The following is a 52,805-nucleotide window of genomic DNA, read 5'->3' on the forward strand; positions in this document are numbered from 1 at the left end:
GACGCCGGTGTCCTTGGTCAACCCACGGAGGTCGAGGATGCACTCGTGCGCGACCATGCCGTTCTCGCCGGTGTAGAGAACCGGGAAGTACTCGTCGAGTCGACGCGCGATGTAGTTGGCCGACGCGATGGCGGTCAGGCTGGCGCGGCGCAGGCCCGCAGCACCCATCATCCGGATGTAGGTCCAGGTGATGGGCAGAATGGACGCACTGCCGTACGGCGCTGCCGAGATCGTTCCTCCACCACCGAGTTCGGGGGCCATCGGGTGTCCGGGCAAAAACGGCGTCAAGTGTGAGCGCACACCGATCGGGCCGACGCCGGGTCCGCCGCCGCCGTGCGGGATGCAGAAGGTCTTGTGCAGATTCAGGTGGCTGACGTCGCCGCCGAATCGGCCCGGACGGGCAAGGCCGACAAGCGCATTGAGGTTGGCGCCGTCGACGTACACCTGGCCACCGGCGTCGTGTACCGCTGCGCAGATGTCGGCGATCTCGTGCTCGTAGACACCGTGCGTTGAAGGGTAGGTGATCATGATCGCGGCGAGACGCTCGGCGTGATCGGCGATCTTCGCGCGCAGATCGTCGACGTCGACGTCACCGTTGGGACGGCAGGCGACAACCTCGACGCGCATCCCGGCCATGACGGCAGAAGCCGCGTTGGTGCCGTGAGCACTCGACGGAATGAGGCAGGTGTCGCGGTGGTCGTCGCCCCGGCTGAGGTGGTAGTTGCGGATCGCGAGCAGGCCCGCGTATTCCCCCTGGCTGCCGGCGTTGGGTTGCAGGCTGACGTTGTCGTAGCCGGTGACCGCGACCAGCCAGTCTTCGAGATCCTTGATGATCTTCAGCAGACCGGGCGCATCCGATGTCGGCGCGAACGGATGGATCGCGTTGAACGCGGGCCAGGTGATGGATTCCATCTCGGCGGTCGCATTGAGCTTCATGGTGCACGAACCCAGCGGGATCATGCTGCGATCGAGGGCGATGTCCTTGTCGGACAGCGCGCGCAGGTAGCGAAGCATTGCCGTTTCCGTACGGTAACGGGTGAAGGCTTCGTGCTGCAGGTAGTCGGAGGTGCGCTCCTGAGCAGCCGGAACCGAATTGCCCTCGGCTTCGATGGCGACAACAGCATCCTCGATCCCGAACGCGTCGAGCACGGCAAGGACGTGGTCGGCGGTCGTGGCCTCGTCGCAGGAGATACCGACATGATCGGCATCGACCAGACGCAGGTTGATCCCGGATTCCTTGGCCGCAGCGACGACGTCGGCCGCCTTGCCCGGAACCTGAGCGAGCACGGTGTCGAAGAACGAATCGTGGACGACGGTCACGCCGCCTTCGCGCAGGCCGTTTGCCAACGCGTGTGCGCGGGCAGCGACTCGCAACGCAATCGCCTTGAGTCCCTCGGCGCCGTGGTAGCTCGCGTACATCGCAGCGAGGATGGCGAGGAGCACCTGAGCGGTACAGATGTTGGACGTCGCCTTCTCGCGGCGAATGTGCTGCTCACGTGTCTGCAGCGCCAGGCGGTACGCCTTGTCTCCGTCTGCGTCGATGGAGACGCCGACCAAGCGGCCGGGCAGCTGACGCGCATGCTTGGAGTGCACGGCCAGGTAACCGGCGTGCGGTCCGCCGTATCCCATGGGAACACCGAAACGCTGGGTGGTTCCGAAGCACGCATCCGCGCCGAGCTCACCGGGTGAGGTGATGAGCGTCATCGCGAGGAGGTCGGCGCCGACGGCAACCAGTGCGCCGCGCTCGTGAGCTTCCGCGATGATCGAGGTGTAATCGACGACTCGTCCCGAGGCACCTGGGATCTGGGCGATGACGCCGAAGAACTCACCTTCCGGAAGACCAGCGGTGAGGTCCGCGGAGACGATCTCGATCCCGAGCGGCTCGGCGCGAGTCTCGATGACGGCGAGGGTCTGCGGGTAGAGATCGGCGTCGACGACAAATCGTGGGGACTTGCTGCGGTTCGCGCGGCGCAGGAGCGTCATGGCTTCGGCAGCGGCGGTGGCCTCGTCGAGCATCGATGAGTTTGCCAGTTCCATGCCGGAGAGATCGGCGACCATGGTCTGGAAGTTGAGGAGGGCTTCGAGACGGCCCTGGCTGATCTCCGGCTGATACGGGGTGTACGCGGTGTACCAGGCCGGGTTCTCGATGATGTTGCGCAACAACACCGGCGGCGTCAACGTGTCGAAGTAGCCGAGACCGATCATCGACGTCGCGACGGTGTTCTGGGCTGCGAGTGCAGTCAGTTCGGCAAGTGCCTCGTGCTCTCCGACCGGAAGCGGCAGAGCGTCGAGTCCGGCAGCGATGCCGTTCGGGGCAGCGTCGAGGATGACGGAGGGAACGGCCTTGGTTGCCAGTTCGTCGAGTGAATCGACCCCGACGAGTTCGAGGATGCGCGCGAGTTCCGCGGCGTTCGGACCGACATGGCGGTCGGCAAATATACGGCTTGCAGCGTCGATCACGACAACTCCCAGACAGATCGGAGGATCAGGACACACACCGAACTGCGGTGTGTTCCTCCCCCTCTGTCGCATGCTCGATTCCCGAGCGCCTGAGAGATTCGGTAGTGATCCGCCGAAGGCGGAAGCCACAGCCTTTCCCCGTCGGCGGGTGGGTTGTCCCACCGCTTTCCAGAGGCGTCGGAGCCCGTACGGTCCTTGGTGCCTGAGAGATTGACGGGGAGGTATTGCTCCTTCGGCGCCCTGATCCCGCTCACGACTGACCTTTGAGACAAAGACTGAAACAAAGACAAGTTCGGTGAATCGGTATCCGAGGCTCTCCCGTACGCCGGCGACGCAGGCTCAGTCTAGTTGACCGAAACGCCTACCTGCACCGTGGCATCCTCCAAAGAGATGTGACGTACGTTATCCGGTTTTGCGGCTGGCGCGATTCTTGCGTCGCGAAGCCAACTCGTCTTCCGGGTTGGGATCACTTTCGCCGCCGTCGGCCCGCTCGGCGGGGAAGTCGGCGATCGTTCCGGTGAGTTCACGCATCGCGCCACTGACTGCGATGCCGAATACGCCCTGCCCACCCTGGAGGAGGTCGACGACCTCTTCGGGGGACGTGCATTCGTACACGGTGGTGCCGTCGGAGAACAGAGTGATGTTGGCAAGATCGCGGACGCCACGCTTACGGAGGTGATCGACGGCAACGCGGATGTTCTGCAGTGAGATGCCGGTATCGAGCAGACGCTTCACGATCTTCAGAACGAGAATGTCCTTGAAGGAGTACAGACGTTGGCTTCCGGATCCGGCAGCGCCACGGATCGACGGAACAACCAACGACGTCCGTGCCCAGTAGTCGAGTTGGCGGTACGTGATCCCGGCGATCTGGCACGCACTGGGTACTCGATATCCGACGAGGTCGTCGGGGATGGAATCGTCCGGGAACAAGCCCGGCTGCAGCTCTTCGGAAGACATTTCTGCAGTCGCGGCACTACCGGCTATGCCCGTCCCGCGCTCATTCGACTGTTCTTCCACTGCCGTCTCCCTCTCGCTTCGCCATCATGTAACCAACCTGTGCTATCAGCAGTCACGAGAATCCCGTGCCGACCGAACTTTCAGATGTGAATCCAAGGCAGGTAATTCCATGAGTGGACTTACCCAGAGTACGCCTCGATCGACAAGGCGAGAAGATCTCCACCGCACGCAACGGTAAGTCCAGGAGGGTGCATGGTCAACGCAACACGCCGACCGAGACTCAACCTCTACTTGAGAGTTGAAGACTAAAGTCCGCAACCAGTCAATTCAGGCTAACCATCAGTGGCTTTGAAATCGTCCGGAGAGATGGTGTCGAGGAATTCCTTGAACTTCTCGACCTCGTCTTCGCGCTCGTCGGGAATGACCAGACCGGCCTCGGCGAGAACAGCCTCCGACGCGAAGATCGGAACGCCGATGCGCAGGGCCAATGCAATCGAGTCCGACGGACGTGCCGAGACAGTGGTCTGCTCGTCGAAGACGAGATCCGCGTAGAAAGTGCCCTCTTGCAGGTCCACGATCCGAACTTCCTTGAGGCTCCGACCGAAAGATTCGATCAAGATCTTGATCAGGTCGTGAGTCAGCGGCCGCGCCGGCTCGACTCCCTGTTGTTCGAGAACAATCGCGGTAGCTTCGGTTTGCCCGATCCAGATCGGCAGGTACCGATCGCCGTCGGACTCTCGCAGCAACAGGACCGGCTGATTCTGAGGCTGCTCGACACGAACTCCGATCACACGCATTTCGCCCATCGAGCTTGCCTCCAACCTGACGTGATCCAGCCGACCGACTCCGATGCGGTCGTACTGAAATTCTATTCGAGTGTGCCCCGCTGATCGAGGAACTCAGCGATCGAGACTTCCCCGAACTGCCGATTTGACCAGACACGTGTGCAAAGTCAGTGACAGAGCGGCCAGCTCCCGCACCATTTCCTCGGCACGATCACGTGCTCCGGCATCACGACCCTTGGCAACCGGTCCGGCGATCTGAGTCACCAGCCCCGCTTCGCGATCAGCAGCCAACTTGAACGCGCGCAGATGGCGAACCTCCAAGCCGTACTCGGACATCGCCTTAGCGGTGCGCGCCAACGTCACGGCATCCTCGTCGAAGAAGCCCGCCGCGCCGGGAACGACCAAACCGGTGCGGATCAGATCGGTCAGAAACCGATCGTCGATGTCAGCGCGCGCGAGAAGATCCTGACGACCGACTCGAACTTCGCGATCGACCCGGAACGCCTCGGGTGAGACATCGCCCGTAGCGATCGACAGGACGCGAGCACGACGAGGCGCAGGAACTTCTGCACTCACCGTCGCTGCGCCACTGTCGATCGCTTCGAGTTGTTCTTTGATCACTTTGAGCGGCAGGTACTGATCGCGTTGAGCGGTCAGCACGAAGCGAAGACGCTCGCAGTCCTCGACAGAGAATCTGCGGTATCCCGACGGTGTCCGTTGCGGGCTGATCAAGCCCTCGGACTCGAGGAAACGGATCTTCGAAATCGTCACGTCGGGAAAATCTGGACGCAACCGATCCAGCACGGAACCAATCGACATTCCGGGCTGGCTCTGCTGCCGCACTGCCGTCATTAGCTACCCGCACCTGCTGACGACTCGCCGACCTGCGAACCGCCGGCACGAGGGCCGGTGAGGAACACCAGACGGAACTTGCCGATCTGAACCTCGTCACCATTCGCGAGAACTGCCGAATCGACAGGCTCACGGTTGACGTAGGTGCCGTTGAGGCTTCCGACGTCGACGACGTGGAAATCTGCATCTTCCTGACGGAACTCGGCGTGACGACGGCTGACGGTCACGTCGTCCAGGAAGATGTCGCTGTCCGGGTGCCGACCTGCCGACGTCGTCGGCTGATCGAGCAAGAAGCGGGATCCTGCATTCGGTCCCCGCTTGACCACCAGAAGTGCGGCTCCGGCGGGAAGGCCTTCCACGCCCGAAACCGGCTGCTCGGCGGCCGGTGCTGCAGAGGAGGTGTTGTCGAGCTCATTGAGGAAGTCCGCGCGGAAAACCGAAGTGGTCTCCGCCGGCGACTCCCCATAGCCCGCGTCGTTACCGTTCTCGCTCACTGTTTCTCCTCCTGGGTCAATCATCCAGATCATGAATCACTGGACTACGCAGTGCACTTTCTTCACGAGCATCTTTCACAGTCACGTTCGATACGGCCCTGCGCCCCGACTCGGCACATGCGTACCTAACGACCGTACCCTGCGCAGACCGCCGTGTGCAGCGAGACAGGCCGCGACACAACACGAGTTGGCCGGTCCACGCGCAGGTTTTCTACTCGGACGTGAGTCCCTTGTATGCCTCCGCGTCCAGAGTTGCCGCGAGTGCGGCGTCGAGTGTGGCCTCGTCGGCAACCTCGAGTTCGACCAACCAACCCGTGTCGTACGGGTCGGTGTTGACGAGGTCGGGCTGTCCGTCCAATTCACCGTTCGCTGCAAGAACTTTCGCAGTGAACGGAGCAAAGATGTCGGAGACGCTCTTGGTCGACTCGACCTCACCGAGCGATTCACCGGCGGTCACGTCTTCGTCGACAGCGGGAAGCTGGACGAACACGACGTCACCGAGCTGCGACTGAGCAAAGTCGGTGATACCGACTCGAACTGAGGTCGGGCCGGTTCGCTTCACCCACTCGTGCTCCGCGGTGTAGCGCAGATCGGTAGGTGTATCGAGCTCACTCACAGTGGCTTCCTTTCACAGGCCGTCCGAAAGTCGGACGCAAAAAGATCAATTTCCGGGTTGAGCGTATTGGCGCGGATTCAATTGTCGCAAGACGGAGATCGTGACCTGCTGCGATTGCTCGACGGACGACGTTCCGCCATTGCGTGCGACATTGTCGAAGACGCCTCCGGGAATGTTCAACGCTGCCGCCAATGTCGGCGGATCTCCGATCGCGGTCACAGTGTACGGCTGCTCGATCCGGGTTCCGTCCAATTCGATCTCGCCGCCGCGCCCACTCACCCACGAGTTCACGCCGATACGAATGGGTTCGCCGTTCGCACCTGCGATCGAGATGGCTTCGGCACCGGCAGCACGCAGTTCCTGGATGAGATCGAGAATCACTTCCGATCCGACGCCGCCCGCCGGATCTGTCAGGGTCATCGTCACACCCGGTCCAGTGGCCGGAGCGGTCCCCACTTGAATGGAGAGTGAGGTCAGCCGCGCCCGCGCCTCGTCCAGCGCTGCTCCCGTGTTGCCACCGGCTTCCAAAGTGGCAAGCGATTCCTGAAGATTCGCGACTTCCTGCCTCAGCGCGGCTTCGCGCCGATTCAAATTGTCGAGAACCACCAGGAGGTCGGCAGGGCGCGCGGCGTCGAGTGAATCTCCGGCCACTGTGCTGCGTACCTGTGTGGCAATCGCAACGCCGAGCACGCCCAACAGCACAGCAGCGAGGATTGCGAAGACGACGTTGGTGCGGTGTTTGGACGGTGAACGCAACTCGTGACGACCTTCACCCGCAGTGGTGACGGGAGGTTCTTCTTCCGGTTCGGTCGTGGAATGTTCCGCCATGACTCACGCTCCGAACAGTCGGCGTCGCAATGCCGCTGCGTTGCCGAAGATCCGGATACCCAACACGACGACGATCGCCGTCGAGAGTTGAGTACCGACACCCAACTGATCACCGAGCCAGACGATCAACGACGCGACGAGCACGTTGAAGACGAAGGAAACCACGAACACCTTCGCGTCGAAGATTTCGTCCAGATACGCGCGTAGTCCACCGAAGACGGCGTCGAGCGCCGCAACGACAGCGATCGGAAGATAGGGCTGGATCACGTCGGGCACCTGCGGGCTGAAAACTACGCCCAGGACGATGCCGACGACCAGTGCTGCGAGTCCGTACAGGGCGGAACCGGCCTTCATCGAACTCCTTCTGTCACTTGGGTTCTGTGGGTTCTGTTGCCACTCGGACGGCGCGAGGCGCCGCAGGCGGCAGAGTCAACGAATCGTCTTCGGCCACCACGAAACCGACTCCGTACAGTTGCGAGACGCTAGACATTCTCACGTAGGCGTCGCTGACGACGAATTTCCGCTGCAGTGCTCGCGTGTCTCCGATCGCCTCGACGAGGTACGGGGAGAAAACAGGTTGGTTGTCGACGAGCATCGCGCCGCCCGCCTGACGGATGGTCACCGTCGGCCCGATTCGCACGCCGCCGACGGCGATCGCCTCCGCTCCCCCAGCCCACAGGGCGTTTACGACGGTCTGCAGATCGCGATCGAGGACAACTGTCTTACCGCCGACACTCCGTTGCGACGCATCCGAGAGGTTCGGGCGTCCGGCCGGGTCCGTCAACGTCACCACCAGTCCCTCCCCGTGAACAGCTTCGGCTCCTGCGCCGGATTCGACCGCTCGCAGTTGGTCGAGGACGGCGCTGCCGCGTGCATCGCCTTCGAGCGCCACGCCGCGCGCGGCGTCGACGGCGCCGCCGAGTGAATCGCGGGACGCGGCCAGTGAATCGATTCGATCCTCCGCATCACGGACCTTCGCCACCAACTCGCTTCGAACCTCTTCGGTGCCGGTCACCTGCTTCGTCGCTTGAACCGCCGAGACCGTGACGATGAACCCGATCAACAGTGCGCCGAGGGCCAGCCACGGCCCCGTCTTCGAGGATCTGTTCTTGGTGTGCTCGTGCTGGCGTTCGAATGCAGTTGCCTCGTAGCCCGGGTCGAGATGTTCGGTCATGAGTGACCGAAGCAGCGACGGTACCGGGTTACGACGGACGTCCTCCCCGGTCGACTTCATCGGGGCACGACCTCGTGGGTTCGCGCAACGTCAACGGCCTTGAGCACGTAGATCGCGGCAGTCCACACGTACAGGACGGTTCCCCAGATCAGGAAAGCGAAACCGAAGGCATGGGTGAACGGTCCGATGGCCCAGTCTCCGTGCCCGGCAAGAATCAACGGCAGCGCGAACATCAGTAGGAAGGTCGCAGCCTTGCCGAGATAAACCACCTCGGGCGGTGGCAGGCCACGCCTGCGGTAGATCGGCAGCGTCAACGCAAGCAGAAGATCACGGCCGATGAGTATCGCTGCGACCCACCAGGGAATGAAATCGCGGGCGACGAAGGTGACCAGTGTCGTCACGACGTACAGACGATCGACCAGCGGGTCGAGAAGCGCTCCCAGACGCGAGGTCTGTCCGAGCACTCTGGCCAGCTTGCCGTCGAGCCAGTCGGTGAACCCGCTGAGCATCAGCAGCGCCAATGCCCAGCCGTCCGAGTGCGTGACGAGCAGCAGGTAGGCGAACAGTGGCAGAGCGAGTAGACGCACGATACTGAGCACGTTGGGAACAGTGAGAATCCGATCCGTGGGGATCGGTTCTTGTTCGCCAGAGTTCACTGCACACACCTCGCGTCGTTCGATTGCCGTGCGGCCAGCTTTCCACAGCACGACGGACTATTCGCCGAGGCGCCGTAGCCTGAACTGTCCCGAGCGTGTCGAGCTGCCCTTATCTCCAGGCGAACACCGGCTGCTCGAGCTTGTCGATGCGCGTGTGCCGTCCGTTCAGCACTTCGCGGAACTGATAGATGACGGCTCCGGTCGGCGCATGGATCAGGCTCGTTCGGAACGGCCATTGGATCACCGGGTTCGGTGACTCCGCGATGGTGACGAAGCGCGAGTCCACGTCGAGCTCCTCCGACGTGACGGCATACACCTGGGCCACCTCGTCGGGATTGGGTACCAGTCCCCCGATGTCCTCGCCCGACCACATGACGAACGGCCGGATCACGAATCCCGAACGAGTGACGTAGTCGTCGAGCCGGCCGATGATCTTCGACTCGGGAACGTCGACACCCAGCTCCTCGGAAAGTTCCCGAACCGCTGCCTGTTCGGACGACTCGCCCGGGTCGACGCTTCCGCCCGGCAACGCGAATTGACCGGGGTGGGCGCGCATCTTGCTCGGCCGCTTCGTCACCGGGAACACTGGTGTTCCGTCCGCTGTCCGCATGACGACGATGACCACCGACGCCGAGCGCCTTCCGTCCAATTCGACCGACCGAGGTTCGAAAGCGGCAAGTGAGGCGACCACGTGGTCCCGATTCAGTAAATCTCCGTTCACCATGGCTCGACAGTAGCGCCACGAGACTGAGACCCTCAGCCAGTCTGGTCCATTTTGGCCGCTTCGCCTGATTATCGGTCTGTATTCCTGTCATGCTGAACAGGCAGAATCCACCGTGCGGCATGGCGAGAAGAGAACCTCGATGGCTGAGCAGTCCCAGACCCCCACCCCGCAGACCGACCAGAGCGCGCCGGGCGCGTCGAATCGGGCCTCTCGCTTTGCTTCCGACACGCTGAGCGTCCTGCGGCGCGTGCCGTTCACTTCGATCGTCGTCCTCACCATCACCGTCGTCGGGATCGCGACCGGCGCCCTGTGGAATCACGTCCGTACCTACTCGTGGTTCAACGACATCGCCTACGGAGTTCCTGCCTTGCAGGAAGGCAAGTGGTGGACTCTCGTCACGGGGTGGTTCTTCGGATTGACGCCGGGTCAGTATGTTTCGATCATCGTCGTTTTTGCCTTCGCGGTCGGCTGGTGCGAATGGCGCCTGGGAACCAAGAACGCGGCCATCGTCACGATCAGCGGTCAGTTGGCGGGCGAACTCGGTGCATCGCTCCTCCTCTGGGCGGGCAGCCACACCGACTGGGATTGGGCTCGCAACCTCGCCACCCACCGCGACGTCGGCGTGACCACTGCAATCATCGCCGCACTCGCCGCGACCACAGCAACACTCCGCTCGCCCTGGCGAATGCGAGTCCGCGCCATTCTGTGTGCGTACATTGCGATCGCGTTCCTCTTCGAAGGCCGCCTCGCCGACGTGCAGCACCTCATCGCGGTCGCGATATTCCTGCCGGTGGGCGAGAAGTTCTTCGGCGACGGAGAGCGCGGGTTCATCCCCCGAACGCGACGCGAGATCCGCCTGCTCGGATTCATCGGCCTGCTCCTGATTGGCGTGGTCGAGATCGCCGTCTGGCTGTTCCCCGGAAGCGGACCGTTCGGGCCGACGGAAGCCGAAACCGGTTCGGGCTGGACGGCATTGATCGACGTGGTCATCGTTGCCCTCATCGCGGACCAGTTGCGACGAGGTCGCCGCTGGGCCTGGTGGGTTGCCGTGGTGTTCGGTTCACTGACGGTTTTGGCCACCGCCCTCGTCCTCGTCTCGGTCATCTTCTTCGACTACGAGAGCGCCGGCGCCGTCACGGTCGGTACCGCGCTGCTCTGGCTTCTCGAACTCATCTTGTTGATCAAGGGCCGCCACGCTTTTCATGTACCGATGCGGCGCAAGATTCGAGGCGGGCCGTTGTCCGGGAACGATCCGCGCGCCGCCGCTCGGGAACTGCTCAAACGACACGGCGGCGGAACCATGTCGTGGATGACGACGTGGGACGGCAACAGTTACTACTTCGGCGAGTCGGGTGAGAGCGTCGTTGCATTCCAACGGCATGTCGGTGTCGTCGTGGTCCTGGCGGATCCGATAGCGAGCCCCGACCGACTTGCCGCAGCGGTCGACGAATTCACGACGATGTCCGAAGCCAACGGCCTCACTCCCTGCTTGTTCTCCGTGGGGAAGGAGACAGCCGATGCCGCCGCCCGGCGTGGCTGGCGCACCGTTCAGGTCGCCGAAGACACGATCGTCGACCTACCAGAACTGCAGTTCACCGGTAAATCCTGGCAGGACATCCGCTCGGCGCTCAACAAGGCCAAGAAGGACGACATCACCTTCCGGATGACAACATTGGCCGACGAGCCGTTCTCCGTATTGGCTCAGGTGCGCGCCATCTCCGAGGAATGGGTGGGCGACAAGGGGCTACCCGAGATGGGGTTCACCCTCGGAAGCGTCGAGGAGGCGCTCGACCGCGACGTCCGGGTCGGCTTGGCCGTCGACCCGACCGGAAGCATTCACGGCGTCACCTCGTGGTTGCCGGTGTACGGCGAAGGCGGCGTGGTTCAGGGTTGGACACTCGACGTCATGCGTCGACGTCCCGACGGGTTCCGTCCGGTGGTCGAGTTCCTCATCGCATCGTCGGCCCTCGAGTTCAAAGAACAAGGTGCCCAATTCGTCTCACTGTCCGGAGCACCGCTCGCACGCAGCGACGACGGCGCCGACGCCGCATCGATGGACCGCCTGCTCGACATGCTCGGAGCCGCGATGGAACCGCTGTACGGCTTCCGGTCTCTTCACGCGTTCAAGAAGAAGTTCAAGCCGAGGTACGAACCCGTTTTCCTGTGTTTCCGCGACGAGGCCGACCTGCCTCGGATCGGAATCGCACTGACGCGTGCCTACCTGCCCGACGCGACGGCTCCTCAGCTGATCAAGCTCGCCACCAGCAAGAGTTGACGCCGTGCGGTCCTGGTTCGAGCACACGGTCGTCGACACCGGCAGGCTCCCGCTGTTCTTCCTCCTACTCGCCTTTGTCCTGACGTTCCTGTTCATCCGCTTCAGCGTCCGGATGATCCGGGCCGAGGTCTCGTGGTGGCCAGGCAATGTCACGCCCGGTGGAATGCACATCCACCACATGGTTTTCGGTTTGATGATGATGCTCGTGTCCGGCTTCGCCTTCATCGCTCTGGCCGACTATCACACCCCGATCGCCAATTGTGTTCTCGCGTCGGTGTTCGGCATCGGCAGCGCGTTGGTCCTCGACGAGTACGCGCTCGTGTTGCATCTGCGCGATGTCTACTGGGCCGAGGAAGGTCGCTCGTCCATCGACGCGGTGTTCGTTGCCATCGCGATCTCGTTCCTTTTCCTTCTCGGGGTCCACCCGATCGGGTTCGCGGGAGAGTTCGACCCGTACGAGCAGGACCGGAGCCTGGCGACGTTGATCGGCGTTGTCGTCGCGATCGTGATCCAACTCGGACTAGCCGTGATCACGTTGATGAAGGGCAAACTCTGGACCGGCTTGATCGGGCTGTTCTTCACCCCACTTCTGTTGATCGGAGCAATTCGGTTGAGTCGCCCGGGTGCGCCGTGGGCGCGCTCGCGTTACCGCGACAAGCCGGCGAAGATGAGCCGGGCAGTGGCCCGTGAACAGCGTTATCGCGAGCCGATGATCCACGCGAAGATCTACGTGCAGGAAACGGTGTCGGGAAGTTTCGGTTCCGCTCCCCCGCCCCCACCACCGCTCCCCGTCGTCGACACCACAACCCCCACGTCGAAGGTCGGATTGTCGCGGCGGCTCTCGGACAGAATTCGCTGGCGTCGAACTCGCCGACGACTACGAACAGTCCCCGTCTGGCGTCTCCCCGTGATCCTCGTCGTCCTGTCCGTCGTCACCGCGAACATCCTCGTCGGGATCGACGGAGATCTCGTCAGCGACGGCGACGTCGGTACCATTTCCGAGGGCGTGGACGCCGGGGCCACCGCGACGCTGCTCAGCGTCATCGCCGGCGGGATGATCACTCTCACCGGTCTGGTGTTCACCGCCATCACCCTCGCAATGCAGTTCGGCGCATCGCAGATTTCGGTGCGGGTGGTCCCGATGCTTGCGCAACAGCGGGTGATGCGGTGGTCGATCGGCATGTTTCTGGCCACGTTCGTCTTCTCCTTGATCATTGCGCTCGATCTGGCGCTCGATTCGGAGAATTCCTCACCGACCATCTCCACGGCGATCGCACTGCTTCTGGCATTGGCCAGTGCGATCCTGTTCATCGCGTTGGTGGCGAAGGTCGGGTCGATTCTCAATTCCAGTCGGTTGCTGCGTTGGATAGCGGCCCAGGGCCGGAGCGCGACGATTCGTGCCTATCCGCTGTACGAGGACCTGCCCTCTGGCGCACCGAAACCCAGTCAGCCGCTCCCCCTACCCCAACCGCGCGAGTCCGAGAACTCCGAGAGCGCCGACGCACTGGTGATTCGCCTGCGCCACCTCTCACCCGACGGCCGGATTCTGCTGGCGATCGATCTCGCACGACTGCAGCGGTTGGCCGGCCGCTGGGACGTCTCGGTCGAAGTCGTCCCCAGCATCGGCGAGTTCGTCGCCCAGAACGCGCCCCTCTTCGAGGTACGCGGACCCTCGCTGAAGGTACGCCCGGACACCTTGATGTCGTGCTTGATCTTCGGTGACACGCACAGCCCGGTCGTCAGCCCCGGTGCAGCGCTTCAGTCGATCGTGGACATCGCGCTCAAGGCACTGTCACCCGCCATCAACGACCCGGGCCGAGCCGTCCAGGCTCTCGACCACATCGAAGATCTTCTGGTACTTCTCGCCCCGCGGGTCCGATTCGACACATCAACCTCGGATCTCACGCTGATCCGAGGGCAGCAACGCACCTGGACCGATTACGTGTCCGTCGCCACCGACGAGATCCGGCACTTCAGTACCAATTCCGCGCAGGTCCAGCGCCGTCTACGCGCGGTATTCGCGACCTTGCTCGAAGCCTGCCCGCCGGACCAGCACCCTCCGCTACTCGAGCGCGTCGACGCACTCGATGCGCAATTGAACCGAGAATGGACCGGCGCACTCGACCTTCGGCTCGCGAGTGTGGCGGATCCGCAGGGATTGGGCTCCGAAGCCGGGGCGACCGGAAGAATTCACCCGCTGATCATCGGGTCTTCGGAACTTCCGGACGATCGTTCATCCGGGCAGGCCGAGTCGCGTTCCCAGCCAACCTAATTGACTCGCCAATCCAGCCGACCACACTTGGAAGCTGTGTCCTCCGTCGACCTCGGCGTATTGGACGTCCATCCCTGCGGCTTTTGCGGCTTCGTAGAGCGTTTGAAGACCTGGGCGGTAGTCGTTGTCCTGTTTGCCGACCACGAACACCCCGGCGCTGTCGGGGAACTTCTTCTCCCGGAGCAGATCCTGCGGATTCACTGCCACGAACGCGGCGTCATTGCCGCCGAACGCTGCATCGACCGTCTGCTTGCGATCGCCGAGTGTGGGTTCGATCTGACCGGACAGATCCAGGAACGTCGGATACACCGCGGGGAAGTTCGTTGCCATCTGGAACGCGCAGGTACCGCCGTAGGAAAGTCCCCCGATCGCCCACTTCCTCGGGTCGGGATCCACCTGGAGGTTCCCGCGCACCCAGTCGGGAACATCGCGCGAAAGGTACGTTGCGACGTTCCCGAGTTGAGAATCGACGCAGAGCGGATTCGCCAGTTCCGACCCGGTCCCGTCAGCAACGACGACAACGGGAGCCAAGCCCGAATGCGCAGCGGCGTAGGTGTCCATGGTCTGGACGAGACGTCCGCCCTGTAGCCAGTCCTCGGGCGCGCCTGGTTGGCCGGCAAGCAGGACCAACACGGGCAACTCCGGTCGCGGGTTGGTGAAATACGCGGGCGGTAGGTAGATCTCGGCGTCGCGGGCGCTGAATCCGGAGACCGTCCCCGCAATCGTGACCGTGCTGACCTTGCCCGCCGACGGCATGTCCGCGGGAGCCTTCCATTGCGAAACCGGTACCGCCCCGTCCTTGCCGTCGTCCAGGTCGGCGAGTGAAACCTTCTCCGCGTCCGAGAGTCCCAGCGCTGTTCCCAACGTCGGATACGACTGGAACTGCAGATTCACGTGAGCCGCGCTCGACACGACCACCAGGAGCACCGAGACCACGGTGAGCACGCGACCGTCGATCCGCGTCGCCGCAAATACCCGCGAGCCACCCAGCAGCACGCCGAGAATGCCCAACCCGATCCACACGTAGACCGGACGGGCAATCGGATCGGGGAACGGGTGCCACACCTTCTCGATCAGCCAGTACAGCACGAGAGTGATCGCGATTGCCGCGACGATGCAGACCGGAATCGAGATCAGCACGTGACGCCTCGATCTCGAGAAGATCAGCCAGAGAAGTGCCAGAATTCCGAGCACCGTCACCACGGGCGGAACCGGGCCCGTGACCAGCGACAGATCCGTGATCGTGTGCACGTCGTCTCCTGTCGCAGCCCTGTTTAGACAATATCCAAGAACAGGACATTTCGGAGCTGATGGCGTCAGATCACCGCGTTCGACGCCTGGGCACGTAGGTCTCGGGCCAGGTGATCCCGACGCTCGAGAACAAGCCTCCGCAGCGACGCGGGCGCCTCAGCATTGGCCTGGATCCAGGAATCGACAGCAGAGGTGTCTTCAGCTGCCGGGAAGAGTCCGTTCACCAACCGTCGGGCGATCTCGATGCTGCGTTCGGACCACCACTTCCCCAGGGACGAGAAGTACTCTGCCGCATATCCCTCGATCAACGACGGGTCCGTGCCCGAACGGAATCCGGCGATCGTCGCATCCAGGCGGTCGTTCGAGAGTGAGCCGTCAGTGGTCGCCGACGCCCAGGCAGCCGCCTTGGTCTCGGCATCGGGAATCGACGCCGCGGCGCGGACGTACGCCGTTCGACCCGCTGACGTGCTGTCCTTGCTCAGCTCACCGTCGAAGTCGCTCACACTCGCATGGCCGGTCGCCGACAGGGCGATCCACAATGCCCACCGCAGATCAGGATCGAGAGCCAGTCCGACCGGCCCCGGGCAGGTGCCGTCGAGTATCGACCGCACCTCGTCGGCGCGAGCATCGTTGACCGCTGCAGCGGCCGACAGAGCCCGTGCCCATGCCAGCTGTCTTCCGGACTCCGGTTCGGCTTCGAACACCGCCTTCCAGGTCGTTTCCAACCAGCCTGCACTTACATTGGGCCGCAAGCTTTTCGGAACGTAGTGAAGAACCGCGTATTGGGCATCGGTCAGGATCGAGCTGAGAATCGCAAGATCTGTCTCCGCGGGAGCGAATCGTTCCACCATGTCGAGGTACCGGAACACCGAGAGCTGCGCATCACGCACCGAGTTCCACAGCGACGACCAGATCACCCCGCGCGCAAGCGGATCGCTCACGCGGTCCAGGGATGCCTCGACAGTGGACAGAGATTCCGCGTCCAATCGCACCTTGGCGTAGGTGAGGTCTTCGTCGTTGAGCAGTGTGAGTGCTCCGGGCGGAAGGTCGACCGACGTGCGTGATTCGGTCATGTCGAGTTCGACGCGTTCGGTGCGAACAAGGTCTCCGGACTCGTTGTAGTCGTAGATTCCGACTGCGAGCCGATGCGGCCTCGGGTCCGTCTGGACCAGGTCTGTTCCGTCGAGCGACAGCGTGGACACTCCGGTGGTCTGCAACCAGATTCGGGCCCATTCGCGCACATCACGTCCGGAAGTCTCCGTGAGCACGTCGAGCAGATCAACCAGCGTGGTGTTCCCGAAGGCGTGGGCCTTGAAGTACCGTCGTGCCGCTTCGAAGAACGCGTCACGGCCGACGAACGCCACAAGTTGTTTGAGGACACTGGCGCCCTTGGCGTAGGTGATTCCGTCGAAGTTCAGCTTCGCAGCTTCGAGATCGACGATGTCGGCGACGATGGGATGAGTCGTCGGCAGCTGATCTTGGAGGTACGCCCACGCTTTTCGCTTGATGGCGAATGCCACCCAGGCATCGGTGAAGCGAGTGGCTTCGGCGCTGACCAGCGATCCCATGAAATCGGCAAAAGATTCCTTGAGCCACAGGTCGTCCCACCAGACCATGGTCACGAGATCGCCGAACCACATGTGCGCCATTTCGTGCAGGATCGTGTTGGCGCGGCGCTGATGCTGCTCGTCGGTTGCGGAGCCGCGGAACACGTATGCCTCGGTGAAGGTCACCAGTCCCGGGTTCTCCATGGCGCCGAGGTTGTACTCGGGGACAAAGATCTGGTCGTACTTGCCGAACGGATACGGATAGTCGAAGTACTCGGCGTAGAAGTCCAACCCCTGACGGGTGATGTCGAAAACGTTGTCTGCATCGAGGTGTGGAGCCAACGACGCCCGGCACAGCGCACCCAACTCGACAGTGAGTTCGCCGCGACTCCACGACGACGCCACGCGGTGATACGGCCCGGCCGCGATCGCGGTGATGTAGGTCGAGATCGGCAGCGACGGGGCGAAAGTGACGCGTTGTGCACCGTCCACGGAGAGAGTCTGGGTCGCGGGCTGATTCGACAGGACTTCCCAGCCGTCAGGTGCTGTCACCTCGAATGTGAAGGGCGCCTTGAGGTCCGGCTGCTCGAAGCAGGCGAAAACACGCCTGGCATCGGCGGGCTCGTATTGCGTGTACAGATACGTCTGATCGTCAGCGTCGTCGACAAATCGGTGCAGCCCTTCACCGGAACGGCTATAGTTGCCGTGAGCTGCCACCCGAACGACGTTCGATCCGCCGAGTCCGCGCAGCACGATCCGGGATCCGTCGTACTCCACCGGAATCGACGCACCGTCGACGTCCACGGAATCGACTGCAGCACCGATGAAATCGAGCCACGTGGACTCCACCGAGGACGTCAGATCAATTGTCGTGACCGTCGAAAAGGTCTTCACGGCGGAGTCGACCGCCGATCGCAGATCCAACTCCACCCGGTAACCGGCGACGGAGATGGCTCGAGATCGTTCGGCGACTTCGCTTCGATTCAGGTTCGCAGTACTCACGCACTCGATCCTGCCAGGCCGCGCGCGGCGATGTGAGCCGCCGTGCGCCTATCCCTTGAACGCGCCCTGCCAGACGGTGTCGAACGGCGTGTGCGCCGAGACGCGGCCTTCGATGCCCGCCGTGACGAACTTCTTTGCCAGAGCGACGGCTTCTCCCACGTCGGCGCCTTTTGCCAGCTCCGCGGTCACTGCGGCGGCCAGCGTGCAACCGGCACCCGAGACGCGCTCTTCGCCGACCTTGGGGGCGGAGAGAACAGTCACGTCGGTCCCGTCGAACAACACGTCGACGGCGTCGCCACCGGCGAGTTCGACACCGCCCTTTGCGAGCACGTACTTGGGTCCGAGATCATGGATACGACGTGCGGCCTCGATGAGGTCGTCGACGCTTTCGATGCTGTCCATTCCGGCGAGGGTGCGTGCCTCGAACAGGTTGGGTGTGACGACGGTGGCGAGCGGGAGGATCGAATCACGAAGTGCTGTATCAGTATCGAGAGCCGCGCCGGGCTCCTGGCCCTTGCAGATCAGGACCGGGTCGAGGACGACGTGGCGCCAGGACTGCCGACGCAGGCCCTCTGCCACAACCTCGATGGTGGCGGGCGTGCCCAACATGCCGATCTTGACGACGTCCAGATCGTGAGCCGCAGTGGCAGCCTCGATCTGATCAGCGATCACGTCAGGAGCGATCGGTACGAAGCGATGACCCCAGTTGTTCTTGGGATCGAACGAGACGATACATGTGGTGGTCGCTACGCCGTAGACGTCCAATGCCTGGAACGTCTTCAGGTCGACCTGCAGGCCGGCACCGCCAGTCGCTTCGGACCCAGCGATGACATAGGCGAGGTCAACCACAGCACAATCTCCTTCTTCGGACTTTCGAAACGTGCGTGGATGGCCACGAACGCGGGACCCAGTTTATCAACCGTTCCGACGTCTGGTTTTCGGCTATGCGGGCACCGGAGTTCCCCACGCGACGTCGTTGTCCTCGTATCCGAACGGCGGACCGACGAACTCGCCGCCGCAGGTGATCAGCGCGAGGGTTTCGGGTCCGTCGAGGCTGTTCAATCGCCCGACCGGCAGCTCGCCGTCCTTGCTGTAGTGATCGACCGCATCGATACGGTAGTTCCAGGTCTGTCCCCCGGCGCCCGCCACGGTCACGACCGAGCCGATTTCCAGTGTCGAGAACTTCTTTCCGAAACCGTCACCCTGATAGATGTCGTTGATGTGTCCGGTGATCACCACAGTGCCCGCGCCGGAGCCGGGAAATGCCGAATCTGCCCACCATCCGATCTCACTGACATCCTCGGGCGGAATGAGCGAGCCGTCCGTCGTCGTCTTGATCGGCAGGATGTCAGCGGTGCTGTTGCCTGTGCGCAGCGTGGTCGGGACATCCGGACCGTCGACCACCGCGCGAATCTCTGGCGGCAAATCTTGTTGGCCGGTCGCGAGGACGCGGGTCGGCGAGTCACCGTCGTCGGAACATCCGCCGATCAAGAGCATTGTCGCCACTACTGCAGCGGCCCACGTTCGGCTGGCCGTGGATCCAGGTGCCGCTGTCACGGACGAGAAGTCGGGCCGGACGGAATCTGGGCAATTGGTACTCGGTTTCCTACGTCACGACCGGGAAGTGCGTCACCGGAATCCCCACCGTTCCCACCGGAACCGTCACCACCGCTGCCGTTTCCGCCACCGCTTCCATTCCCCCCGCCCCCGCCGCCGGGGCCGGGGCCGGGGCACTCACCTCCCGGATCGGTGGTGTCGCCTGCCAAGACAATCTTGACTGCCGAGAGGTTGACCGTCTGGTTCTGCGCGACTTGTCCAGGAGTTGTGACGTCGAATGCGAGCTTGGCACGTACGGGGATGACCGAACCGTCGTCAGCGTCGGTGACCGTTGCCCCTGACCGGCCGAGATCTTGGGTCAACGTCATTCTGGAGATCAAATCCTGATCTCCGGTCAAGCCGGCGCCGTCGATCCGAAGGGTCCCTCGGACGGGACTTCCGTGGGCTCTGATCGTCACCGATGCGCGAAACTCGAGGATGTCTCCCGGCACTGTCCGCCACGCCTCGATCGAGTTGATTTTCGTTCCAGGCGATCCAGTCGAGATGTCGTACCAACCGTCGATCACGGCCGGATCGAGTGACATCGAATTTTCGTTGATTTCCGAGTTGCACGCGCGGGTGAGCGAAACGGGGGCAGCCGATCCCACTGCGGGGAGTGCTGTCGACACAACGGTCGCCAAGACGAAGGCCGTCGCGGTGATGCCCGCGGTACGCCTGCCGAAGATCGTCATTCTCTCGCTACCTTTTTCCGCGGACCGTAGCTTCCGGTCAATTCAGTCAAAATACCAGTACAGCTGGACAAATAGGTCGAATTCCGTGCCGAATTCCTCTTGTTTTCTGTGAACTTCGGTTACGAGCAATTTCTCCGCACACGCGTTCCGGCAAGGGGTACATCGGATCAACAGGGGTCAGAAGTTACATTTCGCCCGCACATCGGAGCAGATCGCACTGATTTCTCACCGCATTGGACAGGTATTTCCGTTTCATAGCGGTCAGCCGGTGGAACAACGATCACTACAACGAGCGTGCCGGGCACGTGTCCGGTCGCCCCCCCACCGAATCAAGGGAAACCGTCATGTCGGATACAACATCAGTCAAGCAGGGTTTCGCGGTAGGAACATCGATCGGGGCAGCCGTCATCTTGGTGACGGTCGGCATCGCGCAGTTCTTCCAAGGACTCGCTGCCGTCGCCGAAAACGAAGTGTTCGTAGTCGGGATCGACTACGTCTATCAGTTCGACCTGACGACGTGGGGTTGGATCCATCTCGTGCTGGGCGCGCTCGTCGCTCTCGTCGGGCTCGCACTGTTCACCGGAGCGGCCTGGGCGCGGGTGTCGGCAGTGGTGATCTGCGCGATCTCGATCATCGCGAACTTCTTGTGGCTGCCGTACTACCCCTGGTGGTCGACTCTCATCATCGCGCTGAACATCGTCGTGATCTGGGCTGTGTCGACATGGAAGCCCACCCAGACGACGCACGCCGCTGCGCATGCACCGTCAACGCCGACTCGATCTGCTTGAGTTGAAAGTATGTGTAGGTGGATGGCGTATTCCGGAGAGCCGATACTGGCCCATGACTTGCTGTTCAGGCCACAGCACTCGCTGATCGACCAGAGCCTGCATTCTCAACTCGGGGCCACGACGACAAATGGCGACGGCTTCGGAATCGGCTGGTACGGGGAAGGCCCCCAACCGGCAGTTTTCAAGAGCATCGAACCCGCGTGGAACGACTCGAACCTGCGCGAAGTCACCTCCCAATTGCGCACCCCTCTGCTGTTCGCTCACATCCGCGCCTCGACGGGAACTGCAGTGCAGCGCAGCAACTGTCACCCGTTCCGGCACCGGCAATGGTTGTGGATGCACAACGGTTCACTACACGGATTCCACGACATGAAACGGGAATTGGTGACTGCCATTGATCCGTCGCTCTTTCCGGATCTCGAAGGATCGACGGACTCGGAAACCTTGTTCTTCCTCGCGCTGACGTTCGGCCTGACCGACGATCCGTTCGAAGGTGTCGCGAGGGCCGTCGGATTCGTCGAGCACACGGCCCGCTCGCAGGGAATCGACAATCCGGTTCAGATGACCGTCGCCACGTCGGATGGCATCTCCACCTGGATCTTTCGCTATTCCAGCGAGCACCAGTCGAGGTCGTTGTTCTTCTCCACCGAGATTTCCATGTTGCGCAAGCTCCATCCTGAGGTGGATGCCCTGCACCATCTGAGTGAGGAGACCCGAATCGTCGTCTCCGAGCCTCTACGTGACCTTCCCGGCGCCTGGAACGAGGTTCCCGAATCCGCCGCAGGCGTCATCCGGCCCGGACGGGACGAGATGCGGAGCTTTGTGCCGATCCCACCAGCCTGATTGGGTCATACAACCAGTCATAGCTATGAAATAGCTTGCATTCGAAGCGCTTTCACGAAAACTGAGACAACGGAAACTCGGCACACTAGTCACGCGAGAGGATGAGCCGGAACGCCAAGCGAGCCTTCTCCGTATCCGGAGTGCCACCAGTGAGCAAATCGTTGTAGATGAACGACTCACCCACGCGAACCAGCAGATATGCCATGTCCTCGACGGGCAGGTCTGGCCGAATCTGCTCCGGTATTTCAGCTTCGATCAGCCTTCGCACGGATTCGACCATCGTGCCCTGAATCGGCCCCAGTCCAGTTGTGAGTATGCACAACGCCTTTTGCGGTTCCCGAGTCAAATACGTCCGGAAGAATTCGGTCTCGATTGTCGCCCGTGCATGGTAAGTGAGGACGTCGACAACCCTTGACGCTCCGCTTCCACCGCACTCCTCGAGGCCCATTCGCCACGTTCGGCGCGCCAGCGAATCGAGCACGTCACCGGTAATTGTGTCGCGATTCCCTGCACGCCGGAACAAGGTGGTCCGATCCACCCCCAACTCGGTGGCCAAAGCGTTCACATCGAGCGGTTTTCCGGCTGCGAACTGTCGTCGGGCGGCACTCAACGCTTCCGCGCGGATGTCACGTGTCTCGGCCATGGAGTGAATGTATCGCTGACGACGTGCTGGTCGGTAGCCGGAGGCGATCAGACGGCGCCATCGACGGCAATCGTTGCAACATTCATTGACTTTGTTGCAGGTGAGTGTTTATTGTTCCCCGGTACGTGATTCCAGTCACAACAATTCAGTTGTTTACGGAGGAATGCGATGAACGATCACACGTGGACGACCCGACGATGAGCCCACTTCTGCAAGTACGAGACCTCACGGTTGACATTGGGACAGAATCGATTTCGAACAGACTCCTCGACCGCGTGAGCTTCGAGTTGGGGTCGGGCGAAATCACCGGCCTCGTAGGAGAGAGCGGGAGCGGAAAGACACTGACCGGACTCGCTCTGCTCGGTCTCTTGCCCCGTACGGCAACAACCAGCGGAAGCATCCGTTTGGAAGGACAGGAACTTGTGGGTCTGCCCGCCGCCGAGTTGAGGAAAATACGCGGTCGCGACGTCAGTATGGTCTTCCAGGACCCGAGTTCGGCTCTCAACCCCTCCGTCAGCATCGGTCGCCAGATCGTCGATGTGTTGAAGGCCCACCGCGACATCACGAAAGTCGATGCGGAGGACGTGGCTACAGATCTTCTCCACCAGGTCGGTCTGGCCGACCCGAGCAGAACCTTGAAGTCGTTCGGGTACGAGCTTTCCGGCGGGATGTGTCAGCGGGTGATGATCGCGATGGCCCTGGCATGCGGTCCGAAGTTGCTGATCGCGGACGAACCGACAACAGCGCTCGACGTCACCATCCAAGCTCAGATTGTCGATCTCCTTCGAGAACTGGCCGAACAGCGCGATCTTGCCGTGTTGTTGATCAGTCACGACCTCGCGGTTGTCGCCGAGGTCGCGGATCGAGTCATCACCATGTTTCGCGGCGAGATCGTCGACGTCGCGCCACGAGACGTGCTGCTTCGGCGGCCCGCGCATCCCTACACGTTCAGCCTTCTCGAGGCGGCACGCTCGACATTCGAAGAAGTCTCCTCCCAATCGCCCAAGGCGCGAGGCGATTTCACCACCAAAGCCCCTGCTGACGGCGTGGGTTGCCGATACGTCGCCCGGTGCAACTACTCCGAGGAGCTCTGCATATCCGATCATCCACTTCTGATCGGATCACCGGAATCGGCAACAAGATGTCACCGCAGCGACGAACTCGAGTTGCTCGGACTGGTGAGCTGATGAGCAACACCGACGTCATCGTCGACGTTAGGAATCTGGCAGTCGAGTACGGACGCGGACGCAAAGCTCTTCGCGCGGTCGACGACGTCAGCTTCTCCGTACAGAGGGGCGAAACCCTTGCGATAATCGGTGAATCAGGATCGGGAAAATCCTCGACGGCTCACGCTCTCGCGGGTCTGGTGGCTACGGCCGCAGGCTCCATCACTATGAATCTCGACGACCCGGCGTTCGGCAAGGGTGGATCTTCCCATCTCATTTTTCAAAACCCTACGTCGGCCTTGAACAATCGGATGGCCTCATGGGCTTGCGTAGCCGAGCCGATGGCGCCAGGGCGTCTGCGCATCCCACAGTCCTTGCGGCCGAAAGCCGTCGAGCTGTTGCGTCGGGTCGGTCTCGGCGCTGAGCTTGCCGACCGCCTCCCGACCCAGCTCTCCGGTGGCCAACGCCAACGCGTGACCATCGCTCGTGCACTTGCCTCCAAGGCGCCACTGATTCTCTGCGACGAACCTGTTGCCTCCCTGGATGTTTCGCTTCAGGAAGAGGTGTTGCAACTTCTTGCCGATCTCCGAGAAGAACATGACCTCACGTACATCTTCATTTCGCACGATTTGGGTTCGGTGGCACGGATCGCCGATCGCGTCGCGGTGATGTACCTCGGCCGAATCGTCGAGATCGGACCGGTTGCCACGGTCCTGAGGACTCCATCGCACCCCTACACGCAGGCACTTCTCGCCGCGGCCCCGCACATCGAACTCGAGCGGCGCAGTCGTCGGAAAGCATTGGTGCGGGGCGAGTTACCCGACCCACGGAATCCACCCTCGGGCTGTCGATTCCGCACCCGCTGCCCGTTTGCGATGGATCGCTGTGCGTCGGAAGCGCCGTCACTTCGCGCGGCCTCGAATTCCGCACACAGCTCCGCCTGCCATCTATCGTCCCCGGCCACATCGATCGGAATCTCCAACCCGCCGCAGTAAATGCGTGCCGCGTCAGTCTCCCCCTTCCGAGAAGACCAAAGCGAAAGTCCACCATATGAATCCGCGTCTGTCTTTGCGATCCCGATATCCGATCACACGCTTCCAGAATCATGGGAAAAGTGGCCCACGTGTGCTGGTAGCTGCGTTTGCACTTTCTGCTCTCGTGCTCAGCGGCTGTTCGAGCAGCGCCACCGGTACCGCCGGCGATACCGGACCTGCCGATCCGAACGCCGAACTCAAGGTCGCGACATCGCACGTGCCCGCCTCGCTCGACCCGTGTGCGGGAAACATCGGATACGACATCGACTACTTACAGTTGATGTATGCACCACTGATCGATGCGGAACCTGCCACCCAGAAGTTGCGGCCCGGAATCGCCAGCGAGTGGGGCTTCTCCGGACCGGACAACCTGACGTTCGAGATGACGTTGCAGAACGGCTTGACCTTTCACGACGGTACAACTCTCGATGCAGCAGCAGTCAAGGCAAGCATGGAACACTGCTTGAGTCTCGGAATCGTTTCCGTCCCGACGATCAAGAGCATCGAAGCAACGTCCCCAGATCACATCACGATCTCGTTGAGTTCACCTACCTCCGGCTTACCAGGGTGGCTCAACGGCAGATTGGGAATGGTGGTCTCCCCCACTGCGCTGGCAGCAGCAGGGGCAGACTTCGCCAACAAGCCTGTAGGCGCAGGGCCGTACACATTCACCAGCGCAGTCCCGAACAGTTCATACACATTCAGTCGATTCGACGATTACAAACCGGCAGGTCCACCCAGCCCCCAGCTCGCCAAGATCCAGATCCAGGTGATCTCCAATCCCACAGCGCTGACAAATGCCCTGACATCGAACGCTGCGGATTTTGCATACGGGCTCACACCGTCGAGTGCTCCGATCCTCGAACGGAATCCCAACCTGAACGTCAGTCACGACCCGAGACTCGGAGTTGCGCTCGTCGTGATCAACAACAAGAACCCTGTGGTTAACGACGTCCGGGTTCGTCTGGCGATGCAGTATGCGCTCGACCGCAAGGCAATTGCGCGAGCCACGCTGGACAGCTCGGAAGGAACTGCGGCGTTCGGTCAATATCCTCCCGGTTCGCAGTTCTACGACGAGGAAACCGAAGATGCATGGCCGTACGACCCGGAGAAGGCCAAATCGCTGCTAGCGGAGGCGGGGTATCCGAATGGGGTCACCGTGCGCGGACTAGCAGGCAACCTACCGCCGTACTCGACCAACGCGGTCCTTGTCGGAGAACAATGGGAGAAAGTCGGCATCAAGGTCGACTTCGTCGAAATGAGTGGACCTCAGGCGATTACGGAGTTCGTCGCACACAACAGCGCGGACGTCTTCAGCGTGGGATGGCCCACGCGAGCATCCGCACCGCTCAATTTCGAAGCCTCTCTGGGTTCGCGATCGTACTTCCGGCAGAATTCCGTCCCCAACGAGGAGTTGGAGAAGTTGATCGCACTGTTGAACAACACGTATGACGAAACCGCTCAGCTCGACATCGTCAAACAGATCAATCAAGTCGTGATCAAGTCCGCTGAGTACGTACCGTTGTACTTCACTCCCGACGTGGTCGCCTACACGAAGAACGTCCACGGGGCCGTTCCTGCACTGAACGGCTCCCCCAATCTGACGTACCTCTCGAAGTCATGACGACGACCGTTGTATCGCAAGAGAATTCGTTGGCCCCCGAGCCTGAGAGCGTTCCGACCCGAAACCCTCACCGATCGCCGGTGAATCCTTACATACGGATGATCGGCGTCCGGTTCGCACAGATAATTCCTACCGCGATTATCGCTAGTTTCATAACCTTTGCCCTTATCCGGATAATCCCCGGTGGACCAGCCGAGGCACTTCTCGGTCCGAACGGCAGCGATGAAGCGATCGCGGCACTCAACGAGCGCCTCGGATTGAATCAACCTCTGCTGGTCCAGTACTGGAACTGGGTGGTGTCGGCTCTGCACGGAGATCTGGGAACGTCGCTACAGAACAGCGCCCCCGTCGGCCCACAGATCCTTGCGCGCCTGCCGGCGAGCGCCGAGCTCGTTGTACTCGCACTGTTACTGTCCGCCGTCGTCGCTATACCGCTCGGTGTGTGGACCGCGACGCGGCAGGGACGACGCAGCGATGGTCTGACCCGCACGGTTTCGGGGATCGGACTCGCGGTACCGGACTTCTTCCTCGCTATCGTGCTGGTCGATGTCTTCGCCCTCGGTTTGGGAGTTCTACCGGTGCTCGGCTGGGTTCCTCTCGAGAACAGTGTGATCGACAACCTGAGCCATTTGGTCCTACCAGCAACGGCGCTCGCTGCCGGCGCAGCATCGATTGCGGTTCGGCAGACCAGGGCTGCGATGATCGAGACACTGTCAAGTGACTACGTACGAACTGCGCGTGCGATGGGTATCGACGAGCGGAAGATCGTGTGGCGCTACGCGCTACGAAACATCGTTCCCACGATTGTCACTGTCTATGGATTGCTTGCCGTGGCGATGCTGGGTGCGACGGTCATTCTCGAGCAGATCTTCGTACTGCCGGGCCTCGGGAGCGCTCTCGTCATTGCGATCGACACGCGAGATTATCCGATGCTTCAAGGCATTGTGTTGCTGTTCGTCGTGATCGTGCTTCTCGTGAACATCCTGGTCGACGTCGTCAACAACATGATCAGCCCACAATTGAGGAAGGGAACGATCTCGTGAGCCAACTCGCGCTGACCACCGCAGGCGAGACCCGCTCCAAGTGGGCTCTCCCTCGACTGCACCCCGGATTATGGCTCAGCTACTGCTTTCTCGGAACGCTGATAGCGGCGTCCGTCTTGGCCTCGTTCGTGGCTCCGCACAGTCCGACCGATCAGAACCTGACCAACACGTTCGCCGGTCCGAGTGCACAGCACCTGCTTGGCACTGACGGCTTCGGTCGTGACGTGCTCAGTCGATTGATCTGGGGAGGACGCTCCGCCTTCTTCGGCGTCGCGATCGCTGTCGCTGTCAGTCTGCTGTTGGGAATTCCGTGGGGGTTGATCGCCGGATATTGGCCACGCTGGATCGGCGCGTCACTCCTCCGGGTGGCGGACGCATTGCTGGCATTCCCAGGTTTGGTTCTCGCAGTGGCTATTACCGGTGTTCTGGGGCCGAGCCTGATCACGTCGATGTCAGCGCTCGGAGTCGTCTATGCACCCACAATTGCAAGAATTCTGGCTGCCGGGGTCAGCGAAACGAGGAACCGAGACTTCGTTCTGAGCGCGCGACTCTCAGGATGCCCGCCGCACGTAGTGCTCCTGCGTCATCTTCTTCCGCACGCAATCGGGCCGGTTGTCGTTCAGGTGACCGTGCTCACCGGCCTGACTTTTCTCGCGCAGGCGGCACTCTCATTCCTGGGGTTGGGAATACAGCCCCCCACTCCGAGTTGGGGCGGTGACCTATCCGATGCGTACCTGCACATCTTGAGTGCACCACAACAGATTCTCCCCTCCGGCATTCTGATTTCATTGGTCGTCCTGGCCGTCTACCGAGTGGGTGATGCCGTCCGGGACCGCATGTATGTCAGAGGGAGATAGCCGGCGTAGAACAACCATCCGACTCGACTGTTCGAAGACCACACCACCAGCATGAAGGACTATCGATGACCTCGATCGCACCAGAAACCGCGCGCCGCGTCTTCCGTGGAGCCGAACCGATACACGGCATGATCTACTTCACCCCTTTCGGCGCGGAAGCATATGCCGCACTGGGCTTTACACACCCTCGAATGGGCTACTTCGCTTCGCGGTCTGCGCCCATGGGCGCAGTAGCGGCTGAAGTCACCATCGCTACGTTCTTCAACTTCAACCCCGAACTGGTACACGCGGTGCTGCCGGAAGCCTGGACAATCGCCACCCCCGAACAGATCCTCACCGCTCGACTCGACGCTGTCGACCGTTCGCTGCGCAAGGCCTGGGGAGAACATGTCGACGGCACCGAAGTTCGCGAAGCTGCCGAACTCGCACGTCGAGCCGCGGAACGCGCCTGCAACAGACCACAAGGGCGACCCCTGTTCGGTGGGCACGCATCATTGCCGTGGCCTGAGGAGCCTCATCTCGTGTTGTGGCATGCCCAATCCTTGCTCCGGGAGTTTCGCGGAGATTCTCATGTCGCACTTCTTCACGCCGAGGGACTCAACGGTGTCGAAGCGTTGGTAGTCCACGCCGCAACCGGTGATGTTCCTGCTGCTGCTCTGCAAATGAGCCGGGCATGGGACAACGATCAGTGGGCGGAAGGCGTCGAAGGTGTGCGGGCGCGTGGATGGCTCGAAGACGGCCCCGAGCTTCACCTGAACGAGGTGGGTCGCGATCGCCGGAAGCGGGTTGAGCATCAGACCGATGTGCTGGGGTCGTACCCGTACGAGGCGATCGGAGAGACCGGATGCAGTCGACTGATCGAAATCTCGGAACGTCTCTCCGGTGAAGTGATCGATGCAGATCTCGGATTTCCGGCAGCACTGGCAGCACGTCGCCGATTGCGTGCGTGACAGCAGGTCGTGAGTGTCGAACGTGGCTGGTGGTGATACGACGAGGGTGTCACCACCAGCCCCTTCACACAATTATCGCCGAAGTCGGCTGCGCCCCCAATCTGCACAGTGAGAAGGCATCCGGATGAGACTGCCGTTGTGCCGAATTCTCCGGCGGGATGGGTCAAGATGGCTAGATGTGGAAACAGGCACTTGGGTTTGCTTTGTTCGGTGCGACCGTTGCCATCGTCACGGCGGCGCTGACACAGGGATCGGCACAGGCGTCCGCCACGATCACCCTCTTTTCGGGTGGCACCACAATCTCGGGCTTCGCGGGTGAATCGCAATGGACCTGGCCCATCGAGGCTGCGGTGATCGGCGCCCTTCTGGGCGCGCTGACCGGGTTCGTGCTCCGCCTCGCGGGCGTGCGAATCTCCGGAGGCCAGGACAATCGAATGGTTCCAACTGTGGTGGCAGGCCTCGCAGGCGTCACGCTTGGGTTGACGCCCCTGTTGGTCTTGATCGGCATGGCATTCACCGGGTCGGTTGATATCGGATGGTCCCCGCTCCTGGTCTATGCCGTCAGCGGTCTCCTGGCGTATGGCATTTCGGTCGCCGCCGTGTTCGGAGTCCTTCGCGCTGCCGGGGATCGACTTACTGTTCGCACGACGCGAGCGGTGGCGGCGATGCTTCCGGTCGGGGCGTTGGCGGCGACGACTGTAGGTGTCGGTACTGCGTGGAGGCTGGGCTTTTCCACCACCACTCCCACCTGGATCGCGGTCGTACTGCTGGTCGTTCTCGTATTGGCCATGACGTTCGTTGCGGCCCGGGCGTGGGCTCTACGGATTCAGCCTCGTGACTTACCAGAAGTCGCATAGGCAGTGGGACGATTGATTCGGACGGGTGCATCGAGATGAGGGGCGAACGAATCTTCGCGGGACTCGTCGTCGGCCTCCTACTGGGACTGTTCGGCTACCTGCCATTGGTACTCCTGTGGCAACATTTCGCCGATGTCCCGCAGCCGCAGCTGTATCCGAACCGTTCGTTCACGTCGTTCGGGCCCAACCCACCACCACTCACCTACTGGATAAGTTGGGCGGCGCCTGCCGCCGTGTTCGTCATTCTCGGACTTATGACTATTCCCAGCCGCACCGGCAGGCAATTCGCGTTGCCATTGGTGCTCGCGTTCCTTTCTGTGGCAGCAATGGTGGCGTGGTTCTGGATCTCGATGGAACTGTTCTTCAGCCCCGACTGATCACTCACTCGGCTGCGTATCGCGAACCCCACTGCGCGCACGCGCAATGGCGCCCTTGTTGCGCAATGCGATCCCCTGATGCACCGCAGCAAGTACCAATGCCAGCACTGCAGCAGGGAGGCTCCCCACCATCGACAGCAGAGAAGGCATACCAGAGCTGAAAGCGGTAAAGAAACCCAGTACTGCAGCGCAAAGCATTGTCGCCGAGACGATCCAGGAAACTAATGGTCGTGGGATCACGGCTGGAATAACGCACAGAGCCACCGGCAACGCCAGCACCAAGAAGAGCTCCCGCCCGAAATAGTCGTGAATCGAGCGGTAACAATCGGCAGAACTGAGCGGGCCGAGGCCTATTTCGCAATCGGTGATCTCGTACAGCGGCCACTGTGCCGTCGCGGATCCCAGAATCCCGGTGGCGACCGCCAATACAACCCACGCGATCCGAATCCCAATCATACGAAGAGATCATGCCAGTAGGCGAAATTGCGCTCCGGAGGAGAAAGCGATTACAACTCGAAAGGGGCGGAGATTACCTCTCTCGGTAGGACCGACCTCCTCGCGAGCGGCACAACATGTCCGACGTGCTCAACTCACGGGCTGGGTATCGAGCTTGATCGGAGCATCTGCCATCGTCGACAACTATTGGGAGACAGCACCTCTCTTGAGTGCGGGTATCGCAGTCGCTGTACTCGGAGTAGTTAACGGCTTACCGAGTTTGATTGTCACCCTGATGCACAATCGACGGCCGCAACAGGGTTGAAGTTTTCGATTATGTTTTGCGGAAGGGTGCTTGCATGGCAACACAACCGCATGGCCAGTCCATAACCCCGGCGTGGAAAGTATTCACGGCCATCGGTTTTGCAGGTGTTGTCGGCGCTGCCGTGACGTACTTCCGAGACGGGTGCACTTTGGCGATCATTGGCGGGATGGTCATCCTCGCGATTGGTCGGCCGCTTACTGTCTGGTCCATCCTGCGAATGCTGCGTGAGAATCGAGGACATCGCCTTCATTGGTGGAGAACACCGCCGGTCAATCCGAGGAACGTCGACCTGTCTCGTGCTGTCGGCATTCCCACTACAATTTTCGGTGCACTGACCATCTGGCTGAATACAGCAGGTTCGGCGCCGTGGTGGTTGGCAGCAATCTTTACCGCCATTCTGATCGCGCTCTTCGGAGTAACCGTTGCCGTTCACAATATTCGCCTCAGTCAGCGAACCTGAGCTAGCCTTCCGCGCATGCCGGTTTCCGCGAGTGTCCGTGCGCGCCTTCGCTCCCACTTGCATCCAGATGACGAGATCCGGTACGTATTTCCAGCAGACGTTCTGATGAGCGCGAAACCGACGAAGAATATGTTGCAGTCGTGAACGCTGCCGACGCGGAGATCACGTCACCGCAGGACTTCCCGCATGATCCGTTGCCGAACCTTTGAAGGCACAAACAAAAAGGCAGTTTCTCATCTCTGAGAAACTGCCTTTTTGATCTAACTTCGGTCGGGCTGACAGGATTTGAACCTGCGACCACTTGACCCCCAGTCAAGTGCGCTACCAAGCTGCGCCACAGCCCGTCCCACGCCCTTGTTTCCGGCGCTTGGAAAGATTACATCAGGGACGGGCCGAAGTACCAATCGGCTGGTCAGAGCCGTTTCAGTACCGAATTGGACGCAGAATCAGCGGCCCTTACGGTCACGCTTCTCGCGCACTCGAACGGATACGCGGATCGGGCTGCCGTCGAAGTTGAACTCTTCACGCAGACGCCGCTCGATGAAGCGGCGGTAGCCGGCCTCGAGGAAGCCCGTGGTGAAGAGAACGAATGTCGGCGGGCGTGTGCTTGCCTGAGTCGCGAACATGATGCGAGGCAGGCGGCCACCACGCATCGGCGGCGGTGTGGCCGCCACAACTTCCTTGAGCCAGGTGTTCAGGCGACCCGTGGGGATGCGCTTGTCCCAGGACTCGAGAGCCGTGTCGAGCGCCGGCACGAGCTTCGCCACGGCGCGACCGGTGTGGGCGGAGATGTTGACTCGCTGAGCCCACGGAACGCGGACCAGATCGCGGTCCACTTCCTTGTCCAGCATGAGTCGACGGTCCTCGTCCACGAGGTCCCACTTGTTGAATGCGATCACCAATGCACGACCCGTGTCGGCCACCATGCTCAGAACACGGAGGTCCTGCTCGGTGATCGGCTCGTGTGCGTCGATGAGCAGGATCGCGACCTCAGCGGCCTCGATTGCACTCTTCGTACGCAGCGACGCATAGAACTCCGCCCCGCTGGCATGGCTGACGCGCTTGCGCAGACCAGCCGTGTCGACGAAACGCCAAGGGCGCCCGCCGAGTTCGACAATGGAGTCGACGGGGTCGACGGTGGTGCCGGCAACATTGTGCACGACGGACCGCTCGTCACCGGACAGCTTGTTGAGCAAGCTGGACTTTCCGACATTCGGCTTTCCGACGAGAGCAACACGACGCGGACCGCCGCCGGGGATACCTTCACGCGGGGTTTCCGGCAGCTTCTCGAGAACCTCGTCGAGCAGGTCGCCGGTACCGCGGCCGTGCGTCGCACTCACGGAGTACGGCTGACCGAGGCCCAAAGACCACAGCGCTGCAACCTCGGACTCGGTGCGTCCGTCGTCCACCTTGTTGGCAACGAGGATGACCGGAGTCTTCGAGCGGCGAAGCACGCGAGCAACAGCTTCGTCCGTCGCGGTAGCGCCGACAACAGCGTCGACGACCAGGAGAATGGCGTCAGCCGTTCCCATGGCCAACTCCGCCTGACGTGCGACCGCCTGCTGAAGACCCTTTGCGTCGGGCTCCCATCCGCCGGTGTCCTGGACGAGGAAGCGTCGTCCGGCCCAGTTCGCCTCGTACGAGACGCGGTCACGAGTGACGCCGGGGATGTCTTCGACTACCGCTTCACGACGGCCGATGATGCGGTTGACGAGCGTCGACTTGCCGACGTTCGGTCGACCGACAACCGCCAAGGTCGGGACGGCAATGTGCGCTTCGCCTTCGCCGTCCGCTTCGAGATCGGCGTAGTCCCACTCCGATTCCTCGGACCAAGTTCCGTCACCGGCATATTCGGTTACCAGATCGTCGCTCACTGCACTGCTCCAGTTCTGTCGCTGACCACCAACAGCAACTTGGCGATCACATCTTCAATTCCCAATTCGCTCGTATCCACCAGAATGGAGTCGTCGGCAGGGCGCAACGGCGACACTGCCCGAGTCGAATCGAGATGGTCACGGCGCTGCACATCAGCCAGCACCGCTTCGTAATTGTCTTCACGGCCTTGGCCGATGTTCTGCGTATTGCGCCGTGCCGCACGGGTTTCCGCCGATGCGGTCAAGAAGATCTTGACGTCTGCATCGGGGAGTACGACGGTTCCGATGTCGCGACCTTCCACGACGATCCGCTCCGCACCGGCCGCCAACTCACGCTGAGTGGCGACCAGCAGGTCACGAACCTCGGGTACAGCCGACACCGCGGAGACAGCCTTGGTTACCGCGTCGCCGCGGATCTCCTCGCTGACGTCCGCGCCGTCGAGATGCACCTGCTCGCTGCTCGGATCGGTACCGATGGACCATGGCAACGCCGCAACGGCGGCCGTGATCGCGGCGGAATCCGCCAGATCGATTCCCTGACGCAGCACGTGCAGGGTCGCGATCCGGTAGATGGCTCCGGTGTCGAGGTAGCGAGCGCCCAAACGCTGCGCCAACGCGCGAGAGACGCTGGACTTGCCGGTTCCGGACGGTCCGTCCATAGCGACTACCAGCGGCATGGACGAATCGGTCACAGGCCGACCGCCTCGTACAGTCCACCGACCTCGCTACGTCCGAGGACGCGCTGCGTTCCCGGACGCTGATCGCCGAGAGCGACAACTCCGACGTTGGTGCGTACCAGGCGGACAACGGGGTGACCGACGGCATCGAGGAGGCGACGCACGATGTGCTTACGGCCCTCGTGCAGTACGAGCTTGACGAGCGTCTTGCCCTCGTTGATCTCGAGCACGGTGAACGCGTCCACCTTGGCCGGACCGTCATCGAGAGTGACACCGTCACGCAGCTGCTTGCCGGTGCTGCGCTCGACAACGCCGTGAACCGTGGCGAGGTACGTCTTCGGAACCTCGAACGACGGGTGCATCAGGCGGTGAGCCAAGTCACCGTCGTTGGTGAAGAGAAGCAAGCCTTCGGTGTCGGCGTCGAGGCGGCCGACGTGGAAGAGTCGCTGACCCGACTGAACGCGCTCGGAGACGATGTCGCCGACGCACGGACGACCGAGATCGTCGGACATGGTGCACTGCCAGCCACGCGGCTTGTTCATCGCGAGGTAGACGAGGTCCTTCTGCACGACGACGCGGACGCCGTCGACACGAACCACTGCGTTCTCGGGGTCGACACGCAGACCCTGTTCGACCACGATGCGGCCGTCGACCTCGACGCGACCCTGGTCGATCAGCTCTTCAGCTGCACGGCGTGATGCGACGCCGGCCTGAGCCAGCACCTTCTGCAAGCGGACGCCGTCGCCCTTCGGCGGGCCGTCGTGCTTGGTGATCTCGGCATGCTGATGACGCGCCGGCTTGGCGTTGGAGACCAACGGGTTCTGAGAGACGACGCGCTGCGGCTTCTCGGTCTTCGGCTTGCCACGCTTGTTGGTCGCCGGCGGTGTCGGGGCTGCCGGGCGCTTGCGCGGAGGTCCGTCGAACTTGGACCCACGAGGTGCGTTCGACCATGCGCCGCCGCGAGGAGCGTCGGGGCGTGCGCCGCGCTGATCGTCACTACGACGGTCAGCGCCGCCACGCGGTGCGCGACGGGCGTCGACGTGGGGGGTACGGCGGTCATCGCTGCGGGGTCCGCGGCGGTCGTCAGTGCGCGGTCCGCGACGGTCGTCGTTGTAGCCACCACGACGGTCGTCGGTACGTGCGGGGCGACGGTCATCGCTGCGCGGCGGGCGACGGTCATCACTGCGCGGCGGGCGACGGTCATCATTGAATCCACCGCGACGGTCGTCCGTGCGGGGACGGTCGGATCCGGCGTTGCGGTCGTATCCAGAGGTACTGCGGGAAGTGTTGCTGCGTCCACCACGGGGCGCTTCGCTACGTGCGCCGCGGGGGGCGTCGCTGCGACCACCACGGGGGGCATCGCTGCGTGCGCCGCGGTTGTCGCGGGAGTTGTTACGGTCCGGTGTGCCATCTCGGCGAGCGGGATTGTTCACTTTTTTCCTGTCAGTTTTCTACTGTTTCCCGAGCGTGGTCGGGTCTTTCTCGGTGCTGACGGCGGCCGGAATTCCGGTCAGTCGTCGACTTCGGTGTCCACTACGTCAGCGGGCACCTCTGCCTTGTTCATTCTCGCAAATCGCGGATCGGATTCCAGGCTTTCGCTGATGTCGTCGATGAGATCGACATCAGGCAAGAGCGGGGCCAACTCCGGGAGCTCGCTGAGCGAGGCCAGGCCGAGCCGTTCGAGGAACAGTTCGGTCGTGGAGTACCGTGTCGCGTTGGTGTCCGGGTCAGGCCCGGCTTCCGCGATCAGTCCGCGGGCAAGGAGGGTGCGTACCACCCCGTCCACGTTGACGCCTCGTACCGCACTGATCCGCGCACGAGTCAACGGTTGACGGTATGCGACTACGGCCAAAGTTTCCAATGCCGCCCTGGTCAATTTGGTGCGTGCGCCGTCCAATAGCAGCTTTTCCACGTACGGGGCAAACTCTTGTCGCGTGTACAGACGCCATCCGTCGCCCGCGTAGCGAAGGTCCATTCCGCTGCCGCGAGCGGTCAATGCGGCCGACATCGACGTCAGGCGTTCTTCGACGCGCTCCGGCGCGGTTCCGGTGACAGATGCGAGTTGGTTCACTTCGGCCGGCGAATCCACGACGAGCAGAAGCGACTCCAGCACGGCGTCGAGTTTGTCGTCGTCGAGTTCGAAATCGGGGGCGGAATCTTCGGAATCCGCGGCCGGGTCGGTAGGCTCGATCATCTCGTCTAGCTGCGAAGATTCCGATTCCGTCGGCTCGGCGTTCATCCGTAGTCCTCCTCTGTGACCGGCGCGGCCGGGTCGTCTCCGGTCCAACTCACCATCAGCGGTCCGAGTGCTTCGGGTTGCTCGAACACAATGACCTGCCGGCGATACAACTCGAGCAACGCGAGAAATCTTGCGACTATCTCGACGGTGATCTCACACTCGGCAACGAGGTCCCCGAAGGGTGTCCACTCCCCTATGCCTCGCTCGCGCAGCAACTCGAGAATTCGCTCGGCTTGTTCGGGTATCGAGATATTGGACACATGGAGGTGATCGAGGCCCACTGTCGGCACCGGACGCGGTGTGAACACCGTCGCCGCGATCTCCGCAAAACGCTGAGGATCGACGCCCAACAACACCTCGGGCAGGAGTTCGGTGAACTGATCCTCGACGGCAACCGAGCGCGGATAGCGCCGCAGCGCTGCTTCCTCCAACTCACCGAACAGCGCCGCAACTTGTTTGTACGCCCGGTACTGCAGCAGTCGCGCGAAGAGAAGGTCGCGGGCTTCGAGTAGCGCTAGATCCTCGGCGTCCTCGACCTGCCCGGCGGGCAACAGCCTTGCGGCTTTCAGATCCAGAAGCGTGGCCGCGACGACCAGAAACTCTGTTGTCTGATCGAGGCCCATCGCACTGCCGAGTTCCTTGGTGTATGCGATGAAATCGTCAGTGACGGTGTGCAGGGCGACTTCGGTGACATCGAGCTGTCGTTGATTGATCAGGTTCAACAGCAGATCGAACGGGCCTTCGAAGTTCCGGAGAGTGACTCGGAAACCGGCAGCCTTGGCTGCGGTCTGAGCGTCGGTCGGCACGTTCGGGTCGATCGAATCCGGCTCGACTTCGACCGAATCTTCTTGCGATGCAATCAGTTCCACTAACGACCAGACCGGTGAATGACCTCGCGGGCCAATGCTCGATATGCCTCGGCCCCAGCCGATTTCGGCGCCCACGTCGTGATCGGCTCACCGGCGACGCTGGTTTCGGGGAATCGGACGGTGCGGTTGATCACCGTGTCGTAGACGACGTCGCCGAACACCTCGACGACTCGCGCCATCACCTCACGAGCGTGCAGAGTCCGGGCGTCGAACATCGTGACGACGATACCGGCCAACTCGAGCTTGGGATTGAGACGATCGTGCACCTTTTCGACGGTGTCGTTGAGGAGTGCCAGGCCGCGCAGGCTGAAGTACTCGCATTCCATCGGAATGATGACCGAATCGGCGCAGGCCAGTGCATTCACCGTGAGGAGGCCAAGCGACGGCTGGCAGTCGATGAGCACGTAGTCGTACCGATCGAGAACAGGGTGCAACACGCGTCCCAAGGTCTGCTCACGTCCGACCTCGGTGACCAATTGGATCTCGGCGGCCGAAAGGTCGATGTTGCTGGGCAGCAGGTCGAGGCCGTCGACCCGAGTTCGCATCAACACATCGTCGATGGACACACGCGGTTCGACCAGAAGGTTATGGACGGTCAGTTCCAGGTCGTGATGCTGGACGCCCAGTCCAGCAGACAACGCGCCTTGGGGATCGAGATCCACCAGGAGCACTCGGCGACCGTATTCGGCCAACGACGCACCCAGGTTGATGGTCGACGTCGTCTTGCCGACGCCGCCCTTCTGGTTGCACATCGCGATGATCATCGCGGGTCCGTGGTGCGCCAACGGTGTCGGTTGGGGTACCTCGCGGACCGGTCGACCTGTCGGGCCGAGTTCTTCCGCGGAAACGGCGAGGGTTTCCGCAGGTGGAGAGGCTACTGGCGTCGTATCTATTTCGAACATCGCCTCTGATTCGGAGGGTACAGCTGGTGCTGATTCGTTCACGCGCTCGAAGAGTTGGGCATTGACATGCGGCGGCGCGGACTCCGCCGCTGGTGGCTGCGATGTCGACACGGTCCGATGCTCCCCTACTCTTTCGGCGGTTGCTCTCGGCGCCGGCAAACCCCCGAAACTGCGGTGGAGGCCGCTCGCGCTCCTTGAACGCTACCGCTTACATCACCGAATGGTCTCGCAGACACGCATGAGCCAACCAACCCCTAACGGGCACGCGGGTGTGCCTGAGCCCACACTTCGCGCAACGCGGTGACGGTGACCAGTGTGTAGATCTGCGTCGTGGTTACCGAAGCGTGACCGAGAAGTTCCTGCACGACGCGTACGTCCGCGCCGCCGTCGAGCAGGTGTGTGGCAAACGAGTGCCTGAGCGTGTGGGGTGAGACGTCCGCCTTGATCCCGGCCGACGCCGCCGCATCCTGAAGTATCTGCCACGCGCTTTGACGCGAGAGGCGTCCACCGCGAGCGTTGAGAAACAGGGCAGGAACACCGCGCGTCGCCAAGCTGGGGCGCCCCCGGACGAGATACGCGTCCACCGCGGCGATCGCCGGCCTGCCGACGGGGACGATCCGCTGCTTGCCGCCCTTGCCCTTGAGCAGCACGGAACGGGTTTCGGTGTCGATGTCGTCGACGTCCAGATCGATCGCCTCGGTGATTCGCGCTCCGGTCGAGTACAGGAGCTCGAGCAGAGCGCGATCCCGCAGATCGCGGGGCCCGTCACCGGCAGCACCGCCACCCGAAGCGTCGAGCAGGGCGATCACGTCGTCGAGAGGCAGGGCCTTGGGCAGCTTGCGTCCGGGCGTCGGCGGCTTGACCGTTCGGGCCACGTCGACGCTGACCAGACCTTCGGCGGCGGAAAACTTGTGGAATCCGCGAACCGCGATCAGGGTGCGTGCTGCCGAACTGGCCGCCAATGGTACGACGCCGGCATCTTTGTCACCCAGGCGCAGATGTGTCACGAATTCGGTGACGTCGTTCTCCGTCACGCCCGCGACGTCGTCGATGCCGCGTCCGTGCAGGTACTCCGCGTACCGATTCAGGTCGCGGCGATAGGAAAGTAGAGTATTGCGCGCAGATCCTCGCTCGACCGCTAGATGGTCGAGATACGAGTCCACCTGTCGGGCAAGCACTTCAGGCTCGCGACTTGCGTTCTCCGAATGCGCGAGGACGATCGGGCCACGGTGCGTCGGCGGGGCGCAGCGGCTTGCCCGTCGCGCGTGCGGTGGCGATCGCGAGTATGCCCGATACCGCTGTGGCATTGACGATGTCGCCACGTAGCGCCATGTCGACGGCGTCGGCGAGCGGAACCCGCGAAATCTCGAGATCGGCTTCTTCGTGTTCGGGATCGTCGCGCTCCACCTCGTGCAGCCCCTCGGCGAGGAAGACGCGAACCGCCTCGTCCGTGAACCCGGGTGAGAGAGCGACATCGACCAGCACCGACCATCGATCGGCGCCGAGTCCGGTTTCTTCGCCCAGCTCGCGCGCTGCAGCCTCGACCGGGCTCTCCCCCGGAGCGTCGAGCAGACCGGCAGGAATTTCCCACAACCGGTGCCCGAGCGGGTGACGGTACTGGTGAATCAGCACCAGGTTGTCGTGCTCGTCCAGTGCCACGACGGCAACGGCGCCGTGATGCTCGACGACTTCCCGATCGGCACGCTGACCACCAGGCATCGCAACGGTGTCGACGCGCAACGCGATGATCGCGCCGGTGTAGACCGTCTTGGAGCCGAGGGTGTCGAATTCGTGCCGACCGGGATCGCTCATGTGTGGCTAGACCTTTTCCACGTTCTCGACTGCAGCGTCGAGCGCTGTCTCGGTGGCAGCGGTGTCGATCTTCTCGTCACCGTGGACGTCGACGGGCAGGCGCTCTTCGAGCTTGTACGTCAACGCTGCTTCGACGAAGGCCGCGAACAGCGGGTGCGGGCGCGTCGGACGGCTCTTGAGCTCCGGGTGTGCCTGGGTGGCAACGAAGAACGGATGCTGCTCACGCGGGTACTCGACGAACTCGACCAGGTGGCCGTCCGGCGAGGTTCCGCTGAACTGCAAGCCGGACTTGGCAATCCGATCGCGGTAGGTGTTGTTGACCTCGTAGCGGTGACGGTGACGCTCGGAGACGTCCTCGGTTCCGTAGGCCTGAGCGACGACGGAACCCTTGGTCAGCACGGCCGGGTAAGCACCCAGACGCATGGTGCCACCGAGGTCGGCGTCACCGGCGATGACGTCTTCCTGATCAGCCATCGTGGAGATGACCGGGTGCTTGGTGTCCGGCTCGAACTCGGCCGAGTTGGCATCGTCGAGGCCGACGCTACGAGCAGCTTCGATGACGACGCACTGCAGACCCAGGCACAGACCCAGCAGCGGCAGCTTGCGCGAACGTGCGAAACGGATCGCGCCGAGCTTGCCTTCGATGCCGCGGATGCCGAAGCCGCCGGGGATCAGAACACCGTCGACGTCACCGAGAGCGGCCTGCGCTCCGGCTTCGGTCTCACAGGCGTCCGACGGGACCCAGGAGATCTCGACCTTGGACCGGTTCGCGAATCCACCGGCGCGCAGTGCCTCGGTGACGGATAGGTATGCGTCGGGCAGGTCGACGTACTTGCCGACCAACGCGACCCGCACGGTCTCACGCGGCTGGTGAACACGATCGAGGAGGTTGCCCCACACGGTCCAGTCGACGTCGCGGAACGGGAGACCGAGCTGGCGAACGACGTAAGCGTCGAGGCCCTCACGGTGCAGAACCTTCGGGATGTCGTAGATCGAGGGAGCGTCGGGCGTCGAGATGCAGGCGTCGACGTCCACGTCGCACATCAGGGCGATCTTGTTCTTGAGGCCCTGCGGAACGTCACGATCGCAACGAAGGATCAGCGCGTCGGGCTGAATGCCGATGCTGCGCAACGACGCAACCGAGTGCTGCGTGGGCTTGGTCTTGAGTTCTCCGGAGGGGCCGAGGTACGGCACGAGGGAGACGTGCAGGAAGAAGACGTTGTCGCGGCCGACGTCGTGGCGGACCTGGCGAGCGGCTTCGAGGAAGGGCTGCGATTCGATGTCGCCGACGGTGCCACCGATTTCGGTGATCACGACGTCCGGGCGGTGTCCCTGCAGATCCGGACCGCTCATCTCGAGGATGCGACGCTTGATCTCGTCGGTGATGTGCGGGATGACCTGAACGGTGTCGCCGAGGTACTCGCCGCGGCGTTCCTTGGCGATGACCGTCGAGTACACCTGGCCGGTGGTGACGTTCGCCTGGCCGGAGAGGTCACGGTCGAGGAACCGCTCGTAGTGTCCGACGTCGAGGTCGGTCTCGGCACCGTCTTCGGTAACGAAGACCTCGCCGTGCTGGAAGGGGTTCATGGTGCCCGGATCCACATTGAGATATGGATCGAGCTTCTGCATGGTCACGCGCATTCCCCGCGCGGTCAACAACTGTCCCAGGCTCGAGGCGGTCAAACCTTTGCCGAGCGAGGAAGCTACACCTCCGCTGACGAAGATGTGCTTGGTGGCGGTACGCGTGTTAGTGCGTGACTGTGGCAAAGGGGCTCCCGTGACGACTGTGCAGGGCTTGGTCTGATGAAGCATGCTGGGGCCTGCCGACCCACGGGATTTCACGGTAACACCTATCGGGGGTCGGTGCCTACAACGCGCCGACTTTCCGCCCCCGATGTGACCGGCGTATCAATACCGGGGTGTTCAGTTGGTGGGTGCGCCGACGGTGACCGCCGCCGCTCCCGGTCCCGTGCCGTAGCGGCCGGCGCCGCCGTTCAACTGTTCCTGCAGCGCCAACGGCGTGGTGATCTTGCCCGACTCCCGATCGATGTTGTCGATGGTCGTCAAGCCCGCTGAGAGCGCCGCGTCCGCACGCGCGACGGCAACCGGACCACTGCCCTCGGCCGAGCCAGGCCGGCCCGCGAGAATCGTTCCTGCGCCGCGTCCGTCGAGAGCACCGGCAAACCGCGCGATGACGGCGCCGCGGTTACCCGTGGCTGCGTCGGATTCACTCTTGTTGTCGCCGGTGAGAACCACGGCGAGCTGAGCCGGCTTGACCGCTCCGTCGTCGTAGCTGATGAAACCGGCGCTACGCAGCGAGTCGAGCGCGAGATTCATCTCGTCCGGAGTGCTCTGCGGCTCGCTGTTCTGCCCGTTGAGAAGCAGAACCGAACCGAGCAGATCACCCGCGAGACTGCCCTGATCGACCGCACCGGTCTTGAGGGTGATCCCCGCAGGGATGACATTGGTGACGACGGTCCGCAAGCGGTCACCACCGGTGGCGTCGACAAACGAATCGGTGAGCGAGACGCGTCCGGTCACGGCACCGCCGGCGGCAGTGACGAGTCGGTTGACACCGTCGAGATCACCGGGATCGGCGTCCGGTGCCGTGATGACGATGACGGTGCGACCAGCGAGACTGTCACGCACGACGCGACCGCCGACAGCGGCATCGAAGCCGTCCGCGGAATTGAGTTGCTGCTGAAGCTGATTGGACTGTTGATTGAGGTCTTCGATCTCGTTCTGCAGGTCCGCCTTGTCGTCGCGCAGACCCGAAAGCAATCCACTGGACAGCATTCCGGAACCGAGCACCACGCCGATCGCGAGTGCCAGGAAGATTGCCGCTATGGAAATTGCATGTTGACGCATCGAAATCACTTGAAGAGCCCCTGAACCCACAGCGCGAAGCTGTTCCACGTTGCGATTGCCCAGTCGAGAACTTCACTACCGGCATTGGACACGACCAGGGCGACGATCACTGCCACCAGGGCGGCGAGCACCAGGAGCGCGATCGCGCCGCCGGACACTCGACTTCGATACAGCGTTGCCACAGCCTTGGCGTCGACCAGTTTCGGTCCCACCTTGAGCCGTGTCATGAACGCCGACGGATTGCTTTCACGACGCCCACGGTCGAAGAACTCGTCCAAGGACACCACGTTGCCGACCGTCACGATCAGTGAAGCTCCGTGGTGATCGGCGAGCAGCAGCGCAAGGTCGGTCGGTGAGCAGGTCGCCGGGAACGTCATCGCCCCGATCCCGAGATCCTGGATTCGGGAAAGCCCCGCCGCATGACCGTCCTGGTCTGCGGGCAGAACAACTTCCGCGCCGGACTTGAGGGTGGAACTGGTGATCTCTTCCGGGTCGCCCACGATCAGATCGGGGCGGTATCCGGCCTTGCTCAACACGTCCGCACCTGCGCCGACACCGATCAGGATCGGCGAATACTCCTTGATGAAGGGCTTGAGGTTCTTCAGATCGGCCTCGTGTTCGGGTCCGTCGGAGACGACCACGACGTGGCGATCCTTCAAGTCGATGTCGATGTCCGGAACACCGATTCCGTCGATCAGCAAAGGACTTTCGGTGCGGATGAACTCGATGGTGTTACCCGAGAACGCTTCCAGGTGATCGACCAGGCCGGTCTTGGCCTCGATCATCCGATCGGAGATCTCGGCCTCGGTCTGCTCTTCGCCCTTGACGAGGCTCTTCTCGCCGTTGAAGATCTCGCCCTCGTGCAGGCGGATCTTGCTGCCGTCCTTGACGTTCTTGAAGACGTCTCCGTCTACGGCATCGATCAGAACGATGTCGTTGGCGACGATCACTTCCGGTCCGAGGTTGGGGTACCGCCCCGAAATCGACGGCGACGCGTTGACCACGGCCATGACTCCGGCTTTCACCAGAGCATCGGCGGTCCGGCGATCGATGTCGACTTCGTCGAGGATCACGATGTCTCCAGGACCGACGCGGCGTAGAAGCTTCGCCGTGTTCCGATCGGCCCTGGCGATGCCACTGATCCCAGGCAAGGATTCGGTGTTACGTGAGAGCAATCCGGGCATCTTCATGGCTTCGATGATGAACCTGAAACCGCGTTGACCGGTGGAGGCGCGCCGACAACTACCACATCAGTCACACCAACACCACAGAACCTTCAATCTGTGACGCGGGCCGCATTCGCGATCTCGAGCAGTTCTTCGGCGTGCGCACGACCGGTCTCGGTGTCGTCCAGCCCTGCCAACATACGGGCCAATTCGACCACCCGATCCGAATCCGACAAGGTCCGCACGCCACTGCTCACCACTCCGCCTTTGTCGTCGACCTTGTCGACCACGAGGTGGGTGTCGGCAAACGCAGCAACCTGCGGAAGGTGGGTGACGACGATAACCTGATGCGTACGAGCAAGTTTCGCCAATCGGCGGCCGATCTCGACAGCAGCGCGACCACCGACCCCCGCGTCCACTTCGTCGAAAACCATCGTCGCGCCGGTGTCGCTACCAGCGAGAACAACCTCGAGCGCCAGCATGACGCGTGACAGCTCGCCACCGGAAGCGCTCTTGCTGATCGGAAGTGACGGTGCCCCGCTGTGCGCGGACAGACGGAATTCCACCTCGTCGACGCCGGCAGACCCGGCATGAAGGTCTACTCCCCCGACGCTGAGCGGCGCCGAGTCCTGCGGGCCGGCAGGCTGCGAGCGCACAGTCACCTCGAGACCCGCACGTCCCATCGCCAGACCGGCGAGTTCCGCGCTGACGGCTTTGGCGAGCTTTGCCGCTGCCTTGACTCTGGCGGCGCTCAGCTTTGTGGCGGCTTCCGCGGTGAGGCCAGCCGTCTCCTCGACCTGCTTGGCCAACAGCGACAACGCATCCGACGACACGTCGAGTTTGGACAGACGAGCGCGAGCGGTATCTGCCCATTCGAGAACACCGTCGACATCGGCGGCGTACTTGCGAGTCAGAGTCTTCAGTTCCGATTGCCGCGACAGCAGCGAGTCCAGAGCACCCGGGTCTGCGGGCAGCCCGGACAGATAGGTGTTCAGATCACCGGCAACATCGGTGACGACGGCAATAGCGTCGGCCAACCGGGAACCGAGGCCGTCCAGATCTGCGTCGGTGACCGACTCGATACGCGCCCGCGCTTCGGACATCAGGTCTAGCGCCGGCATGACCCCGACGTCGCCGCTTGCCATGTCGTCACTACCGGCGAGCGCAGCGTGCGCCTCTTCCGCAGCCGAGCGGAGCGAATCGAGTTCACTGAGTCGACGAACTTCGGCAACGATTGCCGTGTCCTCGCCTGGCTCGGGTGCCACGCCGTCGATTTCGTTGAGCGCGAAGGTCAACTGATCTGCTTCTTGCGCCAGTTCACGAGCCTTCGACGTGCGTTCGATCAACTCCGAACGAGCATCGAGCCATTCACGACGGTGTTTGCGGTACCTCGTCAGCAGCGTTCCGATTGCCTTGTCCCCGAAGCGGTCCAGCGCATTGCGTTGCTGGTCGGGACGAAGCAATCGCAGCTGATCGTTCTGTCCGTGGACAGTCAGAAGTGGATCCGTGAATTCGGAGAGAACTCCCGCCGGCACGCTTCGTCCGCCGAGATGAGCCCGTGAGCGGCCGTCGCTGCCGACTGTCCGGACGGCGATGATGGTCCCGTCCTCGTCGCGCTCGGCGCCGGACGATTCCAGGATTCGGACGATCTCACGCTCGGTGGCCGGTGAGACGTCGTCGGCGATGAATCGTCCTTCGACGACGGCTCGCGACGCGCCCAACCGCACCCGCCCGGCATCGGCTCGCGCTCCGCTGAGGAGGTGCAAGCTGGTGACGACCATCGTTTTACCTGCGCCGGTTTCACCGGTCAGGACGGTCAGGCCCTCGTGGAACTGGGCGCTGGCCTCGGAGATCACACCAAGACTGTCGATACGGATCTCTGCGAGCACGATTAAGGCTTCCTTCCTCGCCATCCGGTAACCGGAAGCTCGAACTTGCGAACCATCCGATCAGCGAAGGGCGCAGAGTCCAACCGGACCCACTTGACGGGAGTGGCGCCGCGAACGATCTCGACGCGAGCGCCGGCAGGCAGTTCCAACGTACGACGACCGTCGCAGAAGACCAGGCCGTCGTGGCTACCGGCGACGGTCTCCACCGCGATGATCGAATTCGGGCTGGTGACCAACGGCCGCGCGAACAGCGCGTGCGCGTTGCTGGGTACGACGAGCAATGCTTCGAGTTCTGGCCACACGACGGGGCCGCCTGCGGAAAAGGCATAAGCGGTCGAGCCGGTGGGAGTGGACACGAGAACACCGTCGCAACCGAAGGCAGATACCGGTCTGCCGTCGACCTCGAGGACAACTTCGAGAACTCCCAAACGCGAACGGTTCTCGATGCTGGCCTCGTTGAGCGCCCACCCGCGGTCGATGATCTCGTCGTCCACCCGAATCACAACGTCGAGTGTCATACGGGACTCGACGCGATATTCCTTGCGAACTACCTGTGCGAGAGCCTCGTCGAGATGCTCGGCCTCGGTCTCTGCCAGAAATCCGATCCGTCCGAGGTTGATGCCCAGTACCGGAATGGACGCTTCTTGAGCGAGTTCGGCGGCGCGCAGAAATGTGCCGTCACCACCGAGAACCAGAACCAACTCGCATCCGACGGCAGCATCAGGGCCGGGATGAACAACCGTGACGTCGAGACCCGGCGCAGAGAAGCCCGCGGGTTCCGTCATTGCTTCGATGCGCGAGCTGTCTGCTTCGTCGACGAGGACTCGCAGCCCGATTCCCGCCCGTTCGAAAATCTTCCCGACTCGTTTGGCGGTTTCCGTGATGTCACGTCGACCAGGGTGTGCGACAAGAAGGATCTCGCGCGACTCGCCGTTCGTGACCGCGTTCACTGGGGCCCTTCCTCTACAGCCTTGCGAATCATGTCCTCCACCGAAGGAATTCCCTCGGTGTCCGGCTCGTGATCACCGGGCGAACCTGTCTTTCGAAGCCACAGGAAATACTCGACATTTCCCGACGGACCGGGCAATGGGCTGGCCACGACACCTAACGTCCGCAGACCTACCTTTGCAGCAGCCTCCGACACGTCGAGCACAGCCGAGATTCGCAATTCCGGATCTCGTACGACGCCACCGGCACCGACGCGGTCCTTGCCCACCTCGAACTGAGGCTTGACCATCGGAACCAGGTCCGCGCCGTCAGCAGTACAGGCGACAAACGCCCCGAGTACAAGTTTGAGAGAAATGAACGACAAGTCCGCGACAACGAGATCGACAGTTCCGCCGATGGTCTCTGCATCAATTGCACGAACATTGGTTCGGTCGATGACGTGCACCCGGTCATCGGACTGCAGGCGCCACACCAGTTGTCCGTAGCCGACGTCGACTGCGACAACTTCCTTCGCACCACGCGTCAGCAGAACATCGGTGAACCCACCGGTGGATGCGCCGGCGTCGAGGCAACGGCGACCTTCGACCGTCAATCCTTCGGCACCGAAGGCGTCGAGTGCGCCGATCAGTTTGTGAGCACCTCGCGACGCCCACGAAACTTCCTGCTCCACCTCGACGACCCGAAGTGGCGTTCCGGCCTCGATCGCCGTCGCAGGCTTGGTCGCAACGGCTCCCGAGATGAGAACTCGCCCGGCGGAAATCAGTTCTTGCGCATGATCTCGTGACCGTGCGAGTCCGCGACGGACAAGTTCGGCGTCCACCCGTGCTCTACGTGCCACGTCAAGCCCTGTCCACAGAGGCGAGTGCCTGGACGAGCACCTCGTGTGCCTGTTCCAAAATATGTGCCTTCTGCGGAATCACACCTGCTCCGTGCTGATCGTTCGGATCCTGTTCGATGCCACCGAGGCGCGCCAGCAAACCGTCGACGTCAGAACGTATGCGTTCCGGATCGACGGAAGGGCGTGGCCCGGGCAACGGAGATCCGTTACTCGTGTTTCCGGGGTGCGGTGTCGGCGTGCTCATCGGGCACAACGTTAGTGCATGACTCTCGGTTACGCATACACCCGCACCCCCGCGAGTCGAACACATTTGCGAGAGATCAGACGAGCCAGGATCCAAACAGATCCGCCACGCCGGCATCCGACGCTTCCAGGGTCCGGAACGACGGATTAGCCCATGCGACAGGCGCAACTGCGCGTAGAAGCGACATCTCGTCCCCGACAACCGGGCCGTCGACAACCAGCGCCGACCCGTTCACGGAGACAGACCACTTGGAGTCCGCACCGACCAGCGATTCGACGGCCGGCTGATTGAGCGAATCCAGAGTTGCTGCAATGTAGGTGGGGCGCTGCTCAACCGGAGCCCGCAGTACGTCACCCGGCGTGCTCACACCGGTGAGAACCAACAACGAGTCGATCGAAACAGCTTGTGCGCCTTCGATATCGGTGTCCAAACGATCACCGACCACCAGAGGACGCGAACACCCGCTGCGAGCGAGCGCATCCTCCATCAGCGGTGCAGCAGGCTTCCCTGCCACCAACGGTTCCTGCTTGGTCGCAGCGCGCAGAGCTGCCACCATCGAGCCGTTGCCCAGCACCAAACCCCGCTCCGACGGCAGTGTTGTGTCCAGGTTTGCCGCTACCCACAGCGCACCGGCCCGGATCGCCAAGCACGCCTCGGCAAGGATCGACCAGTTGGTCTCCGTCGAATGTCCTTGAACGACAGCAACCGGAGAATCCGCGAATTCGCGCACCGGAAGCAACCCGACGCGCGTCACCTCGTCGGCCAATGCGTCGGTACCGACGACGAGCACAGCGGCACCGGGTTCGAGACGCTCCGACAGCAGACGCACTGCCGTCTGAGAACTGGTGACGACACGATCGTCTTCGGAATCGAAACCGAGTTCGGTCAGATGCGCCGACACTGCCGAAGGCGAGCGACTCGCATTGTTGGTCACGTAGTACAAGGCCTGCGTGCCCTGACCGAGAGCTGCCTGGGTGCCGGGAATCGCATGAGCTCCGGCGTACAGCGTGCCGTCGAGATCGAGCAAAAGTACGTCGTACTGAGTACGAAGCACGGTCACTGATCTTCTCCGGTCAACTCGGCCACCCGTTCTTCAGCATCCGTGTCACCCTCGAGGTCAGCAGCTGCAGCGTTGAGGAACCACTTCAGTCCGTCTTCGACACGACCAGCTGAAACGAGGGCATCGGCGTAGGCGTAGAACAGCCGAGCCGCAGCTTCACCGGTACGCGCTGCGTCCAGATCCTTGGTCTGCAGTGTGACAACTGCCTGATCGAACTGACCGAGATCCATGCGGGCGCCCGCGACGACGATCCTCAACTCAGACGCCTCGTCGCCCGAAAGCAGGGCAGCCTCGTCGCTACGGCCGAGCTCGATCGCGCGTTCTGGTCGACCCAAACCGCGTTCGCAGTCGGCCATGACAGCGATCAGACCCGGTCCGCCAGCCATTCGACGGGCAGCACGAAGCTCGGAGAGAGCTTCAGCCCATTCACCGGCGTGGTACGCGGTGATTCCGGCAGCTTCACGAACGACCGCAATTCGGCCGGCGCGCTGACGGGCAGCGCGAGCGTGGAGCAGTGCGAGTTCCGGATCTTCGTCGACGAGCTTGCCCGCCATGACGAGGTGACGCGCAACTGTGTTGGCGTTGTCCTTGTCGAGGCTGAGCAGATCCCGACGAACGGCCGGGTCCAACTCCGTGGGCTCTACGTTGTCGGGCAAATCCGGTTCGTCAGGTCGTGCTTGCTGACGGTTGCGGTCGCCGTCGCGTCCACGAGGGGTGAACCCACCCTCGCCGCCGCGACGCTGTCCGCCGTTGAATCCGCCGCCGCGGTTACTGTTTCCAGCACCGCCACGGTTGTTGTCTCCGGCACCACCGCGGCGGTCTCCGCCTGCAGCGCCGCGTGATCCACGCCCGTCGTTGTCACGACGGGGGCCACCTGATCGAGGCGCTCCTCCCCCACGGAAGGACCGACGCTCGTCGCCATTCTCCGACACAGTCATTCCTCTCATACAACGCACGAAAGGGGACCCAATATGTTGGGTCCCCTTTCGGTTAACGGGTGTTCGGCGGTGTCCTACTCTCCCACACCCTGTCGAGTGCAGTACCATCGGCGCTGAAGGGCTTAGCTTCCGGGTTCGGAATGGGACCGGGCGTTTCCCCTTCGCTATGACCGCCGTAACTCTATGAAACTGTCACAGTAACCTTCTTCTGATCACCTGGTTTCACCACCCGTCAACACCAGTTTCTGGTGTTGGGGGATGGAGAAAACAGGGTTTCTCATCAGTATCTGTGTGTTGTTTCAGATACCGCACAGTGGACGCGTAGCTTCTTTGTGGTAAGTCCTCGGCCTATTAGTACCAGTCACCTGCATGCATTACTGCACTTCCAGTTCTGGCCTATCAACCCGGTGGTCTGCCGGGGGCCTTACCCCCTCGAGGGGGTGAGAAACCTCATCTTGGAACAGGCTTCCCGCTTAGATGCTTTCAGCGGTTATCCCTTCCGAACGTAGCTAACCAGCGGTGCTCCTGGCGGAACAACTGGCACACCAGAGGTTCGTCCGTCCCGGTCCTCTCGTACTAGGGACAGCCTTCCTCAAGTTTCTAACGCGCGCGGCGGATAGAGACCGAACTGTCTCACGACGTTCTAAACCCAGCTCGCGTGCCGCTTTAATGGGCGAACAGCCCAACCCTTGGGACCTACTCCAGCCCCAGGATGCGACGAGCCGACATCGAGGTGCCAAACCATCCCGTCGATATGGACTCTTGGGGAAGATCAGCCTGTTATCCCCGGGGTACCTTTTATCCGTTGAGCGACACCGCTTCCACTTGCCGGTGCCGGATCACTAGTCCCGACTTTCGTCCCTGCTCGACCTGTCAGTCTCACAGTCAAGCTCCCTTGTGCACTTGCACTCGACACCTGATTGCCAACCAGGCTGAGGGAACCTTTGGGCGCCTCCGTTACATTTTGGGAGGCAACCGCCCCAGTTAAACTACCCACCAGGCACTGTCCCTGAACCAGATCATGGTCCGAGGTTAGAGGTCCAATTCGATCAGAGTGGTATTTCAACAACGACTCCACGATAACTGGCGTCACCGCTTCACAGTCTCCCACCTATCCTACACAAACCGAACCGAACACCAATACCAAGCTGTAGTGAAGGTCCCGGGGTCTTTTCGTCCTGCCGCGCGTAACGAGCATCTTTACTCGTAATGCAATTTCGCCGAGTCTACGGTTGAGACAGCTGAGAAGTCGTTACGCCATTCGTGCAGGTCGGAACTTACCCGACAAGGAATTTCGCTACCTTAGGATGGTTATAGTTACCACCGCCGTTTACTGGGGCTTAAATTCTCAGCTTCGCTCCGAAGAACTAACCGGTCCTCTTAACCTTCCAGCACCGGGCAGGCGTCAGTCCGTATACATCGTCTTACGACTTCGCACGGACCTGTGTTTTTAGTAAACAGTCGCTTCTCACTGGTCTCTGCGGCCCCACCCAGCTCAGACAGTAAATGTCGTCACCAGACAGGGCCCCCCTTCTCCCGAAGTTACGGGGGCATTTTGCCGAGTTCCTTAACCATAGTTATCTCGATCGCCTTAGTATTCTCTACCTGACCACCTGTGTCGGTTTGGGGTACGGGCCGTGTGAAAGCTCGCTAGAGGCTTTTCTCGGCAGCATAGGATCACTGAATTCGCCTCAATCGGCTACGCATCACGTCTCAGGCTATGTGCGACCCGGATTTGCCTAGGTCACGCCCTACACGCTTACACCAGTATTACCACTGACTGGCTCAGCTACCTTCCTGCGTCACCCCATCGCTTGGCTACTACCAGATCAGGTCCCATGCATCCACCAACTCGAGACCCGAAGGTCTTCTCGTGGCTTCAGGATGGTTAGTATCACTGATTCACCATGGGCGCGTTCACACGGGTACGGGAATATCAACCCGTTGTCCATCGGCTACGCCTGTCGGCCTCGTCTTAGGTCCCGACTCACCCTGGGCGGATTAACCTGGCCCAGGAACCCTTGGTCATTCGGCGGACGAGTTTCTCACTCGTCTTTCGCTACTCATGCCTGCATTCTCACTCGTGTGGCCTCCACGGCTAGGTCACCCTGCCGCTTCCATGGCCACACGACGCTCCCCTACCCATCCACACACCTGCCAGAAAATCCTTGGATCAACTGGGGGCTATTGCGTGAATGCCGCAGCTTCGGTGGTGTACTTGAGCCCCGCTACATTGTCGGCGCAGGATCACTTGACCAGTGAGCTATTACGCACTCTTTCAAGGGTGGCTGCTTCTAAGCCAACCTCCTGGTTGTCTTCGCGACCCCACATCCTTTTCCACTTAGTACACGCTTAGGGACCTTAGCTGGCGATCTGGGCTGTTTCCCTCTCGACTACGAACCTTATCGCCCGCAGTCTCACTGCCGCGCTCTCACTCACCGGCATTCGGAGTTTGGCTGATTTCGGTAAGCTTGTGGGCCCCCTAGACCATCCAGTAGCTCTACCTCCGGTGAGAAACACGCGACGCTGCACCTAAATGCATTTCGGGGAGAACCAGCTATCACGGAGTTTGATTGGCCTTTCACCCCTACCCACAACTCATCCCCTCAGTTTTCAACCTAAGTGGGTTCGGTCCTCCACGACGTCTTACCGTCGCTTCAACCTGGCCATGGGTAGATCACTCCGCTTCGGGTCTAGAGCATGCCACTACGATCGCCCTATTCGGACTCGCTTTCGCTACGGCTACCCCACACGGGTTAACCTCGCGACATGCCACTAACTCGCAGGCTCATTCTTCAAAAGGCACGCCATCACCCCCAGCAGTAAACTGCTCGAAGGCTCTGACGGATTGTAAGCGCACGGTTTCAGGTACTATTTCACTCCCCTCCCGGGGTACTT

The 52,805-nt window shown here is 62.1% G+C and carries 48 protein-coding genes, 1 tRNA gene, 2 rRNA genes and 1 riboswitch (2 of these 52 running past the window's edge); of the genes, 13 read left to right on the forward strand and 38 right to left on the reverse strand.

Going from position 1 to position 52,805, the window contains the following annotated elements:
- The 11 genes from gcvP to RHP72_RS15585 all read right to left on the reverse strand — a co-directional run.
- A protein-coding gene (gene gcvP, locus RHP72_RS15535; protein WP_058226778.1) for an aminomethyl-transferring glycine dehydrogenase crosses the window boundary here: on the reverse strand, nucleotides 1-2,460 show its 5' portion. It extends 399 nt beyond the left edge of the window; only the first 2,460 of its 2,859 coding nucleotides appear in the window; the start codon lies at nucleotides 2,458-2,460; the stop codon falls past the left edge of the window.
- A 53-nt stretch (nucleotides 2,461-2,513) separates the two neighbouring features.
- A riboswitch (glycine riboswitch) is annotated at nucleotides 2,514-2,642 on the reverse strand.
- Between the two features lie 220 nt (nucleotides 2,643-2,862).
- Entirely contained in the window at nucleotides 2,863-3,417 is a 555-nt protein-coding gene (locus RHP72_RS15540) for a MerR family transcriptional regulator (RefSeq protein WP_021344354.1), read from the reverse strand.
- Between the two features lie 332 nt (nucleotides 3,418-3,749).
- Nucleotides 3,750-4,223 carry a bifunctional nuclease family protein gene (locus tag RHP72_RS15545; RefSeq protein ID WP_003946194.1) on the reverse strand — a complete coding sequence of 158 codons (474 nt, stop codon included), beginning with the start codon at nucleotides 4,221-4,223 and terminating at the stop codon, nucleotides 3,750-3,752.
- Between the two features lie 93 nt (nucleotides 4,224-4,316).
- The gene (locus RHP72_RS15550) at nucleotides 4,317-5,054 is read right to left on the reverse strand and encodes a MerR family transcriptional regulator (protein ID WP_003946161.1); all 738 of its coding nucleotides are present in this window, start codon (nucleotides 5,052-5,054) and stop codon (nucleotides 4,317-4,319) included.
- Nucleotides 5,054-5,548: a glycogen accumulation regulator GarA gene (gene garA, locus RHP72_RS15555; RefSeq protein ID WP_003946166.1), complete on the reverse strand. Its 495-nt coding sequence runs from the start codon at nucleotides 5,546-5,548 to the stop codon at nucleotides 5,054-5,056. The genes RHP72_RS15550 and garA overlap by 1 nt, the downstream gene beginning before the upstream one ends.
- A gap of 211 nt (nucleotides 5,549-5,759) precedes the next feature.
- Nucleotides 5,760-6,164 (reverse strand): glycine cleavage system protein GcvH, encoded by a 405-nt coding sequence (gene gcvH, locus RHP72_RS15560; RefSeq protein WP_003946160.1) that lies wholly within the window; start codon nucleotides 6,162-6,164, stop codon nucleotides 5,760-5,762.
- A 45-nt stretch (nucleotides 6,165-6,209) separates the two neighbouring features.
- Nucleotides 6,210-6,992, reverse strand: a complete 783-nt coding sequence (locus tag RHP72_RS15565) for a DUF881 domain-containing protein (protein WP_007731994.1) — start codon at nucleotides 6,990-6,992, stop codon at nucleotides 6,210-6,212.
- Between the two features lie 3 nt (nucleotides 6,993-6,995).
- Entirely contained in the window at nucleotides 6,996-7,346 is a 351-nt protein-coding gene (locus RHP72_RS15570; RefSeq protein ID WP_003946178.1) for a small basic family protein, read from the reverse strand.
- A 13-nt stretch (nucleotides 7,347-7,359) separates the two neighbouring features.
- Nucleotides 7,360-8,226 (reverse strand): DUF881 domain-containing protein, encoded by an 867-nt coding sequence (locus RHP72_RS15575; protein WP_065455771.1) that lies wholly within the window; start codon nucleotides 8,224-8,226, stop codon nucleotides 7,360-7,362.
- The gene (locus RHP72_RS15580; protein WP_030537518.1) at nucleotides 8,223-8,822 is read right to left on the reverse strand and encodes a CDP-alcohol phosphatidyltransferase family protein; all 600 of its coding nucleotides are present in this window, start codon (nucleotides 8,820-8,822) and stop codon (nucleotides 8,223-8,225) included. Before RHP72_RS15580 ends, RHP72_RS15575 begins: the two co-directional genes overlap by 4 nt.
- Nucleotides 8,823-8,931: 109 nt before the next feature.
- The gene (locus RHP72_RS15585) at nucleotides 8,932-9,546 is read right to left on the reverse strand and encodes a CoA pyrophosphatase (protein WP_054781509.1); all 615 of its coding nucleotides are present in this window, start codon (nucleotides 9,544-9,546) and stop codon (nucleotides 8,932-8,934) included.
- A gap of 139 nt (nucleotides 9,547-9,685) precedes the next feature.
- On the opposite strand from RHP72_RS15585, the gene RHP72_RS15590 reads away from it, so the two are divergent.
- Both RHP72_RS15590 and RHP72_RS15595 read left to right on the forward strand, forming a co-directional pair.
- Nucleotides 9,686-11,821, forward strand: coding sequence for a bifunctional lysylphosphatidylglycerol flippase/synthetase MprF (locus RHP72_RS15590; RefSeq protein WP_065455772.1), 2,136 nt, complete (start codon nucleotides 9,686-9,688; stop codon nucleotides 11,819-11,821).
- 4 nt (nucleotides 11,822-11,825) lie between these two features.
- Nucleotides 11,826-14,093: a DUF2254 family protein gene (locus RHP72_RS15595; protein ID WP_081557909.1), complete on the forward strand. Its 2,268-nt coding sequence runs from the start codon at nucleotides 11,826-11,828 to the stop codon at nucleotides 14,091-14,093.
- On the opposite strand, the gene RHP72_RS15600 is transcribed toward RHP72_RS15595, so the two are convergent.
- The 5 genes from RHP72_RS15600 to RHP72_RS15620 all read right to left on the reverse strand — a co-directional run bounded on the left by RHP72_RS15600 (nucleotide 14,055) and on the right by RHP72_RS15620 (nucleotide 20,181).
- A complete protein-coding gene (locus RHP72_RS15600; RefSeq protein WP_099698224.1) occupies nucleotides 14,055-15,344 on the reverse strand; it encodes an esterase family protein in 1,290 nt (429 codons plus the stop codon). The two genes, RHP72_RS15595 and RHP72_RS15600, sit on opposite strands and share 39 nt — an antisense overlap.
- Before the next feature lie 65 nt (nucleotides 15,345-15,409).
- A complete protein-coding gene (gene pepN, locus RHP72_RS15605; protein ID WP_311093569.1) occupies nucleotides 15,410-17,893 on the reverse strand; it encodes an aminopeptidase N in 2,484 nt (827 codons plus the stop codon).
- A gap of 48 nt (nucleotides 17,894-17,941) precedes the next feature.
- Entirely contained in the window at nucleotides 17,942-18,742 is an 801-nt protein-coding gene (gene thiD, locus RHP72_RS15610) for a bifunctional hydroxymethylpyrimidine kinase/phosphomethylpyrimidine kinase (protein ID WP_003946192.1), read from the reverse strand.
- A gap of 93 nt (nucleotides 18,743-18,835) precedes the next feature.
- Nucleotides 18,836-19,450 carry a class F sortase gene (locus tag RHP72_RS15615; RefSeq protein ID WP_311093570.1) on the reverse strand — a complete coding sequence of 205 codons (615 nt, stop codon included), beginning with the start codon at nucleotides 19,448-19,450 and terminating at the stop codon, nucleotides 18,836-18,838.
- Nucleotides 19,447-20,181 (reverse strand): hypothetical protein, encoded by a 735-nt coding sequence (locus RHP72_RS15620; protein WP_311093571.1) that lies wholly within the window; start codon nucleotides 20,179-20,181, stop codon nucleotides 19,447-19,449. The genes RHP72_RS15615 and RHP72_RS15620 overlap by 4 nt, the downstream gene beginning before the upstream one ends.
- Nucleotides 20,182-20,525: 344 nt before the next feature.
- On the opposite strand from RHP72_RS15620, the gene RHP72_RS15625 reads away from it, so the two are divergent.
- Nucleotides 20,526-20,969 (forward strand): hypothetical protein, encoded by a 444-nt coding sequence (locus tag RHP72_RS15625; RefSeq protein WP_311093572.1) that lies wholly within the window; start codon nucleotides 20,526-20,528, stop codon nucleotides 20,967-20,969.
- Between the two features lie 21 nt (nucleotides 20,970-20,990).
- Nucleotides 20,991-21,812 carry a class II glutamine amidotransferase gene (locus RHP72_RS15630; RefSeq protein WP_099698222.1) on the forward strand — a complete coding sequence of 274 codons (822 nt, stop codon included), beginning with the start codon at nucleotides 20,991-20,993 and terminating at the stop codon, nucleotides 21,810-21,812.
- 85 nt (nucleotides 21,813-21,897) lie between these two features.
- Here RHP72_RS15630 and RHP72_RS15635 read toward each other — a convergent pair whose 3' ends face one another.
- Nucleotides 21,898-22,455 (reverse strand): QsdR family transcriptional regulator, encoded by a 558-nt coding sequence (locus RHP72_RS15635; protein ID WP_021333511.1) that lies wholly within the window; start codon nucleotides 22,453-22,455, stop codon nucleotides 21,898-21,900.
- Between the two features lie 275 nt (nucleotides 22,456-22,730).
- Between RHP72_RS15635 and RHP72_RS15640 the strand changes: the two genes are divergently transcribed.
- From RHP72_RS15640 to RHP72_RS15675, 8 genes are all read left to right on the forward strand, one after another.
- On the forward strand, nucleotides 22,731-23,642 hold the full coding sequence (locus RHP72_RS15640; RefSeq protein WP_054828049.1) for an ABC transporter ATP-binding protein: 912 nt from the start codon (nucleotides 22,731-22,733) through the stop codon (nucleotides 23,640-23,642).
- Entirely contained in the window at nucleotides 23,642-24,616 is a 975-nt protein-coding gene (locus RHP72_RS15645; protein WP_007731960.1) for an ABC transporter ATP-binding protein, read from the forward strand. The genes RHP72_RS15640 and RHP72_RS15645 overlap by 1 nt, the downstream gene beginning before the upstream one ends.
- A gap of 130 nt (nucleotides 24,617-24,746) precedes the next feature.
- Nucleotides 24,747-26,279 carry an ABC transporter substrate-binding protein gene (locus RHP72_RS15650; RefSeq protein ID WP_311093573.1) on the forward strand — a complete coding sequence of 511 codons (1,533 nt, stop codon included), beginning with the start codon at nucleotides 24,747-24,749 and terminating at the stop codon, nucleotides 26,277-26,279.
- Between the two features lie 80 nt (nucleotides 26,280-26,359).
- A complete protein-coding gene (locus RHP72_RS15655) occupies nucleotides 26,360-27,322 on the forward strand; it encodes an ABC transporter permease (RefSeq protein ID WP_158510646.1) in 963 nt (320 codons plus the stop codon).
- Nucleotides 27,319-28,179, forward strand: a complete 861-nt coding sequence (locus RHP72_RS15660) for an ABC transporter permease (protein ID WP_020969703.1) — start codon at nucleotides 27,319-27,321, stop codon at nucleotides 28,177-28,179. Before RHP72_RS15655 ends, RHP72_RS15660 begins: the two co-directional genes overlap by 4 nt.
- Nucleotides 28,180-28,244: 65 nt before the next feature.
- Entirely contained in the window at nucleotides 28,245-29,129 is an 885-nt protein-coding gene (locus tag RHP72_RS15665; protein ID WP_063316365.1) for an SCO6745 family protein, read from the forward strand.
- 176 nt (nucleotides 29,130-29,305) lie between these two features.
- Entirely contained in the window at nucleotides 29,306-29,986 is a 681-nt protein-coding gene (locus tag RHP72_RS15670) for a hypothetical protein (protein WP_063316364.1), read from the forward strand.
- 35 nt (nucleotides 29,987-30,021) lie between these two features.
- Complete coding sequence (locus RHP72_RS15675) at nucleotides 30,022-30,363, forward strand: hypothetical protein (protein WP_042451032.1); 342 nt, start codon at nucleotides 30,022-30,024, stop codon at nucleotides 30,361-30,363.
- Here RHP72_RS15675 and RHP72_RS15680 read toward each other — a convergent pair whose 3' ends face one another.
- Entirely contained in the window at nucleotides 30,364-30,819 is a 456-nt protein-coding gene (locus tag RHP72_RS15680) for a hypothetical protein (protein WP_021333520.1), read from the reverse strand.
- A 338-nt stretch (nucleotides 30,820-31,157) separates the two neighbouring features.
- On the opposite strand from RHP72_RS15680, the gene RHP72_RS15685 reads away from it, so the two are divergent.
- Nucleotides 31,158-31,583: a hypothetical protein gene (locus tag RHP72_RS15685; protein ID WP_311093575.1), complete on the forward strand. Its 426-nt coding sequence runs from the start codon at nucleotides 31,158-31,160 to the stop codon at nucleotides 31,581-31,583.
- 270 nt (nucleotides 31,584-31,853) lie between these two features.
- Here the strand turns inward: RHP72_RS15685 and RHP72_RS15690 are convergent.
- The 20 genes from RHP72_RS15690 to RHP72_RS15785 all read right to left on the reverse strand — a co-directional run.
- Nucleotides 31,854-31,927, reverse strand: a tRNA-Pro gene (locus tag RHP72_RS15690).
- 102 nt (nucleotides 31,928-32,029) lie between these two features.
- Complete coding sequence (gene der, locus RHP72_RS15695; RefSeq protein WP_003946199.1) at nucleotides 32,030-33,457, reverse strand: ribosome biogenesis GTPase Der; 1,428 nt, start codon at nucleotides 33,455-33,457, stop codon at nucleotides 32,030-32,032.
- The gene (gene cmk, locus RHP72_RS15700) at nucleotides 33,454-34,134 is read right to left on the reverse strand and encodes a (d)CMP kinase (RefSeq protein WP_170320421.1); all 681 of its coding nucleotides are present in this window, start codon (nucleotides 34,132-34,134) and stop codon (nucleotides 33,454-33,456) included. The genes der and cmk overlap by 4 nt, the downstream gene beginning before the upstream one ends.
- Before the next feature lie 11 nt (nucleotides 34,135-34,145).
- Nucleotides 34,146-35,567 (reverse strand): pseudouridine synthase, encoded by a 1,422-nt coding sequence (locus tag RHP72_RS29435; protein WP_019748584.1) that lies wholly within the window; start codon nucleotides 35,565-35,567, stop codon nucleotides 34,146-34,148.
- A 77-nt stretch (nucleotides 35,568-35,644) separates the two neighbouring features.
- Complete coding sequence (scpB, locus tag RHP72_RS15710) at nucleotides 35,645-36,373, reverse strand: SMC-Scp complex subunit ScpB (RefSeq protein ID WP_397517589.1); 729 nt, start codon at nucleotides 36,371-36,373, stop codon at nucleotides 35,645-35,647.
- Nucleotides 36,370-37,191 (reverse strand): ScpA family protein, encoded by an 822-nt coding sequence (locus RHP72_RS15715; RefSeq protein WP_046379919.1) that lies wholly within the window; start codon nucleotides 37,189-37,191, stop codon nucleotides 36,370-36,372. Before RHP72_RS15715 ends, scpB begins: the two co-directional genes overlap by 4 nt.
- A gap of 50 nt (nucleotides 37,192-37,241) precedes the next feature.
- A complete protein-coding gene (locus RHP72_RS15720) occupies nucleotides 37,242-38,255 on the reverse strand; it encodes a ParA family protein (protein ID WP_311093576.1) in 1,014 nt (337 codons plus the stop codon).
- A gap of 143 nt (nucleotides 38,256-38,398) precedes the next feature.
- Nucleotides 38,399-39,322: a site-specific tyrosine recombinase XerD gene (gene xerD, locus RHP72_RS15725; RefSeq protein WP_047270485.1), complete on the reverse strand. Its 924-nt coding sequence runs from the start codon at nucleotides 39,320-39,322 to the stop codon at nucleotides 38,399-38,401.
- Nucleotide 39,323: 1 nt separating this feature from the next.
- Nucleotides 39,324-39,956 (reverse strand): NUDIX hydrolase, encoded by a 633-nt coding sequence (locus RHP72_RS15730; RefSeq protein WP_047270484.1) that lies wholly within the window; start codon nucleotides 39,954-39,956, stop codon nucleotides 39,324-39,326.
- A 6-nt stretch (nucleotides 39,957-39,962) separates the two neighbouring features.
- Entirely contained in the window at nucleotides 39,963-41,723 is a 1,761-nt protein-coding gene (locus RHP72_RS15735) for a CTP synthase (protein ID WP_003946139.1), read from the reverse strand.
- Between the two features lie 156 nt (nucleotides 41,724-41,879).
- Nucleotides 41,880-42,833: a copper transporter gene (locus RHP72_RS15740; protein WP_064688160.1), complete on the reverse strand. Its 954-nt coding sequence runs from the start codon at nucleotides 42,831-42,833 to the stop codon at nucleotides 41,880-41,882.
- On the reverse strand, nucleotides 42,830-44,014 hold the full coding sequence (gene steA / locus RHP72_RS15745; protein WP_007731902.1) for a putative cytokinetic ring protein SteA: 1,185 nt from the start codon (nucleotides 44,012-44,014) through the stop codon (nucleotides 42,830-42,832). The genes RHP72_RS15740 and steA overlap by 4 nt, the downstream gene beginning before the upstream one ends.
- An 86-nt stretch (nucleotides 44,015-44,100) precedes the next feature.
- Nucleotides 44,101-45,879 carry a DNA repair protein RecN gene (gene recN, locus RHP72_RS15750; protein ID WP_003946143.1) on the reverse strand — a complete coding sequence of 593 codons (1,779 nt, stop codon included), beginning with the start codon at nucleotides 45,877-45,879 and terminating at the stop codon, nucleotides 44,101-44,103.
- 2 nt (nucleotides 45,880-45,881) lie between these two features.
- The gene (locus RHP72_RS15755) at nucleotides 45,882-46,829 is read right to left on the reverse strand and encodes an NAD kinase (protein ID WP_003946132.1); all 948 of its coding nucleotides are present in this window, start codon (nucleotides 46,827-46,829) and stop codon (nucleotides 45,882-45,884) included.
- Nucleotides 46,826-47,665: a TlyA family RNA methyltransferase gene (locus tag RHP72_RS15760; protein WP_003946142.1), complete on the reverse strand. Its 840-nt coding sequence runs from the start codon at nucleotides 47,663-47,665 to the stop codon at nucleotides 46,826-46,828. Before RHP72_RS15760 ends, RHP72_RS15755 begins: the two co-directional genes overlap by 4 nt.
- 1 nt (nucleotide 47,666) lies before the next feature.
- On the reverse strand, nucleotides 47,667-47,909 hold the full coding sequence (locus tag RHP72_RS15765) for a hypothetical protein (RefSeq protein ID WP_003946140.1): 243 nt from the start codon (nucleotides 47,907-47,909) through the stop codon (nucleotides 47,667-47,669).
- 76 nt (nucleotides 47,910-47,985) lie between these two features.
- Nucleotides 47,986-48,969: an HAD-IIA family hydrolase gene (locus tag RHP72_RS15770; protein ID WP_311093577.1), complete on the reverse strand. Its 984-nt coding sequence runs from the start codon at nucleotides 48,967-48,969 to the stop codon at nucleotides 47,986-47,988.
- Nucleotides 48,966-49,907, reverse strand: coding sequence for a hypothetical protein (locus RHP72_RS15775; RefSeq protein WP_080961175.1), 942 nt, complete (start codon nucleotides 49,905-49,907; stop codon nucleotides 48,966-48,968). The genes RHP72_RS15770 and RHP72_RS15775 overlap by 4 nt, the downstream gene beginning before the upstream one ends.
- Before the next feature lie 61 nt (nucleotides 49,908-49,968).
- Nucleotides 49,969-50,085: ribosomal RNA gene (gene rrf, locus RHP72_RS15780) — 5S ribosomal RNA — on the reverse strand.
- 153 nt (nucleotides 50,086-50,238) lie between these two features.
- A 23S ribosomal RNA gene (locus RHP72_RS15785) occupies nucleotides 50,239-52,805 on the reverse strand (it continues 566 nt past the right edge of the window).

The organism is Rhodococcus sp. SG20037 (assembly GCF_031763325.1).
In the GTDB taxonomy this organism is placed as follows: domain Bacteria; phylum Actinomycetota; class Actinomycetes; order Mycobacteriales; family Mycobacteriaceae; genus Rhodococcus_F; species Rhodococcus_F qingshengii.

Coding starts and splice junctions, on each gene's coding strand:
- RHP72_RS15625 (WP_311093572.1), top strand. CDS start 20,526: ATGTCGGATACAACATCAGTCAAGCAGGGTTTCGCGGTAGGAACATCG.
- RHP72_RS15775 (WP_080961175.1), bottom strand. CDS start 49,907: ATGACTGTGTCGGAGAATGGCGACGAGCGTCGGTCCTTCCGTGGGGGA.
- steA (WP_007731902.1), bottom strand. CDS start 44,014: ATGAAGATGCCCGGATTGCTCTCACGTAACACCGAATCCTTGCCTGGG.
- RHP72_RS15665 (WP_063316365.1), top strand. CDS start 28,245: ATGACCTCGATCGCACCAGAAACCGCGCGCCGCGTCTTCCGTGGAGCC.
- RHP72_RS15635 (WP_021333511.1), bottom strand. CDS start 22,455: ATGGCCGAGACACGTGACATCCGCGCGGAAGCGTTGAGTGCCGCCCGA.
- RHP72_RS15685 (WP_311093575.1), top strand. CDS start 31,158: ATGGCAACACAACCGCATGGCCAGTCCATAACCCCGGCGTGGAAAGTA.
- RHP72_RS15585 (WP_054781509.1), bottom strand. CDS start 9,546: ATGGTGAACGGAGATTTACTGAATCGGGACCACGTGGTCGCCTCACTT.
- RHP72_RS15675 (WP_042451032.1), top strand. CDS start 30,022: ATGAGGGGCGAACGAATCTTCGCGGGACTCGTCGTCGGCCTCCTACTG.
- RHP72_RS15730 (WP_047270484.1), bottom strand. CDS start 39,956: ATGAGCGATCCCGGTCGGCACGAATTCGACACCCTCGGCTCCAAGACG.
- RHP72_RS15765 (WP_003946140.1), bottom strand. CDS start 47,909: ATGAGCACGCCGACACCGCACCCCGGAAACACGAGTAACGGATCTCCG.
- scpB (WP_397517589.1), bottom strand. CDS start 36,373: ATGAACGCCGAGCCGACGGAATCGGAATCTTCGCAGCTAGACGAGATG.
- RHP72_RS15545 (WP_003946194.1), bottom strand. CDS start 4,223: ATGGGCGAAATGCGTGTGATCGGAGTTCGTGTCGAGCAGCCTCAGAAT.
- RHP72_RS15570 (WP_003946178.1), bottom strand. CDS start 7,346: ATGAAGGCCGGTTCCGCCCTGTACGGACTCGCAGCACTGGTCGTCGGC.
- RHP72_RS15565 (WP_007731994.1), bottom strand. CDS start 6,992: ATGGCGGAACATTCCACGACCGAACCGGAAGAAGAACCTCCCGTCACC.
- cmk (WP_170320421.1), bottom strand. CDS start 34,134: ATGCCGCTGGTAGTCGCTATGGACGGACCGTCCGGAACCGGCAAGTCC.
- RHP72_RS15590 (WP_065455772.1), top strand. CDS start 9,686: ATGGCTGAGCAGTCCCAGACCCCCACCCCGCAGACCGACCAGAGCGCG.
- RHP72_RS15670 (WP_063316364.1), top strand. CDS start 29,306: ATGTGGAAACAGGCACTTGGGTTTGCTTTGTTCGGTGCGACCGTTGCC.
- RHP72_RS15550 (WP_003946161.1), bottom strand. CDS start 5,054: ATGACGGCAGTGCGGCAGCAGAGCCAGCCCGGAATGTCGATTGGTTCC.
- RHP72_RS15575 (WP_065455771.1), bottom strand. CDS start 8,226: ATGAAGTCGACCGGGGAGGACGTCCGTCGTAACCCGGTACCGTCGCTG.
- RHP72_RS15680 (WP_021333520.1), bottom strand. CDS start 30,819: ATGATTGGGATTCGGATCGCGTGGGTTGTATTGGCGGTCGCCACCGGG.
- RHP72_RS15540 (WP_021344354.1), bottom strand. CDS start 3,417: ATGTCTTCCGAAGAGCTGCAGCCGGGCTTGTTCCCGGACGATTCCATC.
- RHP72_RS15645 (WP_007731960.1), top strand. CDS start 23,642: ATGAGCAACACCGACGTCATCGTCGACGTTAGGAATCTGGCAGTCGAG.
- RHP72_RS15620 (WP_311093571.1), bottom strand. CDS start 20,181: ATGACGATCTTCGGCAGGCGTACCGCGGGCATCACCGCGACGGCCTTC.
- RHP72_RS15630 (WP_099698222.1), top strand. CDS start 20,991: ATGGCGTATTCCGGAGAGCCGATACTGGCCCATGACTTGCTGTTCAGG.